Here is a 57,671-nt window from a genome sequence, read left to right on the forward strand (position 1 = left end):
ACCAGCACGCCGATGGTGGGGGAATCAATAAAGTGGATTTCCCCGCTGCGCATGCGCCGGGTTTCCCGGATCCAGGTGATCAGCTCGGGATCGGCCTTGGGCAGCACCACGGGTGCAGGCTGGTCGCCGCCGGCTTCCGGGCTTGCTTCGGCCAGGCCTGATCCGGCCTCCAGAGACTCTTTTCCGGTGTCTTCCTGCCTTGCCGCGGCCGCAGCCTCGGCTTTCCTTCGGGCCTGCTCCAGCGCATCATCGGTGATTTGCCAGTGGTTCAGGTCGACATCCACATGCAGATAGCGGCGGCGCTCTATGCGAATCGTGCCTTCGATTTCACGATGGCCGGCGGCCGCCAGCCACTCACCCAGGGCAACGCGCATGGGGCCGGTGTCTTCTTCAGGGGGGAAGCCCTGATACCAGCCGGCAGTGGCCAGCACCCGGTAGCGACCACTGTTCTCCAGTCGCTCGGCAGACTGCCCCAGGTGCATGTCGCCAGGGCTCACCAGCTTGAGATCGCTGGCGCGCGAACCGTTTTCACCTTCCACCCACAGGTTGGTCCTGGAACTGACCGGTGGCGCCACCTGTTTGTCGGCCATGCGTTCTTCCACATCCGACGGATCAACCAGTCGTTCGAGAATCACCAGTTCGGCACGGTAATAGTCGTCCGGTACGTCTCCGTCGACGGGAGACTGCGCCATGGTGGTGCCGGCAGGTAGTGCTGCCAGCGCCGCGAGCAACGCGGCGTTTTTGAAAAAATTGTCGATTGGCAAGGGCTCACTCCCGGTGAATCGTTCGGGTTCAGGAGGCTTTGCGCGCGGCTTCGGGTGGCGTCAGCTCTCTGAACATTTCAGCAATGGCATCGAGTTTACCACTGGTGGAGTCATCATTCAGCCGGAAGCCAAAGCTGTTGGCGCCCTCCAGCTTGTAGGCGTCTGGTGCGGATTGCACCTTTTTAACCAGTTCCAGCGGATCGACCGGGGTGGACTGGCCGAATTCCAGGCGCACCCATTCCCGGCCTGCATCCACCTTGGTAATGCCGAGGGTCTCTGCCTTGATGCGCAGGCGGGTCTGGTTGACCAGGTTCTTCGCCGGCTCTGGCAGCAGACCGAAACGGTCGATCATCTCCACCTGCAGCTCTTTGAGTTCTTCCTCGTTTTTCACGCTGGCAATGCGTTTATAGAGCATCAGGCGGTTATGAACGTCCGGCAAATAGTCGTCGGGAATCAGCGCCGGAATGCGCAGGTTCATTTCCGTACCGTGGCTCAGTGGCAGTTCGGCGTTGGGGGTGCGGCCTTCGCGAATGGCCTTGACCGCCTCATCCAGTAACTGCATATAGAGGCTGAAGCCAATGGTCTCGATCTGGCCGCTCTGTTCTTCACCCAGCAACTCGCCGGCGCCACGGATTTCCAGATCGTGGGTGGCGAGCATGAAGCCGGCGCCCAGGTCGTGGGCTTCGGCGATGGCATCCAGGCGTTTCTTGGCGTCGGCCGACAGGCTCCTGGGCGGTGGCGTTAGCAAATAGGCGTAGGCCTGGTGGTGCGAGCGGCCGACCCGGCCCCGAAGCTGGTGCAGCTGGGCCAGGCCGAATTTGTCCGCACGTTCAATGATGATGGTGTTGGCGCTGGGGATGTCGATGCCGGTTTCCACGATGGTGGTGCACACCAGCACATTGAAGCGCTTGTGGTAGAAGTCCGACATGATCTGTTCCAGCTGGCGTTCGCGCATCTGTCCGTGGGCCACTCCCACCCGCGCCTCGGGCACCAGCTTTCGGATGTCTTCGGCGGTCTTTTCAATCGTGGCCACGTCGTTGTGCAGGAAGTACACCTGACCGCCCCGCAGGATTTCCCGCAGGATCGCTTCCTTGACCATGACGTCGTCCCGCTGGCGTACAAAGGTTTTTACCGACAGCCGCCGGGCCGGCGGGGTGGCAATGATCGACAGGTCGCGCAGGTGGCCCATGGCCATGTTCAGGGTGCGGGGAATGGGTGTGGCGGTGAGGTTGAGCATGTCCACTTCCGCCCGCAGGGCTTTCAGTTTTTCCTTCTGCTGCACGCCAAAGCGGTGTTCCTCGTCGATGATCACCAGGCCCAGATTTTTGAACTTCACGTCGCCCTGTAAAAGCTTGTGAGTGCCGATGACGATATCGGCTTTACCTTCTTCAATGGCCTCCATGGCTTTGGTGGTCTGCTTGCCACTGCGGAAACGGCTGAGCAGCTCCACGGTCACCGGGGTGTCCGAGAACCGGTCCCGGAAGGATTCGTAATGCTGCTGGGCCAGCAGGGTGGTGGGCACCAGCACTGCTACCTGTTTGCCGGACCAGGTAGCCAGGAACGCGGCGCGCATGGCCACTTCGGTCTTGCCGAAGCCGACATCGCCGCATACCAGGCGATCCATGGGCTGCTCGCTGGTCATGTCCTCGAATACCGACTGGATGGCGATCTGCTGGTCCGGGGTCTCCTCGAACGGGAAGCCGGCGGCGAAGGCCCGGTAGGCTTCCTTCGGATCCTCGAACTGGAAGCCCTTGCGGGCCTCCCGGCGGGCATAGACATCCAGCAGTTCGGCCGCGGTGTCGCGGATTTTTTCCAGGGCTTTCTGCTTGGCGTTGCTCCAGCGCTCGGTGCCCAGCTTGTGCAGCGGGGCGTGTTCCTCGTCGGTGCCGGAATAACGCGAGATCAGGTGCAGGTTGGAAACCGGCACATAGAGTTTGGAGCCACCGGCGTATTCCAGCGTCAGGAATTCATCGGCCTGACCGCCGGCATTGATGGTTTCCAGGCCCTTGTAACGGCCCACGCCGTGATCAATATGCACCACCGGTGAGCCGACGCGCAGTTCGGACAGGTCGCGATAGCCGGAGTCGTCCACCTCCGTGGGTTTTTCCCGCCGCCGGCGCTGTAGTACCTGTTGCCCGAACAGGGCGGTTTCGGTGATCAGCGCAAGGTGCTGGTCGGGCAGCAGCATGCCCTGTTCCATGGGGGCGATGGTGATGGCCAGGGTGTGCTTGTCGTCTTTCAGGAAGCTATCCCAATTAGCCACCGTCGCTGGTTTCAAGCCGTGCTCGGACAGGTTCTCGATCAGGGCTTCGCGACGCCCGGAGGATTCGGCGCAAATCAGTACCCGCCCGGTGAAATCGTTCAGGAAGCGCTTCAAACGCCCTGCGGGGTCAGCCGCGCGACCGTCCATGGCCACATCCGGCAAGGACTCGGTCTGGCAATTATGGGTAGCGTTGCCCTGCAGCTCGTTGCTGGCGCAGGTCACCCGTGGATACTGCTTGAACTGGCCGAACACCTCGTCCTGCTGAAGGAATAGCTCGCCCGGCGGCAAAATCGGGCGCAGGTGGTCGTGTCGGCGGTCTTCGTAACGGGCACGGGTTTCGGCATCAAAGGCAGCCACGGCATCGTTCAGGCCGTCGGCGGTAAACACCAGGGTTTCGGCCGGGAGGTAATCGAACAGGGTCGCGGTTTCATCGAAGAACAGTGGCAGATAGTACTCGATACCCGGTGGAGTGATGCCGCTGCTCACGTCCTGATAAACGGTGGCATTTTTGTCGGCGTCCGGGAAATGCTCAAACCAGCGATTGCGGAAGCCGGAGCGCGCCTGTTTGTGCCAGGGAAACTCATGCGCCGGCAGCAGTTCAATCTGCTCGATGCGGTCAATGGAGCGCTGGGTTTCCGGATCAAAGGTGCGAAGGGTTTCGATTTCGTCGTCGAACAGGTCAATCCGGTAGGGCAGGTTCGAGCCCATGGGGTAGATGTCCAGAATGGCCCCGCGCACCGCGTATTCGCCGTGTTCGTAAACGTTTTCCGCGTGGTGGTAACCGGCTGCTTCCAGTTGCAGGCGCCAGGCATCGATGTCCAGGGTTTCGCCCACTTTCAGCAGCAGCGTGTTGCCCTGCAGGTAACTCGGTGGCGCCAGCCTGTGCATCAGGGTGCGTGCTGGCACCACAAGAATGCCGTGTCTGGTAGAAGGCAGGCGGTGCAGGGTGCGCAGGCGCCTGGAAGTAATGTCCTGGTGCGGTGAGAACAGGTCGTAGGGCAGGGTTTCCCAATCCGGTAATGACAGCAGTTCCAGGCCATCTTCTGTGACCGTGGCGCCGTCTTCCTCCGGTGGCAGGTTCAGGAAAAACCGGATGGATTGTTCCAGGCGAATGGCATCGTCGGTGCTGCGGGTGACCACCAGGGTCAGGCCGTGATGATCCTGAGCACTTTCACAAATGGCCAGTGCATCGCTGCAGCCGTGCAACTCACCCCATTTGCGGTGGTCGGCGGGCTTTTCCGGCGCGCCGGGCGCCAGTAGTTGATGATGCAGCGATGAAGCCTTTGAGGAACCTTTACTCATGGGCCTGGAAATCTCCTGAAGATGATGGGTCAACGCCTGAGCGGGGCTATTCTAGCGCCCGGGTGTTTCAGTGTCATGGCAGCGGATACCGGTTTGCCTCAAGTCATTTGCCGTCGGGGCACTTAAATTGGATAATACGCGCCCCCAATTATTTTCAGTGCGAAACGAGGTCACAACCGTGAGTCACGAACAGATCAACCAGCACCTGTCCAACTGGACTGACCGAGAGTCCACCGCCGAAGCCATGATTCCGTTGATCGGCCGGCTGAACCGCAAGAACAACGTTGTTACGTCGGTTTACGGCCGTGCGATCATCAACCAGTCCGTGATCGACATTATTCGCGCTCATCGTTTCGTGCGTCAGGTGGAGGACAGCGAGCTGTCTGTTCATGACACTCTGCCGATCCTGGAGGCCATGGACAAGCTGGAGCTGGGCCGTGGTCACGTGGACATCGGCAAGTTGGCGGTGAAGTTCAAGGAAAGCGATTTCAGTGATCTCACCGAATTCCTGAAGCAGGAAATCGGCCCGATTGTCGGTCAGTACAAGGCCGAATGTGCCGAACAGGACGTCCGGGACACCAAAGACGTGGTTCTGTACGGTTTTGGTCGTATCGGCCGCTTGTTGGCCCGGATTCTGATCGAAAAAGCCGGCGGCGGTGCCAACCTGCGTCTGCGCGCTATCGTTGTGCGCAAGGGCAAGGCCGACAACGACCTGGAAAAACGCGCCAGCCTGCTGCGTCGTGATTCCGTGCACGGCCCGTTTGATGGCACCATCACCGTGGACGAAGAAGATTCCGCGCTGATCGCCAACGGTAACTATATTAAGGTGATCTACTCTGACGGCCCGGATCAGGTGGATTACACCCAGTACGACATCAACAACGCCATTGTCATTGACAACACTGGTATCTGGCGCGACGAAGACGGCCTGGGTCTGCACCTGAAGTCCAAGGGCGTGAGCCGCGTGATCCTGACTGCCCCGGGCAAGGGCGATATCAAGAACATCGTGTATGGCATCAACAGCGATTCCATCACCGAGGACGACAAGATCCTGTCGGCCGCCTCCTGTACAACCAACGCCATCACCCCGGTTCTGAAAGCGATTCACGACGAATACGGCATTGAGAATGGTCATGTGGAGACGGTTCACTCCTACACCAACGACCAGAACCTGATCGACAACTACCACAAGGGTAGCCGTCGTGGCCGTTCTGCACCGCTGAACATGGTGATCACCGAAACCGGCGCGGCCAAGGCCGTGGCCAAGGCGCTGCCGGAGCTGAAGGGCAAGCTGAGTGGTAACGCTATTCGGGTTCCGACTCCGAACGTGTCCATGGCGATCCTGAATCTGAACCTGAGCAAGGAAGTCACCGTTGACATGGTCAACGACTACCTCCGGGACATGGCTTTGCACTCCGAGCTGCAGAAACAGATTGATTTCGTGAACTCGCCGGAAGTGGTGTCCACGGACTTCGTTGGCTCCCGTCACGCTGGCGTGGTGGATGCCCAGGCCACCATCGCCGAGGGCAATCGTCTGATCCTGTACGTGTGGTACGACAACGAATTCGGTTACAGCGCCCAGGTGATCCGCTGCGTGAACGACATGGCCGGCGTTGACCACCCGGTCTTCCCGAAGCGGGTGCGCGACTAAGGTCGTAGTGTTAACTACGCAGTGCTGAGAGAAACCCCGATGGCTTCTGGCTGTCGGGGTTTTTGCATGACAGGGCAGGGAAAACCCGGCCGGTTTCCGGTGGAAATGAAATTCCTTAATCTCTATAATTGGCGCGATTTTGGGTATGTCTGGCGCCCCGTTTCCCAACATTTCCTGCAAGGCACGTCCTGCAACCAATATTGGGCCACCGGGAGTCGGGCGTTGAAATTTTCAGAAAGTTTCTGATGATTGGACGAGGCTAATGATCAAGATCAAGAAAGGCCTGGATCTTCCCATCAGCGGCGCCCCCGAACAGACCATTACGGACGGTAAACCGATTCGCCACGTAGCGTTGATCGGTTTTGACTACCACGGCATGAAGCCGACCATGGCTGTGAAAGAAGGGGACCGCGTCAAGCGCGGCACGCTGCTGTTTACGGACAAGAAGACTGAAGGCGTTCGTTATACCTCCCCGGCCGCCGGTGTGGTAAAAGAAATCAATCGCGGTGAGCGCCGCGTATTCCAGTCGATCGTTATCGAAATTGATGGCGACGAAACTGAAACCTTCGCCCGCTATGATGACGCGGATCTTGCCGGCCTGGAGCGCCAGCAGGTGGTGGACAATCTGGTTGAATCCGGCCTGTGGACTGCTTTACGCACCCGTCCGTACAGTAAGGTGCCGGAGATTGATTCCGCGCCCAATTCCATCTTTGTTTCCGTGATGGACACCAATCCGCTGGCGGCGGACCCGACGGTAATCATTGGTGAAAACGCCAAGGCGTTTGAAAAAGGCCTGAACATCCTCACCAAACTGACCAACGGCAAGGTGTTTGTCACCGGCAAACCGGGCTCAGACGTGGCCGTGCCGAAGACCGACCGCGTGGAGGTGCAGCAGTTTGATGGCGTGCATCCGGCCGGTAACGTGGGCACCCATATCCATTATCTTGATCCGATTGTTGGCGACAAAGTGGTCTGGTCCATTAATTACCAGGACGTGATCGACATCGCCAAGCTGTTCGAAACCGGTGAAGTGCCGGTTGAGCGGATTGTTGCCATCGGCGGGCCAAAAGCGCTCAAGCCTCGTCTGGTTCGTACCCGTCTGGGCGCCAGCCTGCCGGAACTGCTGGATGGCGAAATTGCCACCGACTGCGAGGTGCGTACCGTTTCCGGTTCAGTATTCGGCGGTCGCCGTGGCGATGGTCCCGTTGCCTATCTGGGCCGGTTTGCCAATCAGGTCACCGTGCTCGAGGAGCAGACCAAACGCGAGTTCATGGGCTGGCTCTCGCCGGGTCCGAACAAGTTCTCGGTGATGAACATCTATCTGTCCAAGCTCAACCCGGGCAAGCTGTTCAATTTCACAACCACCACCAATGGCAGTGAGCGGGCCATGGTTCCGGTGGGGAACTACGAAGCAATCATGCCCCTGGATATCCTGCCAACCCAGCTGCTGCGTTCGCTGATTGTTGGCGATACCGAAACGGCACAGAAACTGGGTGCCCTGGAGCTGGACGAAGAAGATCTGGCGCTGTGCACCTTCGTGTGCCCCGGCAAATATGAATACGGTCCGATTCTCCGTGAGAACCTGACCCGAATCGAGATCGAGGGCTAACTACGATGGCAATCAGACAGTTTCTCGATGGCATCGAGCATCACTTTGAAAAAGGTGGCAAGTACGAACGCTGGTACGCACTGTACGAAGCGGTCGACACCATCTTCTACTCGCCGAGCAGTGTAACCAGCACCACCTCGCACGTTCGTGACGGCGTTGATCTCAAGCGCATCATGATCACGGTGTGGCTGTGTACCTTCCCGGCCATGTTCTTCGGCATGTGGAACATCGGTTTCCAGGCCAACAGCTTCCTGGCGTCCAACCCGGATGCCCTGATCGCCGACGGCGGCCTGCGTGAGGCCTTTATCACTGCGCTGGCCACCACTGGCGCGGGCGCGGGTCTGCTGGACAACTTCATTTACGGCATGGCCTATTTCATTCCCATTTACGCGGTGACCTTTGTGGTTGGCGGTTTCTGGGAAGTGCTGTTCGCCACCGTGCGCAAGCATGAGGTAAACGAAGGTTTCTTCGTGACCTCGGTGCTGTTTGCGCTGATCTGCCCGCCCACCATCCCGCTGTGGCAGGTGGCCCTGGGCATCACCTTCGGCGTGGTGATCGGCAAGGAAGTGTTTGGCGGTACCGGCAAGAACTTCCTGAACCCGGCGCTGACCGGCCGTGCCTTCCTGTACTTCGCCTATCCGGCTCAGATTTCCGGTGACACCGTATGGACCGCGGTTGACGGCTTCAGTGGTGCAACGGCTCTGAGCTGGGCGGCTTCCGGCGGTATGGAAGCGCTGGAACAGAACATTGGCTGGATGAACGCCTTTGTGGGTACCATTCAGGGCTCCATGGGTGAGACCTCCACCATTGCCATTCTGATCGGCGGCCTGATTCTGCTGGCCATGAAGATCGCCTCCTACCGCATTGTTGGTGGTGTGATGATCGGCATGATTGGTATGTCACTGCTGCTGAACATTGTCGGCTCCGACACCAACCCGATGTTCGCCGTACCGGCGCACTGGCACCTGGTGATGGGCGGCTTTGCCTTCGGCATGATGTTCATGGCCACCGATCCGGTATCCGCCGCCATGACCAACACCGGTCGCTGGTGTTTTGGTATCCTGGTGGGTGTGATGACTGTGCTGATCCGTGTCGTTAACCCGGCGTTCCCGGAGGGCATCATGCTGGCCATCCTGTTCGCCAACCTGTTCGCACCGCTGATGGATCATTATGTGGTTCAGGCCAACATCAAACGGAGGCTTGCTCGTGGCTAAAGCAAAAGATTCCGTCTCCAGAACGATCATGGTCGCGCTGGTGCTGAGTATTTTCTTCTCGGTCGTAGTTTCCACCGCAGCGGTTACGTTGCGCCCGGCGCAGATCAAGAACCAGAACCTGGACATCAAGAGCAACATTCTGTCGGCTGCCGGCATGTTGGAGCCTGGCGCCAGTGCTGACGAGATTGAAAACACATTCGAACGTTTCGATGTTCGCCTCGTGGATCTGGACACCGGTAAATACGTGGAACCTGCCACCGTGGGTGTGGAAGACCCCATGAAGTACGACATGTACAAAGCCGCTTCGGATCCGGACCTGTCCACCAACATTCCGTCCTCCGAAGACAAGGCAGGCATCAAGCGCCGCCCGAACGTGGCCAAGATCTACACCCTGAGCGAGAACGGCGAGCTGACCCGTGTGGTTCTGCCGGTTCACGGCTATGGTCTGTGGTCCACCCTGTATGGCTTCATGTCGTTGGAAGGCGACCTGAACACCATTGAGGGTCTGGGCTTCTATTCCCACGCCGAAACGCCTGGTCTGGGCGGTGAGGTTGATAACCCCCGCTGGAAGCAGCAGTGGGTTGGCAAGGAACTTTATGCCGAAAACCCCACCGAACCCCAGATCCGCTTGGTGAAAGGTGGCGTGAGTGCCGACGCCAGGAACAAGGAGCACAAGATCGACGCTCTTTCCGGTGCGACACTGACCAGCCGCGGTGTGCAGCAGCTCGTCAACTACTGGATGGGTGACCGTGGCTTCGCCCCGTTCCTGAAAAATCTTCGTGAAGGGGAGGTCTGATCATGGCAGGTGAATCAGCCAAACAGGTTCTCTTCGAACCAATTTTCAGTAACAACCCTATCGCCCTTCAGATCCTTGGTATCTGTTCGGCGCTGGCGGTAACCACCAGCATGAGCGTCAGTATCGTCATGTCTCTGGCGGTTATTGCAGTTACCGGCTTTTCCAGCCTGGCGGTGTCGCTGGTGCGCACACAAATTCCGGGTAGCATCCGGATTATTGTACAGATGACCATCATCGCCTCGCTGGTTATTGTGGTTGACCAGGTGCTGAAGGCCTATGCCTATGAAATCTCCAAGCAGCTGTCGGTATTCGTTGGTCTGATTATTACCAACTGTATCGTCATGGGCCGCGCGGAAGGTTTCGCGATGAACAACACGCCGGGCATGAGCTTCCTGGACGGTATTGGTAACGGTCTGGGTTATTCGATCATCTTGCTGTTTGTGGCTTTTTTCCGCGAATTGCTGGGTGCCGGTTCCCTGTTCGGCGTTACCCTGCTGTCACCGGTGAACGAAGGCGGCTGGTACGTCACCAACGGCTTGCTGCTGTTGCCGCCGAGTGCGTTCTTCATCATCGGTCTGGCAATCTGGGCTCTGCGTACCTGGAAGCCTGAGCAGGTTGAAGAGGAAGACTTCAAAATGTCCGCTCACAAAGTTAAGGAGGCCTTCTGATGGAACATTACATCAATCTGATCCTGAAGGCCGTCTTTGTTGAGAACATGGCGCTGGCGTTCTTCCTGGGGATGTGTACCTTCCTGGCGATCTCCAAGAAGATCGAGGCAGCGACCGGTCTGGGTATCGCGGTAATTGTCGTACTGACCGTTACCGTGCCGGTAAACAACCTGTTGTTTAACACTATCCTGCGCGAAGGCGCCCTGGACTGGGCCGGTCTGCCGAATGTGGATCTGAGCTTTCTGGGCCTGCTGGCGTACATCGGCGTTATTGCGGCTATTGTTCAGATCATGGAAATGGTGCTGGACAAATACATTCCCGCGCTCTATGCAGCGCTGGGCGTGTTCCTGCCACTGATCACGGTGAACTGCGCCATCCTGGGTGCCTCACTGTTCATGGTGGAGCGTGACTACACCTTCGGTGAAAGTGTGGTGTATGGCTTTGGCGCCGGCCTCGGCTGGGCTTTGGCTATCGTCGCGTTGGCGGGTATCCGCGAAAAGCTCAAGTACAGCGATGTTCCGGACGGTCTGCGTGGCCTTGGCATCACCTTCATTACCGTGGGTCTGATGTCGCTTGGCTTCATGTCGTTCTCCGGCATCTCCCTGTAATTCATCCGGTGATTCGGTTTAACGAAAAGGCGAGACCATGAGTACAGAAATCATTCTTGGCGTGGTCATGTTCACCGTTATCGTGCTGGCGCTGGTTGCGATCATTCTCGCAGCCCGCTCCAAGCTGGTAAGCACCGGTGATGTGACCATCGAGATCAACGACGATCCGGAGCATACGCTCAAAACGCCCGCCGGCGGCAAGCTGCTGGGCACCCTGGCCAACAACGGCATTTACCTGTCTTCCGCCTGTGGCGGTGGCGGCACCTGTGCCCAGTGCAAGTGCAAGGTTCTGGAAGGCGGCGGCGCGATGCTGCCCACTGAAAAGACCCACTTCACCAACCGGGAAGAGAAAGAAGGCTGGCGCCTGTCTTGCCAGGTTCCGGTGAAGCAGGACATGCAGGTGGAAGTACCGGAAGAGTTCTTCGGTGTGAAGAAGTGGGAATGCGAAGTGGTGTCCAACCACAACGTGGCCACCTTCATCAAGGAACTGGTACTGAAGCTTCCGGAAGGCGAGGAAGTGGACTTCCGTGCCGGCGGTTATGTGCAGCTGGAATGCCCTCCGTTCGACATCAGCTTCAAGGACTTCGACATTGAAGAAGAATTCCACGAAGACTGGGACAAGTTCGATCTGTGGAGCCTGCGCACCGTCAACAAGGAAGAGACCATCCGCGCATACTCCATGGCCAACTACCCGGAAGAGAAGGGCGTACTGAAGTTCAACATCCGTATTGCCACTCCGCCTCCCGGTACCGATCATTCGCCGGGCATCATGTCCAGCTACGTGTTCAACCTGAAGCCGGGTGACAAGATCACTGTGATGGGACCGTTTGGTGAGTTTTTTGCCAAGGACACTGATAACGAAATGGTGTTCATTGGTGGTGGTGCCGGTATGGCGCCCATGCGCTCACACATCTTTGATCAGCTCAAGCGCCTGAACTCCAACCGGAAGATCAGCTTCTGGTACGGTGCCCGCAGTGTGCGCGAAATGTTCTACGTGGAAGATTTCGACCAGCTGCAGGAAGAAAACGACAACTTCGAATGGCACGTGGCGCTTTCCGACCCGCTGCCGGACGACAACTGGGAAGGCCCCACCGGCTTTATCCATAATGTGTTGTACGAAAACTACCTGAAGGACCACCCGGCTCCGGAAGATTGTGAGTACTACATGTGTGGGCCCCCCATCATGAACTCCTCTGTCATCAAGATGCTCAAGGATCTGGGGGTCGAGGAAGAAAACATCATGCTGGACGACTTCGGGGGTTAATCCATAGCGATGACAACCGGCATGAACAGACCCGTCAGGGCCGCCATCACCAGTGCATTCTTTGCGCTGGTGATGGCGGCCCTGGCGGGTTGCTCGTTTCAGGACGAGGAAAAAATCTGGGAAATATCCGGCGGCATCTTCGGTACGCGCTACCACATCAATGTGGTCTTGCACGAGGATGAAGAGCGGCTGCGAAACTTGGCCAGCGGCATTCAGGAAGAGCTTCAGTCGGTGGACCAGGCCATGTCCACCTGGAAAGACGATTCGGAACTGTCCCGCTTTAACCAGAAATCCGACCAGAGCCAATGGACCGAGGTTTCCGGACCGCTGTTCGAGGTGCTGTCGGAGGCCCGGCGTATCGCGGAAATGACCGACGGGGCACTGGACATCACCATTGGCCCGGTCGTCAACCTGTGGGGGTTTGGCCCCGATGCCAGGCCGGAAACCGTGCCGGGAGAAGACGCGCTGACCCGGGCCCTGGCGGAGACAGGTTGGCAGCACCTGGAGCTGGATGCCGGGCGCCAGGCTATTCGCTCGGAGATTCCGTTGTATCTGGATTTATCAGCCATTGCCAAGGGTTATGGTGTGGATGTGGTGGCCCGCTATCTCGACAAGCAGGGCGTGGCAGCGTACCTTGTGGAGGTTGGTGGTGAAGTCCGGGTAAATGGCCGCAAGCCGGATGGCAGCGCCTGGAAACTGGCGGTTGAACAGCCGGTGGAAAATGGCCGTGAGGTTAATCGGATTGTCGCGCTTGAGTCGCAGGCCATGGCCACCTCCGGCGATTATCGTAACTATTACGAATCGGAAGGGCAGCGCTATTCCCATACAATTGACCCGAAAACGGGTAGACCGATTCAACACCGGCTGGCCTCGGTGACTGTCATCAGCGAAAGCAGCATGACTGCAGACGGGCTGGCTACTGCGTTTAATGTGATGGGCCATGAACGTGCCATGGCCCTGGCAACGCGGGAAAATATTCCCGCCTACTTCATCGTGCGGGCCGAGGACGGGGGCTTTGAAAGCCATCAAACTCCGGCGTTCGGCTCGTACCGCGTTCAGTAAAGGAGGGCGCAATGGGTACTTTTCTCCTGGTGCTGGGTATCGTTGTGCTGCTGGTTGCAGCTATGTCTGTCGGCGTTATTTTCGGCCGTAAACCGATCAGTGGTACCTGCGGTGGTATTGGTGCTTTGGGCATCAGCACATCCTGTGAAATTTGCGGTGGTAATACCCAGAAATGCGAAGAAAGCCGGGAAGAGTCCGGCAAACCCCAGCCTGAAGATCTTGCCTACGACGCGACCCGGACAGATAAATAATCCCTGTCCGGGGTCTGGCTAAACAATTCTTACAACGTGCATAAGGAGTGACTGCGCAGATGGCAGAACATCATTACGACGTTGTCGTTATCGGAGCCGGTCCTGCTGGCGAGGGTGCGGCCATGAATGCGACCAAGCATAACAAGCGTGTCGCCATTATCGAGGACAAGCCCCAGGTAGGCGGCAACTGTACCCATTGGGGTACCATTCCCTCCAAGGCTTTGAGACACTCGGTCAAGCAGATCATCACGTTCAATACCAACCAGATGTTCCGCGACATCGGCGAGCCGCGCTGGTTCTCTTTTCCACGGGTACTGCAGAATGCCCAGAAGGTTATCGGCAAGCAGGTGAAGCTCAGAACCGGTTTTTATGCCCGCAATCGGGTGGATCTGATTAATGGCCGTGCCTCTTTCCTGGACAAGAACCGTATTGAGGTCCGGGGCAACAAGTCGGTGGAAGTGCTGAACTTCAAACAGGCCATCGTAGCCACCGGTTCACGCCCGTTCCTGCCGCCGGATGTGGATTTCCGCCATCATCGCATCTACAACTCCGACTCCATTCTGAATCTGTCGCACACACCGCGCACGTTGATCATCTTCGGTGCCGGCGTTATTGGTTCCGAGTACGCCTCCATCTTTGCCGGTCTGGGCGTGAAGGTGGATCTGATCAACCCTGGCAGCCGCATCCTGTCGTTCCTGGACGATGAAATCTCCGATGCGCTCAGCTATCACCTGCGCAGCAACGGGGTGCTGATTCGCCATAACGAGATGTACGAGTCGGTCGAGGGTGACGATCACGGGGTGGTGTTGTCACTGAAGTCCGGCAAGAAAATCCGCGCCGATGCCTTCCTGTGGGCGGCCGGCCGCAGCGGTAACACCGACAACCTGGGCCTTGAGAACGTTGGGCTGGAGGCTAACAACCGTGGCCAGCTGGCCGTGGACAAGCATTACCGCACCGAGGTCGAGAACATTTACGCGGTGGGTGATGTGATTGGCTGGCCGAGCCTGGCCAGTGCTGCCTATGACCAGGGTCGTTCGGCCGCCTCTGACATCGCCCAGGACGAGTATTTCCGTTTTGTAAACGATGTGCCTACCGGCATCTACACCATTCCGGAGATCAGTTCGGTGGGCCGGACCGAGCAGGAACTGACCGAAGCCAAGGTGCCTTATGAAATCGGCAAGGCGTTTTTCAAGCACCTGGCCCGGGCGCAGATTACCGGCGAATCGGTGGGTATGCTGAAAATTCTGTTCCACCCGCAAACCAAGGAAATTCTGGGGATCCACTGCTTTGGTGACCAGGCGGCCGAGATCGTACACATCGGCCAGGCCATCATGAACCAGAAAGGGGAGGGTAATACCCTGGATTACTTCATTAACACGACCTTCAACTACCCGACCATGGCCGAGGCCTACCGGGTAGCGGCGCTCAATGGTCTGAACCGGATCTTCTGATGCCGGCCATGCCCCGGCCGGTGTTTTATCACGCCGGTTCGGGGCTCTGTGATTCTTCTTTGGGCAGTGTCAGCAGCGCCTGTGCCCGGTTCTCAAAGTAGGTCCGGGTGCTGGTGGGATAGTCGGTAATGATACTGTCCACGCCGATATCCTCAAGTTTCAGTATGTCGTGAATGCGGTTTACCGTCCAGGCGGAAACGTGCATGTCGAGGCGGTGTGCCTGCTCCACCAGACCGGGCGTGAGAATTTTCCACTTTGCGCAGAAATACTCGCACCCCAGGCGTTTGGCCAGGTTCAGCGGTTTCGGGAACCGGCGCTCGGCGACCAGGCCAATGCGAATGTCCCGGTTACGGCGGCGTATTTCCCGCAAAAAACGCGGGTCTGAAGAGGTCACCGCCACACGGCGGTACAGATCCCGGCGCTGAATGATTTCGGTCAACCGGTTACACAGAATGTTCAGGCGCGAACCGGTGTCTTTTTTCACTTCCAGTTGCAGGTGTTCCAGGTCCGGGAACTGGTCCAGCAATTGTTCCAGTGACGGAATGCCGGTTTTGGTGGGCCAACCGGTGACGTTGCGACGGGCGTCCATATTCGCCAGTTCGGCGACGGTGTAGTTCCCCACATTGCCCTTGTGGCTGGTGGTGCGGTCAACGGTTAAATCGTGTACCAGTACCGGCACACCGTCTTTGGACAGCACCAGGTCCAGCTCGAAATGCCGTATGCCCTGCCGGTAGGCATGGTAAAAGCCTGGCAGGGTATTTTCGGGGGCTTCTCCCTTGGCCCCCCGGTGACCATAAACGATCATTCTGCCGCACTGCTCCTCAGGCGATGGTAAATGGCCTGGCGTTTCTTCCAGGTTTCATGGCACAGGCGAATGTCTTCCAGGTAAGCTGGCAGTTCGTGCATCAACAAGGCCTGTGGGCCGTCCACCAGCGCCTTTTCCGGCTTCGGGTGGAAATCCACCAGCACCATGTTGGCGCCGGCAATCACCCCCTGGGCGGTGGCGTGCATCACATCCAGGATGCCGTCCGGGGATTGCTCGCGGCTGCCCACCGAGTGGGAGGGATCCACGCACACGGGCATGCGGGTGAGCCTCTTTACCGCCGGCACATGGGCAAAATCCACCATGTTGCGGTGTGGCTGCCCGGCTTCGGTTTTCATGCCGCGCAGGCAGAAAATAACATTGGCGTTGCCTTCGCTGGCCAGGTATTCCGCCGCGTTCAGGGATTCGTTCAGGGTGATGCCAAAGCCCCGCTTGAGCAGCACGGGGTAGGTGCTTTGCCGGCCAATGGCTTTCAGCAACTCGAAGTTCTGGGTATTGCGGGTGCCAACCTGCAGCATGACGCCGGTGGGGCGGCCGAGTTTTTCCAGGCAGGTGTCGATTTCCTCGATATGGCTTTCATGGGTGATCTCCATGGCGATCACCTTGATGCCGTGCTTGCCGGCTTTCTCGAATACCCAGGGCAGGCAGCCCTTGCCATGACCCTGGAACGAATACGGGTTGGTACGCGGTTTGTAGGCGCCCATGCGGGTGCAGACCTCGCCGTTGTCCTCTAGCGCCTGCATCATCATTTCCACATGCTCGGGTACGTCCACCGCGCACAGCCCCGCGAAAATATTCAGGTTGTCCTGGCTGAACTCTACGCCGTTGTAGGTGAAGCCGCTCTGGCGGTTGTCGTCCTTGTGGCGGCCGAGAATGCGGTAATCCTCGGAAATGCGAATGGCTCGCTCGACCGCCGGCAGCGCTTCGATTTCTTCTTTGTCCAGGGTTTTTGTATCGCCCAGCAGGTAAATCTCCGTCAGCCGCTGGCTGGCACCCTGGACCTCGTGCACCCGCAGGCTGACACCCGGCAGGTTTTCCAGGTAATGCATGGTCTGGCGATAGGCGTCGCTGTCCAGCGGCGTATTGGGGTGAAGAATGGCTAACATGGCGTCTCCTTGTATTAACCCGCGGCGTTTTCAGCCTGGTGCCTGGCCTGCATGAATTCACGATGATTAAGATGCAGCAGGTCGGCAATACGGCGAATAAGGTGTTCTTCGTATTTGTCGATACGGCCATCGGCAAAGGCAACCCGCCAGATACTGACCAGTAGCGTGTGCTTTTCATCGTGGCTCAGTGTCTCGTTGATCTGCCCGGTGAACTCGTAAAGGGAAACCGCGTCGTCAGCGTGGGCCAGGGCGTCGTCCAGAATTTCCCGTGCTTCCTCGCGGGTGATCTGGTGGGCTTTGACCGCGCAATCGACAATGGTTTGCAGCTCGCGCTCGTCCCGGTCATTATCGACGCCGGACAGCTGCACCATCAAGGCCGTGGCAGCCACGGCCAGCTGGTGATCATCGGGTTTGGCTGGTTCGGCTTCGGGGGCGGCGAACAGTTGTTTCAGGCGCTCGATCATGCAGGCGGTTCTCCGTACTGTCAGGATTCGCGTACTTTGGCCAGGGCGTCTTCAATCACTTCCAGGCCGCTGCCGGGTTTGTGGGCATTCTCACTGATGTGTCGGCGGAACTGGCGGCCGCCGGGCATGCCGTGAAACAGCCCCATCACATGGCGCGACATGTGGGTGAGGTACACCCCCCGTTCCAGCTCCTGTTGAATGAACGGCAACATGGCCCGCAGGGCTTCGTGCCGGCTGGCAACGGTTGGCGGTTCACCAAAGAACTCGGTATCCACCGAGGCCAGCAGCCAGGGGTTGTGGTACGCCTCTCTACCGAGCATAACACCGTCTGTGTGTTGCAGGTGCTGATGGCATTCATCAAATGTTTTAATGCCGCCGTTAATGATAATTTCCAGGTGCGGGTATTTCTCCTTCAGGCGGTACACCCACTCGTATTTCAGCGGCGGAATGTCCCGGTTTTCCTTGGGGCTCAGGCCTTCCAGCACGGCAATGCGGGCATGAACGATAAATGTTTCACAGCCGGCGGCGGCCACCTTTTCGATAAACTCACACAGCTCGTCCCAGGACTCCCGACCATCAATACCAATGCGGTGTTTGGCGGTTACCGGCAAATCGGTGGCCGCTTTCATGGCCGCGACACCCTCAGCGACTTTGTCCGGGTAGGCCATCAGGCAGGCGCCGATCATGTTGTTTTGCACCCGGTCACTCGGGCAGCCCACGTTCAGGTTCACTTCATCAAACCCGAACTGCTCGGCAAGCTTCGCGCAGTGAGCCAGTTCGGCCGGATCACTGCCGCCGAGTTGCAGCGCCAGCGGGTGTTCGGATTCGTGATAACGCAAAAAGCGCTGGGTGTCGCCGTGAATCAGCGCGCCGGTGGTGACCATCTCGGTGTAGAGCAGCGTGTGGCGGCTTAGAATTCTCGCAAGGTAGCGAAAATGGGGCGTTGTCCAGTCCATCATCGGGGCAACGCTGAACTTGCGGGACAGAGCCGCGGGGGCAGGGGAGTTTTCTTGCATGATGATTAGCTACTACTGTTCGCTGTATGGCCGGCTATAGAGGGCGAACAGTGTAGCAGGAAACCGGGCTCACTCAGAGCCCGGCATCTCGCGCTTGGGTCGGCCAATGTGGAAGCCCTGGGCGTAATCAATGCCCACGTCCCGGACCATTTGCAGTACTTCCTCGTTTTCCACAAATTCCGCCACGGTTTTGAGCTTCAGCTTCTTGGCCAGGTCGGTGATGCTGACCACGAAGGCCAGATCCCGGGGATCGTTGGCCATGTTGGCAATGAAGTCGCCCTCGATCTTCACAAAATCAATCGGCAGGTACTTCAGGTAGTGGAACGATGAGAAGCCGGAGCCGAAGTCGTCAATCGCCAGCAGGTAGCCGGAGTCTTTCAGGCTGCGCACAAAGTTTTCCAGCAGCCCCATGTTTTTCACCGTGTCGCGCTCGGTAATCTCGAACACAATACGGCCGTGGTCCAACTGGTAGCGGTCTGTCAGGTCATGCAGGGTTTGCAGGAAATCCCGCACCAGTATGGACCTCGGCGAAAGGTTGATGAACAGCAGCCCTTCATAACCCGTGTCGCACACGTACTTGAAGGCCTTCTCCATCACGATGTAGTCCATCAGGTGAACTTTGCCCATGGACTCGGCAATCTCGATGAACTCGCCCGCTGTCATCAGTGTCTCATCCGGCAACTCGATGCGGCTGAGTACCTCCATTGCTGGAATGTCGTCACCATTTGGCTGAATGGGCTGGAACACCGGCACCACGCTGTGGTTTTCGATGGCATCGTTCACCAGCACCATCTTCTGGTTCAGGTCGTTGAAGATTTCCGCCACGTCTTCCTTGTGGGGCAGGCTGATACGGTTCTTGCCCTGGCTCTTGGAGCGGTACATCAGGTTGTCCACGAACATGAACAGGTCTTTGCGGTTCTCCGCGTGGTCCGGGAACAGGCCCACGCCAATGGAACCGGTAACCCGCACCACGCCGTCCTGCGGGGTTTCCAGGCTGAAGTCCTGCATGCATTGCAGCAGCCGTTCGGCCACCTGTTGGGCGTGTTCCAGGCTGGTTTCCGGCAGTACCACCACAAATTCGTCGCCGCCGTAACGGGCCAGCACGTCGCCAGTGCGCAGGACGCTTTGCAGCTCCAGTGACAGCTGGCGCAGCAGCTTGTCGCCGGTGGCGTGACCGTAGCCGTCGTTGATGGCCTTGAAATTGTCCAGGTCGAGCATCAGCAGCGCCACCTGGTAATCATGGCGCTGGCAGCGGTCCAGTTCGTAATCCAGCAACTCCCAGAACATGCGCTGGTTGTAAAGGTTGGTGAGCGGATCCCGGGTGGCGTAGTACTCCAGATCCCGGGTGTACTTGTAGATGGCCTTCACCGAGCCCACCACGTTCAGCAGGGTGGACAGTATGCTCTCCAGTACCAGCAGTTTGGTGTTGTCCTTGACGATATCGGCGTGCACGCCAATGCCGACAATGCCGCCGATTTTGGGGGTTTCTACCAGCAGCGACTTGGTTTGAAGCTCAATTTCCGCCGGCTCCAGCTCCAAAGGCGGGCCTTCGGAATGAACGCTGTTGTGGTGGATGATGACCTCGCCCGGCAGGCCGAAGTGCTCGTTACCCTGCAGACGATTTCGGATGGCTGTTTCCATCATCTTGCGGGTGTTGTCGGAAGGGGGCTTCATCCAGAAGATTTCCAGGTCAAACACCTCGTCGTCCACCTTGAAAATGGAGAACATGGTGTAAATCTGGATCACTTGGTTGATGTCGAGCATCAGCATGTTGATGTATTCGCGCCAGTCGCGCACCACCTCGGAGGTGATCACGAACTTCTCCAGCAGGCGAATCTCGAATTCGAGCAAATCCTTGTCGACCGCTATGCCCTGCAGCCGCTCGGCCAGGGTTTCCACCTGGTGGAAGATCTGGTTCAGCTCCCGGAAGCCCAGGTCCTCATTTTCCTTGGAGAGCTGACTCAGGTCCTGCAGGGTTTCCACTTTCTTGATGCGCTTGCTGAGCTCGTCCACCGAATGGTTGACCCGGAATGTGACGGAACGCACCGCCCAGAAACCGAACAGGATCGGCAGGGGGGAAAGCACCAGCAGATAGTAGAGCAGGTTGCGGCTGGCAATATCCATTTGATCGGTGAGGTTCTGCTTCACCTCGATTACACCCAGGGTGTCACCCACTTCGGCGTTGGTGTGACACTGCAGGCAGGAGTTCTCAGCCTTCAGTGGATGCAGGTAGCGCTGTTCGTTGCCGTAAGTGCGTTTGATCACCTCGCCGGAGCGCATGGCATCGCGAATGGCTTTGTCCATCTGTGGCTGGTTGATCTCGCCGTACAGCTCGGTAACGGTCTCGCCCCGGTAGACCATCACATCCATGGCGGCATCGGATTTCTTGGGGCTGGAAAGCTGCTCCATGAACTGCTCCAGTTGCTCGCGCGTCCAGCCCTGGCTCATGACCAGGTACATGGAGTTGAACGTGCTTTCCGCCACAGACTTGGCAATTTCATCGGCACTGGCGCGAATGCTGGCCTCGTAGGCCAGGCGGCAAACGAACAGCAGAATCAGAAAGCCGATGGCCGAAAACAGAAACGTGCGGGTCAGCAGGTAGCGCTGTATAGACGGTGCAACTCGGGACATACCTTGGGAAAACTCGTTTTTGTGTTTGCTGCGGATTGTACGTATCTGCGGAGGAGGGGTCTGTCGTCCTTTTGGCCAGATTTGATTCTGGTCAAGGTTTGGGTGGGGAGGTGGTGCCGTGGGAAATACCCGGCAGTTGTTGGAAATCGTCGCAGAGATCGTTACTGTTCCTGCAACCCTCGCTAGCATACCGGCGAATATGGTGAGGAAGACTGCCAGGCGGTGATACAGAGCGCTGTCAAAACGGAAGGGAATTGATGCAGCAAACCGGAATCTACGAACAGCTAATTACCAAGCTCATCGAAAGTCGCCTGGACAGAGACAAGTTTTACGTGGGCGAGCGCGAACTCAACAGCGCAGAAGCCTCAGTGTGGCTGTCACGTTTTCTCTCCAACATTCTGGAGTTTGCCATTGAATCCGTGCCCTCCGGTGACAATCGGCTGCAGCAGCAGATTGATCTTTCGAACCAGTTGCTGGTGTGGCTGAAGAGCCGGATTTCAGACGAGGGTTTTCTGGATGAGAATCTTTTGGAAGGATATTCTTGAGCAGCTATCTGTCGAGAGGGACGTGCATCAGCGTTTCCGTAACCTCGTCGTGGCCGCCACCGGCACTGGCAAGACGCTGATTTCGGCGTTTGATTTTCAGCGCTTCATGAAAACAAAACCAAACGCCCACTTTTTGTTTGTGGCGCATCGTGATGAAATTCTGCGGCAGGCCCGTGAAGCCTATCGTGGCGTGCTGCGCAATAATGCCTTCGGTGAGCTCTGGGTTGGCGGCCAGTTGCCCGAGCATTACCGCCAGTTGTTCGTCTCCATTCAGACCCTAAATAACCAGCTGGACCAGTTGAAGCTGACAGAAGGCTATTACGACTACATCGTGATCGACGAAGTGCACCACATCGCTGCATCCAGTTACCGGACGGTACTGGAGCACTTCTCGCCTGAGATACTGCTGGGCCTGACCGCGACACCGGAGAGGCACGACGGTGGCGATATTCTCAGTGACTTTGGTGGCGTGATTGCCGCCGAACTCCGGCTGCCGGAAGCCATCAACCGCCGTCACCTCTGCCCCTTCCAGTATTTTGGGATCGATGACGACACCGACCTGCGCACCATTCCCTGGCACCGCGGCCGCTACGATGTTGCTCAGTTAACCAACCTGTACACGCATAATCAGAGCCGTGTAAACAAGATCCTGCGCAGCCTGCGGGAAATCGTCACCGACATCACCAGCATGAAAGCTCTCGCTTTCTGCGTGAGCCGTGAACACGCAAACTTTATGGTGCAACAGTTCCTGCTGCACGGTATCAAGGCTGATGTGCTCACCAGCGACAACAGCCACGAGCGTCAGCAAAAGCAGCAAGCCCTTCGCTCAGGGCAAATCAACGTACTGTGTGTGGTCGATATCTTCAACGAAGGCGTCGATATTCCGGAAGTCGATACCTTGCTGTTCCTGCGCCCAACCGAGAGCCTGACCATCTTCCTGCAGCAACTCGGCCGTGGACTGCGTTTGGCCGATGATAAAGACTGCTGCACTGTTCTCGATTTTGTAGGTAACTCTCGGCCCGAGTACGACTTTGCCAATAAATTCCGGGCATTGGTGGGCAAGTCAGAACGCTCGATCACCGAAGAACTGAAGCAGAGCTTTCCCCATGCACCACTGGGTTGCCGAATTGAACTCACCAGGAAGACCCAGGAAATGGTGCTGAGCAACATCCGGCAAGCCACGCTGACCATAAAGCGGCTGGTGTCTCTTGTTCGGCAGTTCCCGCAGCATTCCACTCGGCCACTCACGCTGAAAAACTTTCTAACGCATCATCCGCACATCGACCCGAACGAGATTTACAAAAGGGGCAGCTGGGCGGAACTGGTGAGCAAAGCGAAAACCGAAGACGCAACCAATGACTGGCTGTTCAAGCTTGCGAAAAAGGCCATCTACAACCGGATTTTGATCTGCGACGATCACCAGTACCTGCTGTTTCTCAAGAAGCTATGCGAGTCCGGGTTTAGCTTGGACGATTCTGGCAACCGTCAGGCGCTCATGTGTCATTACGATTTCTGGCAGAAAGCAGGGCCAGAGCTGGAATTTGATTCGCTCGCCCAAAGCCTGGCGGAACTCGGCAACCTGGGCCTGGAATCGGAGCTGGTGGATGTGCTCGACTGGAAACTGGCTAAAACCAGGCACGAACAGCCGACTATGCCGGAGTTGCAGGAAGTCCCGCTGCGGTTGCACGCGCGTTATTCCCGAGAGCAGATTCTGGTTGGCTTTGGGGCGGTGACGTTCGAAAACCAGCCGTCATCGAGGGAAGGTGTTTATGTCATTCAGGATAAGAACATGGAGCTGCTGTTCGTCACTCTGGACAAGAACGAAAAGCAGTTTTCGCCAACGACCATGTACCACGATTACGCGATCAACGAGCAGCTGTTTCACTGGCAGTCCCAAAACAGCGCTCGGCCTGACCGGGGTAAAGGGAAGGACTATATTCAGCACCAAGCCATCGAAAAACGGTTGTTCCTGTTTGTCAGGGAACAGGCGAAAGACGAATATGGTCGCACCATGGGGTTTGTGAATTACGGTGAGGTTAATTACGTGTCTAACACTGGATCTCAACCCATGAGTATTACCTGGCAACTCCGAACACCGATGCCGAATTTTATGTGGCAACAAGCAGCGAAATTAGCAGCGGCATGAGTCACGAACCCTACGACAAAAACGCTCAAAAATTCTTCAATCAGTATCAGTCTCTGACCTTCGAGCAGGTTCACAGTGACTGGCTCTCTCTGTTGGAAAAGAGTTCGGGTCTTGCTCTCGACGTGGGCGCGGGCAGTGGCCGTGATGCGTCAGCCTTGGCGGAACGTGGTTGGGATGTAGTGGCGGTTGAGCCAGCGACGGAGCTGCGCCGATTGGGGGAAGCCGCCACAGCTCGGAAAAGCATCCAGTGGGTGGATGATTCCATGCCGGATCTGGGCGAAATCCGCAAGCTCAGTTACCGGTTTGATCTGATCCTGGTGTCTGCGGTGTGGATGCATGTCTCACCATCGAGTCGTGAACGGGCATTTCGTATTTTGACTGAGCTGCTGGCGCCGTCCGGCATGCTTGTGATCACTTTGCGCCATGGTCCGGGTGATGGGGAGCGGGTTTTCCATGAGGTGAGTAAAGCGGAACTGGACTGTTTTGCACAAAACAGGGCTGTCATGCCGGTTCCGGTACCTGCAGAAAATCGCGCTGACGAGCTGAAACGCTCCGGGGTTTGGTGGGAGACGGCGGTTTACCGCCTGCCGGATGACGGCACCGGGGCGTTGCCAACCTTGCGGCACATTATTGTTAACGATAACAAGTCTTCTACCTACAAGCTGGGCTTGCTTCGGACGCTGGTGCGAATGGCCGACAGCTCCCCCGGACTGATCCTGAATCGAACCGATGAGTGGGTAGAGGTGCCTTTGGGTGCCGTGGGCTTGTTCTGGTTGATGCTTTATCACCCGCTGATTCTTCAGCATCAGCTGCGACAGGCGCCGGGGTCGGGCGGCTATGGTTTTGCCGGTGATGAATTCTATCAGCTGGCACAAATGACACCGCTGGATTTCAGGGTGGGGCTGTCACTTTCGGCAGAGCATGCACCGGTTGTTCTCAAGGCGATCCGGACGGCTGCCGCAAATATTCTGAAGAACCCGGCCCGCTACACAACCTGGCCAGGCAGCAATCGTACGGTTTTTGAAGGCGGGGTGAGCCGTTTCCGGATCCGCAACGAGGCTGTAAGGCTTGATCGGGAAACACTGGCGCGCTTTGGTACGTTTCGTGTGCCGGCCATGCTCTGGGACACTTTCAGTCGCTATGCCTGCTGGGTCGAGCCCGCCATCGTTAATGAGTGGGTGAATTTGATGGGTAGCTGGGAGGCTCGCTATTCATCGGATATTTACCACCGTGCGCTGCAATGGGCTGAAGGCCGTCGGGATACCACATTGGTTCGGCAGCTAGTGGACCAACAGCTGCAAACCGGACATGTTGAGTGTGTCTGGACCGCAAGTGATCTTGGTCGTGTCCGTTATGACATCGACCACTGCTTTCCGTGGTCGCGTTGGAATAATAATGATTTGTGGAATCTTTTGCCGGCATCACAGCGTGCAAATGTGGCCAAATCGGAAAAGCTTCCGGCGGATGCGTTATTGAAAGAGGCGCGGCCTCGAGTACTCGAATGGTGGGACCAAGCTATCATCGGGACAGAACGTGAAAAGCAGTTTTTCGCGGAAGCCGAAGCTGCATTGCCGTTACTGGGCGCGAGCCAATCAGCAGAGAGCGTTTTCGAGGGAATGCTTCAGCAGCGGTTGCGCTTAAAAACCAATTTGCAGTTGGCTGAGTGGATGGGGATGCAGTGATGTCGACGGTTGCACTCCTTGGAGATGCAGGGGTCGCTGCACCGGCGACCCAGTTACTTCAATACTCTCGCTCGCTGTTACGCCCCAGCGCGAGTAACCCCAACCACCTTCAAATGAATCGGCTTACGCCCCTTCATCGGCCACTCAATGCGGTCGCCAATACCTAACCCCAACATGGCGGCGCCGGCCGGTGCCAGGATCGAAACCCTGTCGGAGGCTTCTCCCACTTCATGCGGGTATACCAGCGTCATCTCGTGTTCCTGGTTCGCGTCTTCATCCAGAAAGCGTACACGGGAGTTCATGGTAACGACGTTTTCCGGCATTTCGCGCGAGGGTTTCAGGTCGGCACGGCTCAGCTCTTCTTCCAGGCCATCGATAACGTCTGATGTTCCCTCCATACGTTCGATGAGAGCGGTGAGCCGGTTGTAATCTTCTTCCGCAACAACAATAAACGGCAACTCAGACATGGCTGTCTCCGAAAAATCAAATAGGGATTTGGGTAGTAAAGCGGCCCGGTCGGGATTTGGCGGGGCCTGGAGGTAATCGGTTATAAAGCTGAATCTACCGCTCCGGGGTGGGAATAGCAATGGCTGAAGTGGTGGGCTTCAGCCAATTCTGAAATCGGGGTGTAGTCTCTGCCAGTGGTTGGTCAGGGCCTGTTTGTGATTGGTGGCCATTGGCAACGTTCTCAGCACCTTTGGCCATTCAGCTCGTGCTTTATCGAGTACATCCAGAAGGTGTGGCTGGATAGCGCGCCACGGGATGTTTGATTTCTCCGCCCAGCTCTGGAATTGGGCCATATCGGCGTGGTACCAGTCTTTCGCTCTCCCAAGGTTCAGGGCGAATTCATGTTCGTTTTCCATGTAAACGCTGGTGGTGACTATGTCATAAGCCGGAGACAGCCTTGGATTGACTCTATCCGGGTAAACAACGCTCCAGTTTTTTAGGTGCGCGTCACCATTGGCTAACAACAGGTTGACCAGCAGTCGCCTTGCAAGCTGCTGAACGTCTGCCAAACCGTCATTGCTGTAGCTGTAGAGTACCCGGGCAATTTGTTGGTAGTTTCCACCCTGGTATTTATCGTGCGGGTACTTGGTCAGAATCTGCGCAAAGTCTTCCATGTGAATACGTTGGTCGTTGATGCGGTCAAATCGTTTAATGGCAAACGCGTATTCTTCATTTGGAAGATTGATCTGCGGAAGTTGCTCCACTTGAGCCATCGGCACCAAACGTATTTCTGGAATATTGATGCCGGCGAGCTCGGCCAGGCGCATGGCTGTATATTCGTTTATGGGCACGTGTTTGTGGGTGGTTGACGGTGTTTTGATAATCCACCCGCCCAACTCACCGGTTTGTGCAACCTGGTATCGGCCATCCAGTTCCTGCATGGAGAACTTCATTTGTACCCCCGCCAGAGAAAAGCCATTGCCGGCCGCCTGGAGCCTGGGGGTAGATACATCCGGTCTGCCTCCAGTTTCGAGGACATAACCTCCAGTTTCGAGGACATAAACAGGTACGTTCTCTGGTGATACCGGGGTGGCAATCAAGGCTCCTGGTAAGTCTCGCCCCAGCCAGGACAAGAGTTCGAATTCGTTATCCGGGTGTATCTTGAGAGCTTGAGCCAGAAACTCTCTCAGGGCGCCCTCGGGTAGGAGGTTAGATAGAACAGGGTGCAGTTTTTGTCGACGCACCCAGGGCGACGCCATCACTTCGGAGGACTTGGGAAACGCGGGATGGGTGATCAGGCTAAATGTCGGGCGATCACTTGAGGCCTGATACTCAGGGCTGAATGTAAGGATGCTGCGGCCATCCCGAAAGCCGGTCAGGTAGCCAACGGTGGTGTTGTGCAGGCTTAGCTTCAAAACGCGGGCATGTGGGGTTTCAGTCATCATCATCCCCAAGTAGCCCGCGCCAGGGATCGTCAGCTACATGGTTTGCCTCTGGCTCTTTGGCGGCTGACGCAGCCGTTTTGCCCGCGATAACGGCCTCTACCTCAAGAACCTTTTCCTCCGGCACCAGCATGACTTGCATTTTCATGCCTTTGGCGACCAATTCGAGTGTTTCCAGGCGAGGGTTACCGCCGGCTTCGAGGCGCTGGTATTGTTGGCGCGGCATGCCAATGCGCATTTCCATATCCTGCTGACGCAGACCGAGCGCTTGTCGCCGCTGTTTCAGTTGGTGATGAACTTTGCTCACGGGGTTTCCTGGGGCATCTTATCTGTTTCATTTTCAATCTAATGAATCATATTAGTTGCTTTATAGCATAATGCAACGGTTGAGATGTTTTGCCCGCAAGTTACGCCAAAGCCTGCTGCAGATCGGCAATGATATCTTCCGCATCCTCCAACCCCACGGACAACCGCAACATGCCCTCACCAATACCCCGCTGTTCCCGCTCTTGCTGACTCAGCCCGTAATGGCTGGTGGCGCAGGGCTGGCTGACCAGGCTTTCCACGCCGCCGAGGCTGGTGGCCAGCAGGAAGACTTTCAGGTTGTCGGCGACATTAGCGGCGGCTTCGCGCCCGCCGGTCACGTCGATGCTAAGCATGCCACCGAAGCCGGTCATTTGCTGTGTGGCCAGTTCGTGGTCGTCAAACGAGGACAGGCCCGGGTAGTGCACTTTCGTGACTTTCGGATGCTTCTCCATTGCTCGTGCCACGGCCAGGGCGTTTTCGTTGTGCTGGCGGATGCGCACCGGCAGGGTGCGCAGGCTGCGGGAGAGCAGGGCGGCGGTTTCCGGGGCAAGCAGCTGGCCCAGGTTCTTGCGCCAGGCAGCCACGGGTTCGGCCAGTTGCTGGCTGGTCATCAGCGCGCCGGCGGTAATGTCGCTGTGCCCCCCTAGGTATTTGCTGGCGCTGTGCAGAGCCAGATCCGCCCCCAGCTCCAGCGGTTTCTGGTTGATGGGGCTGGCAAAGGTGTTGTCCACCGCCACCAGCGCGCCGTGTTGGTGGGCGACCTCGGACAGTTTGCCGATATCCAGCAGGCGCATGTTGGGGTTGGCCGGGGTTTCAAAATACACCAGTTTGCCCGGTGCATTCAGGTGTTCCGCCAGTTCGTTTTGCTGTTCCCGGAACAGAAAAGTAACCGAAATGCCCAGAGCCTGGCAGTGGTTGATCAGAAACTCCTGGGTACCGCCGTATAAATCGCCCACGCAGACAATGCCCTTCCGGCCATGAGCCAGAAGAGTGGCGGAGATAGCGGCCATGCCGGAGGCAAATGCCAGCCCGGCTTCGGCATTTTCAAGCCCGGCCAGGCCCTGCTCCAGCTCCTGAATGGTCGGATTGGTGCCCCAGCGGGTGTAAAGGTTGCCCTCGGTTCGCTTGCCAATGACATCCAGCAGCGCCTGGGTGTTCTCGAACCGGTAGGTGGTGGTGTTGTAAACCGGTGAGTAGGGGCTGCCGTGCTGGTCCTGGTGGCGGCGGTTGTGGATGATACGGGTGGCGGGGCCTGGGGTGGTCATGGGGTTTCCTGTATTAGTGGGATGCTGACTAATGCTGAGTCTCAGGGAGCTATTATTCAGTAGCCAGTACCGCAAAACGATCATTCATTGGTTTAAGCTTCTCGCAAGTTGCTCCTATCTGTAAACTTGACCGTATTGTTCAAGTAATTCCCCAACAAAAGAAGGAACACGCCTTGTCCATCAAACTGACCGAGTTCAGCCACGGCGCGGGCTGTGGTTGCAAGATTGCCCCTGATGTTCTTGACCGCATTCTGCATACCGATGCGCCGGAATTTAAAGACCCCAAGTTGCTGGTGGGCAATTCCAGCCGGGATGATGCGGCCGTGGCGGATGTGGGCAATGGCCTGGGCATTATCAGCACCACGGATTTTTTCATGCCGGTGGTGGATGACCCGTTTGATTTTGGTCGCATTGCGGCGGCGAATGCCATCAGTGATGTCTATGCCATGGGCGGCAAACCGGTGATGGCCATTGCCATTCTTGGCTGGCCTGTGGACAAGCTGGCACCGGAAATCGCCGGGCAGGTGATTGATGGTGGCCGGGCCGTGTGTGCCGAGGCGGGTATTGCCCTGGCCGGTGGCCACAGTATTGATTCGCCGGAGCCGATTTTCGGGCTGGCGGTGACCGGCCAGGTGCCGGTGGACCGCATTGTCCAGAATGACACCGCGCAGCCTGGCGATTTGCTGTACCTCACCAAACCGCTCGGTGTGGGCATCCTCACCAGTGCGTCCAAGAAGGGTAAGGTGAGCGCTGAAGATCTGGCCGTGGCGGTCAAGAGCATGTCTACCCTGAACAAAGTGGGCGAGGTGTTCTCCGAAATCGACGGCGTGAATGCGATGACGGATGTGACCGGTTTCGGTCTGGCGGGCCACTTGCTGGAAATTTGTCGTGGCAGTGGGCTGAAAGCGACCGTCAGCCGCAAGGCAGTGCCGGTGTTGCCGAATCTGCAGCCCTATATTGATGCCGGCTGCATTCCTGGCGGCACTCATCGCAATGCCCACGCGTTTGGTAATGCCATCTCGGGCATGACCGAAGCAGACAAGCTGGTGTTCTGTGACCCGCAAACCAGCGGTGGCCTGATGGTGAGTGTGGCGCAAAGCAGCCGCGAAGCGTTCGAGGCGAAAGCCCGCGAGCAGGGTCTGGAGCTTCAGCCACTCGGCCGCCTTGAAGAAGCAACGGGCGAAGAAAGCCTGGTGTTCATAGAAGACTGAGCCGGGTTTTCGTAAAGTAAAAGCCGCGTTCGGATGGCTCCGGCGCGGCTTTTTGTGTTTTCAGGGAGAGTGGAAATGCCGGTAGTTGTGCAGGCGTTGTTTCCGGTTTTTGCGTTGATTGTACTCGGCCATTTGCTGCGCAGGTGGAATTTCCCGGGTGGCGATTTCTGGCCGCGGGCCGAGCGTTTCACCTATTACGTGCTGTTTCCTGCGATGCTGGTGTTCAAGCTGGGGCAGGCGCGCCTGCCGGCTTCGGCCTATGGCGACACGGCGCTGTTGATCGGCTCCATGCTGGCGGTGATGACGGTGGTGCTGGTGGTCGCACAATGGTTCTGGCGTTGGCGCGGGCCAGTATTTTCGTCGGTGTATCAGGGCGCAATTCGTTTCAATTCGTACGTGGGGCTGGCGGCCGGTGGCATGTTGCTGGGCGATGAAGGTCTGCAACTCACAGCCATTGCCGTGGCGATCATGGTGCCGCTGCTGAACCTTCTGTGCATCGTGATGTTTGCGCTGGTGGCGGATGAGAGTCGTATCGATCCCGGCAGGATGCTTAAGGCCATTGTGACCAACCCGTTGATTGTTGGCTCGGTGTTGGGGGTGCTTTGGGGCTATTTTGAAATCGGCTTCCATCCGTTGCTTGCCGGTGTGCTGGAGCCGTTGAGCAATCTGGCGTTGCCCATGGGGCTGATGACCGTCGGCGCGGGCCTGCAACTAAGCGCGTTGCGGGGCAGTGCCACACCGTTTGTGGTGGCCTCGGTCCTGAAGTTGTTGGCTTTTCCGGTAATCACTGCCGGTCTGGCCCTGTTGCTGGGTCTGGAAGGGACACTGGTGCAGGTGGCGGTGTTGCTGGCAACGCTGCCCACCGCCACCTCGGCCTACATTCTGGCCCGCCAGCTGGGCGGGGATGCGCCACTGATGGCGGGCATCATCAGCGGGCAAACCTTGCTGGCCATGGTGTCGATTCCGTTACTGCTCAGCGTGTTGTGGTGAGCATTTGAGAACCGCATCGGCAATGCTTTGCTGGAAAGCCAGGTAACCGTCCCGGTTGCTTTCGATGTCCATGGCCAGTGGGTCCCAGGTGCTGAAGGTCACGTTCAGGCCTTCGGTGATGGAGCGCCACCACTGACGGTTGAATTGTGGCTCGGTCAGCAGGCAGGGCTGGTTGGCCTGTTTCAACTGCTTCTGAACATCGGCAATGTGCCGCGCACCAGGTGAAAGCTCCGGGTTCAGGGTCAGAACGCCTTTCAGGTTCAGATTGTAGTGCTTGGCGAAACGCTCGAAGGCGTTGTGGTATGAGAACAGGCTGATGTCTTCCAGCGACGCCAGTTGCTCTTCAATGGCGTGTTCACGTTTTTCCAGGTTTTGCTCAAAACTGGCCAGGTTGCTATCCAGCTGTTGCTGATCAAATTCCTCCAGGCTGCTGAGTTTGGCGTGAATGTTACGGGCCATTTCCAGTGCCAGTGCGGGGTCCACCCAGATGTGCGGGTCTTCCCCTTCGCCGTGATCGTGGGCATGTTCGTTGTGTTCGTTGTGGCCATGGTCGTCATGCCCGTGTTCGTTGTGTTTTTCGTGTTTGTCTTCTTCCTCGTCGTCTTTGTCTGCTTTGGTGAAGGCGACCACGCGGCCTTCAAATTCCTCGCTGGCCAGCAGGCGCTCCAGGAAGGTTTCCATGTCCGGCCCCACCCAGAAAATGGCATCGGCGTTTTGCAGGGCGCGGCGCTGGGAAGGTTTCATGCTGTAGTTGTGCGGGCTGGATCCTGGCGGCACCAGGGTGGTGACGTTGGTCTCATCGCCGGCCACGGCTTTGACAAGCAGTTCCAGCGGCTTGATGGAAGTGACAACGTTGGCGGCCGAGGCCGGCGCTGCGGCAACCAGTGAGCCCAGGCCAAGGGCCAGGGCGGTGGCTTTGATGTTCATGGTCGAATCCTGTTGCTTTTAGTGAATGTTATAATATTACATTAGTGGCGGGTGGGAGCAAAACACAATCATGCGAAATCAGGCTATGGCCGCTATAATGGCGCGTTTATCAACCGGCCACTTATTTTCAGGATGGTTTCATGACAGTACGCACCCGAATTGCTCCGTCGCCCACTGGCGATCCTCACGTTGGTACCGCCTACGTGGCCCTGTTCAACCTGTGTTTTGCGCGCCAGCATGGCGGCCAGTTTATTCTGCGCATTGAAGACACCGATCAGGTGCGCAGTACGGCGGAATCCGAGCAGGACATTCTCAAGGCACTGCGCTGGCTGGGTCTGAACTGGGACGAGGGCCCCGATGTGGGTGGCCCCCACGGCCCGTATCGCCAGTCTGAGCGCAAGCACATGTATGCCCAGTACGCTGAGGACCTGGTGACCGCCGGGCATGCGTTCTACTGCTTCCGCACCCCCGAAGAGCTGGACGCCATTCGCGAAGAGCGCAAGGCCGCGGGCCAGAACCCGGGTATCAAGGGCGATCTGGAGTTGCCTGAAGACGAGGTCAAACGCCGGCTGGAGGCGGGCGAGTCCTATGTGATCCGCATGAAAGTGCCGGACGAGGGCGTGTGTGAAATCCAGGATATGCTGCGTGGTGTGATCGAGATTGACTGGGCACAGGTGGATTGCCAGATTCTGCTGAAATCCGACGGTATGCCCACCTACCACCTGGCCAACGTGGTGGATGATCACCTGATGGGTATCACCCATGTGCTGCGTGGTGAGGAGTGGATCAACTCCGCGCCCAAGCACAAGCTGCTGTATGAGTATTTTGGCTGGGACATGCCGGAGCTGTGTCACCTGCCGCTGTTGCGTAACCCGGACAAGAGCAAGCTGTCCAAGCGCAAGAACCCCACCAGCATCAATTTTTACGAGCGCATGGGCTTTATGCCGGAAGCGGTCACCAACTACCTGGGTCGCATGGGCTGGTCCATGCCGGATGAGCGGGAGAAGTTCACACTGGATGAGATGATCGAGAATTTCGACATCCAGCGTGTATCCCTCGGCGGGCCGGTGTTTGATGTGGAGAAGCTGCGCTGGCTGAACGGCCACTGGATTCGCGAAGAGTTGAGCGATGAGCAGTTCATGGAGCGCATGCACCAGTGGTGGTTCAATCGTGACGATCTGCAGGCACTGGTGCCGCACATCAAGGGCAGGGCAGAAGTATTCTCGGATGTCGCGCCCATGGCCCAGTTCATGTTCAGCGGCATGCTGGACCTGAAACCGGAGGACTTTGAACACAAAAAGCTGGACGAGTCCCAGATCAGGCGTGTGCTGCAGTTTACTTTGTGGAAGCTTGAAGCCCAGCGCCACTGGAGCAAGGATACCATCTTTGCCGACATCAAGGCGCTGGCCAAGGCCATGGACCTGAAGATGGGGGATTTCATGTTCTCGATCTTTGTGGCCATTGCCGGTACGCCCAACTCCTGGTCGGTGATGGACTCCATGGCACTGCTCGGCCCGGACATGACCCGCTCGCGTTTGCGTTATGCGCTGCAGGTTCTGGGTGGTTTTTCCAAGAAGGAAACCAAGCGGGTGGAGAAGGAATACGCTGCGCTGGGTGTTTAAACATCAATTTGATCAATGAGTAAGCGGTTTTCCCGGGGCGACCAAAAAAAATGAAAAAAGTGAAAATTAACGGTTGACGCCCCGGGGGCAGATCCTTAATATACGCAGCCGTTGAGGGGCCATAGCTCAGCTGGGAGAGCGCAACACTGGCAGTGTTGAGGTCAGCGGTTCGATCCCGCTTGGCTCCACCAATTTCTAGTCCCCTTCGTCTAGTGGCCTAGGACTCCGCCCTTTCACGGCGGCAACAGGGGTTCGAACCCCCTAGGGGACGCCAATTCGGCTTAGCGGTTTAGTCCACCGCGAAGCCAACAAAAAAACCGCCTTCGGGCGGTTTTTTTGTGCCTGAAATTTGAGTCTGTCGTGAAAAGGGCGGGCCCAGGTACGGCCTGCCCTTGGTACGCATGGCCTACCGTTTGGCGATGGCGCCCTTGCCCACGCCTTCAAATGCTTTCACCCGAATGTCGTCCTGCGGGAATTCCACTTTCAGCTTGTCGGCGATGTGCGCGGCGATGAATTCCACGGTGCTGTCCGTGTCGATCATATACACGCGCTCCTCCGGCAGGGTGAGGGCGAACTCGCCCTGGTTGGCCTCGTATTCAAAGGTGATGTACAGGTTGCCGTCTTCGCCCACGAACCGGCGTGTCACGTCTTCCTCGGTGCCCACGTAAATGTCCTGCCAGAGCCTGGCCCAGCGGGTCTCCAGGTCATAATCCCGGTGACCGTTGCGATCAATGCGGATGGGGGAGCGGTGCCCGTGGGCAATGCGCTGGCAGTTGCCCAGGTGCTTTTTCAGGCCGTGTACATAGTGGTAGTAGGCGCCATCAATTTCTTCTTCGCGCAGGTGGATTTCCACCGAGGTCACGTTGGCGGGCAGTACTGCCTTCAGCTCTTTTTCCAGCAATTCGGCCACAGCCGAGGGCACTACGGTCTCGGCATTGAGCCAGACAACCGCTTCGTCCGGCGAGCGGTGTTCAATATGGCTGCCATCGGTCAGGTGCCAGGCGAACGTGTCGGGCGTGTCTTCCTGCCATCTCAGGCCAAGGTAACCCCGTGGTACCACCAGGCGGTGGTCAACCCGCTCGTCGATGACCCGCTTGATGGTCCGCTTCACATTACTGAAATCGAACACCATGCCCTGTTCGTCCAGCTCGCCGCCGAGTACCACATCGGCAATCCAGCTTTCGCCCACCAGCCCACGACTGGCGTGCAGGTAGGCGAAATCGATGACGGTCAGGTTGTCGACAAAAAGGTGGTCCATGAAAAGCGTGCCCGGGTTGATGCGTGTGCTTCCCATTCTACCAAAGTTATTGCCCGGGAGCGCGAATGGGGTCGGGTACGGGGTCAGACCCTGTACCCGACCCCGTGATGTTATGGATCTGCTCCCAGGACTTCATGTAGACGTCGGCCTCGTACTCGTAGGGGGAGCGGAAAGGGCTGATGACGAAGTCGAATACCAGGAAGAAGGTACCGATGGACAGCCAGGCAAGGGTGAGGGAGCTGATGGTGTTGGCCTGCTGTTCCGGGTTGCCGGCGATAAAGCCCTGCAGCAGGCTGATCATGTCCTGGGCCATTACCACCGGGTTGAAGCTGGCCAGCACCAGCGGCAGCCAGAAGGCCATCATCACCGGGAAAAAACCGTAGGACCACAGCGCCCGGCGTATGAGATAGAAGAACAGCTCCTTGCGATAACGCTGCCTGACTTCCGGCACCTGCCGGATCTTTTCCAGATAGTTGCGGCGTTCGGCCCACCAGGCGGCAACCTGCGGGGCATCCACGGGGTTGCCGGTTGTGTCGTTTTTTGCACTTTCTTGTGTCATGGGCTGGGCGGCTACCTTGTTTATTTTGTTCCGGGCATCATAGTTATTTGTTCCGGGCATTATAATGAATAGTACGTGTTACCCTGTCTTTCTTAAACTTTCAATCACAGGATCTTTTAATGGCTGCAGCGACAGATACCGCAACGCATCCGGCTTTCGAGAAACTTCGCAGTCACCGGGTAGGCACTCTGAACCTCGAGGTTGAAGAGTACCGCCATAAAAAAACCGGTGCCCGCCATCTGCACCTGGCGGCCGATAACGAGGAAAATGTGTTCTTCGTGGCCCTGCGAACCTTCCCGATGGATTCCACCGGGGTTGCCCACATTCTGGAGCATACCGCACTGTGTGGCAGTGAAAAGTATCCGGTGCGCGATCCGTTTTTCATGATGATTCAGCGTTCGCTGAACACCTTCATGAACGCCTTCACCAGCAGTGACTGGACTGCTTATCCATTCGCCAGCATGAACCGCAAGGATTTCGATAATCTGTTGTCGGTGTACCTGGACTCAGTGTTTTTCTCCAAGCTGGACCCGCTGGATTTTGCCCAGGAAGGCCATCGTCTGGAATTCGACAAGCCAGACGACCCGTCCAGTGACCTGGTGTATCGCGGCGTGGTCTACAACGAAATGAAAGGCGCCATGAGCGCACCCACCTCGCAGTTGTGGCAGAACCTGTCCAGCCACCTTTTCCCGACCACCACCTACCATTACAACAGTGGCGGCGAGCCGGATCACATTGTCGATCTGAGCTACAACGACCTGGTGGATTTCTACAAACACCATTACCACCCGAGCAACGCCATTTTTGCCACCTATGGCAACATCCCGGCCCGGGAGCACCATGAAAAGTTCGAAGAACTTGCCCTGAAACGCTTTGACCGGCTGGATATCGATTTGCCCGTGCGTGACGAAAAGCGTCTGTTCAGCCCGATTCGGGTGGAACAGGGTTACGCCGTTAACGAAGGCGAAGGCACCGAGAAGAAGACCCACATGGTGATGGGCTGGTTGCTGGGTCACAGCTTTGACTTCCTGGAAAACATGGAAGGGCAGTTGCTGTCTGCGGTGCTTCTGGAGAACAGTGCCTCGCCCCTGATGCAGGCGCTGGAGACTACCGACCTAGGCCATGCGCCGTCGCCGATGATGGGGTTGGAGGATTCCAACCGGGAAATGACCTTTGTCTGCGGTATTGAAGGCACCGAACCCGAATGCCGGGCCGATTTCGAGACGCTGGTGGAATCGACTCTGGAGAAAGTGGCGCAAGAGGGCGTCAGCCAGGAGCGGCTGGAAGCCATTCTGCACCAGTTGGAACTGCACCAGCGCGAGATTGCCGGTGACCAATTCCCCTATGGCCTGCAGCTGATCATGAATGCCATCTCGCCGATGGTACACGGCGGTGATCCGGTGGATGTACTGGACATCGAGCCGGTATTGGCGACCCTGCGCGAGAAGATCAAGGATCCGGATTACGTGCGCAATCTGGTGCGCCGTAAGCTGCTGGATAATCCGCACCGGGTTACGCTCACCCTGCGCCCGGACGAGCAGCTCGAAAGTCATCGCCAGGAAGCGGTGAAGCGGGCCCTGGCTGAACGCAAGAAGCAGCTCACTGAAGAAGAATGCCGGCAGATTGTCGAGCGCGCCCAGGCTCTGGAAGAGCGCCAGCTGCGCAAGGACGACGATTCCATTTTGCCCAAGGTCGGCCTGGAAGACGTGCCTTTGCAACGCCCGGAACCGGAAGGCCGGTATGACGCTGACACCGGCGCTACGGTCTACAGTACCGGCACCAACGGCCTGGTGTACCAGCAGGTGGTGCTGCCGTTGCCGGAGCTGACTGAAGAAGAATTGTTGATGCTGCCGTACTACGCCACGCTGATTTCCGAAGTGGGCTGCGGCGAGCTGGACTACCTGCAGATGCAGGACCGCATCTCCGCTGAATCCGGCGGTATTGGTGCCTCGTTGACCGCCAAGGGCCGGATTGACGATGTGCAGGACTTGTCCGGTTACCTGATTTTCAGTGGCAAGGCGCTGGCCCGTAACGCCAAAGAGCTGACCACGTTGCTGAAAGATGTGTACACCGGTGCGCGCTTTGACGAAAAAGCGCGCATTCGCGAAATCATTGCCCAGATTCGTACTCGCCGTGAGCAGGCGGTCACCGGCAGCGGTCATGCCCTGGCCATGAGTGCCGCGGCCCAGGGCCTGAGTGCAGGTTCCTGGCTGGCTTACCGCATTGGCGGGCTGGCTGCGATCAAGGCCACCAAGGAACTGGACAAGGCGCTGGCGGACGAAGCCGGCCTGAACGACTTCTGCGGCAAGCTGCAGGCGTTGCACGAGCGTGTTCGCAACCAGAAACGGGAGTTCCTGCTGGTGGGCGAAGAAGCCCAGGCACAGCCCATGCTGGCCGGGCTGAAAGAATGCTGGCAGGGTGAGCCGGCCGGCGGTGAAGGCAACTGGCGGATGGCGCCGGTGAATTACAGCAACCGGGAGGCCTGGCTGACCTCCACCCAGGTCAATTTCTGCGCCAAGGCCTACGCCACGGTGCCGGTTGATCACCCGGACGCCGCACCGCTGACGGTGCTGGGCGGCTTTTTGCGCAACGGTTTTCTGCATCGGGCCATTCGGGAAAAAGGCGGTGCCTATGGCGGCGGCGCCGGGCAGGACAGCGTGACCGGTGTGTTCCGTTTCTTCTCCTACCGCGATCCGCGCCTGGGCGACACCCTGGATGATTTCGATGCGTCGCTGAAATGGCTGCAGGATGAAGAGCATGAGCCGCGTGAGTTGGAGGAGGCTATCCTGGGTGTGATCGGCGGGCTGGACAAACCCCGTTCACCGTCCGGTGCCGCGCGCCATGCCTACCACGACAAGCTGTTTGGCCGCACGCCGGAGCAACGGGCACGGTTCCGTGAGCGGGTCTTGTTGGTAACGGTGGATGACTTGCGCCGTGTGGCGGACACCTGGCTTAAGCCGGAAAATGCCAACGTGGCGGTGGTTACCAATCCGGACAACAGGTCTGCCGCCGAGCAACTGGGTCTGAGCATACAGGAGCTGTAATCGTCCGCAGGCGACAGGTGCAATGAAAAAGCGGAAGAGGTTGGCTCTTCCGCTTTTTTTATGTCCGATCGTTTGGCGCGGTTTAGCGGTGGCGCTTCAGACCCGTGGTCACCATGATCCGGGTGGAGATCTCCTCGACCGAGTAGGCGGTGGTGTTCAGATAGGGGATGCGCTCACGCTTGTACATCAGCTCGATTTCCTCCACTTCCAGCATGCACTGTTTCAGGGAGGAGTAGCGTGAGTTGGGACGTCGCTCGTTGCGGATGGTGGCCAATCGCTCCGGCTCTATGGTCAGTCCGAACAGCTTTTCCCGGTGCGGTTTCAGCGCGGTTGGCAGGGTCTGGTCGTTCAGGTCCTCCTCGGTGATGGGATAGTTGGCGGCCTTGATTCCATATTGCAGAGCCAGGTACAGGCAGGTGGGCGTTTTGCCGCTGCGAGAGGCGCCCACCAGAATCAGGTCGGCGTCATGGTAGTGACGGGTACGGGCACCGTCGTCGTTGTCCAGGGCGAAGTTGACCGCTTCGATGCGCCGCTCGTAGCTGTTCTCGTTGTCGATGGAGTGGGACTTGCCCACGGTATAGGACGACGACGAGTTCAGCTCCTGCTCCAGCGGATTCAGGAAAGTGCCGAAGATATCGATCATGAAGCCTTCCGAGGTGTCGATGGTCTTGCGGATTTCCTTGTCAACAATCGTATCGAACACCAGCGGCCGCTCCTGGTCGCGTTCTGCCGCCTCGTTGATGCGCCGCACCAGGTCGTGTGCCTTGTCTTCGCTGTCCACGTAGGGCACGGTGATTTTTTCAAACTCGATCTTCTCGAACTGGGCGAGCAGGGCGTGGCCCAGGGCCTCGGCGGTCAGGCCGGTGCCGTCGGAAATGAAAAACGCGGTTCTTTTCATGGATATATCCGGTCCTGTAAGGGCAAATTGCCGGGGGTCTTGATTTGACTCCCTAGGTAAATTTTGTGGGTTACAGTATCATATCGCACACATTCGAGACTCTGCGCCATTCAGATTCAAGGGAGACACGCTTTGGAAGATTACATTATCTGGTTTGACCACCTGGGCATGAATGATGTTGACCGGGTTGGTGGCAAAAATGCCTCTCTCGGTGAAATGATCAGTAATCTCGCCAATGCCGGTGTCCGGGTGCCCGGTGGTTTTGCCACCACCGCCCACGCCTACCGTGAATTTCTGGCAACCGACGGTCTGAAAGAGCGTATTGACCAGGCACTCGATGCCCTGGACGTGAATGACGTGAACGAGCTTGCCCGCGTTGGTGCACAGATTCGCCAATGGGTAGTGGATACGCCGTTCCCGGATGTGCTTGATAACACCTTGAAAGAAGCCTTTGCCCAGCTGCAGGACGGCAACGAACAGATGGCGGTGGCGGTACGTTCCTCGGCCACGGCCGAAGACTTGCCGGATGCCTCCTTTGCCGGCCAGCAGGAAACTTTCCTGAATGTGGTGGGGTTGGATCAGGTACGCCACACCGTGAAAGAAGTGTTTGCCTCCCTGTTCAACGACCGCGCCATTTCCTACCGCGTGCACCACGGCTTCGACCACAAGCTGGTGGCCCTGTCTGCCGGTATCCAGAAAATGGTACGCAGTGAAACCGCGGCCAGCGGTGTGATGTTTACCCTGGATACGGAATCCGGGTTTCGCGATGCCGTGTTTATTACTTCTTCCTATGGCCTGGGTGAGACCGTGGTGCAGGGCGCGGTGAACCCCGACGAGTTCTACGTGCATAAAGGTACACTTGAGGCCGGCCGCCCGGCGGTGCTGCGCCGTAACCTGGGCAGCAAGGCCATCAAGATGGTCTACCATTCCGAGCCGGGCCACGGCCAGTACGTCGAAACGGTCAAAGTTGAGCCGGAAGACCGCAACCGATTCTCCATCACTGACGCGGAAGTGGAAGAGCTGGCCAAGCAGGCGATGATCATCGAAAAGCACTACAACCGCCCGATGGACATTGAATGGGCCAAAGACGGTGATGACGGCCAGATTTACATCGTCCAGGCACGGCCGGAAACCGTGAAAAGCCGCGTGGGCGCCAATGTGATGGAGCGTTACCTGCTCAAAGAGACCGGCAAGGTGCTGGTGGAAGGGCGCAGCATCGGTCACAAGATCGGCAGCGGCCCGGTTCGAGTGGTGGACAGCATCGGCGAGATGGACAAGGTGCAGCCGGGGGATGTGCTGGTCACCGACATGACCGACCCGGACTGGGAACCGGTGATGAAGCGCGCCTCTGCCATCGTCACCGACCGTGGTGGTCGCACCTGTCACGCGGCCATCATAGCCCGGGAACTGGGTATTCCGGCTGTTGTGGGGTGTGGCGAGGCCACCGATTTGCTGAAGGATGGCCAGGAAGTCACGGTGTCCTGTGCCGAGGGCGACACCGGCATGATCTACGAAGGCGCACTGGACTTCGAATTGCGTGAAAACACCGTCGATTCCATGCCCGAACTTCCGTTCAAGATCATGATGAACGTAGGCAACCCCGACCGTGCCTTTGATTTCCAGGCACTGCCGAACGAAGGCGTGGGCCTGGCCCGGCTGGAGTTCATCATCAACCGGATGATTGGTGTTCATCCCAAGGCACTGCTGAATTTCGACGGCCTGCCGGGCGATATCAAACAGACAGTCGAAAAGCGCATTGCCGGTTACGCCTCACCGGTGGATTTCTACGTGGACAAGCTGGTGGAGGGCATCTCCACCCTGGCGGCCGCCTTCACGCCGAAAAAAGTGATCGTGCGCCTGTCTGACTTCAAATCCAACGAATACGCCAATCTGATTGGCGGCACCCTGTACGAGCCGGATGAAGAAAACCCGATGCTCGGCTTCCGTGGTGCTTCCCGCTACATCTCCGACACCTTCCGTGACTGTTTCGAGCTGGAATGCCGCGCGCTCAAGCGTGTGCGTGACGAGATGGGCCTGACCAACGTAGAGGTGATGGTGCCGTTCGTACGCACCGTGGGCGAAGCCGAGCAGGTGGTGAGCCTGCTGGCGGAGAACGGCCTCAAGCGGGGCGAGAATGGCCTGCGGGTGATCATGATGTGTGAACTGCCGGCCAACGCCTTGCTGGCCGACGAGTTCCTGGAGCACTTCGATGGTTTCTCCATCGGCTCCAACGACCTGACCCAGCTGACCCTGGGCCTGGACCGGGATTCCGGCATTATCGCGCACCTGTTTGACGAGCGTAACGAGGCGGTGAAAAAGCTGCTGGCCAACGCCATTCAGGCGTGCAACCGCGCCGGCAAGTACGTGGGCATCTGCGGCCAGGGGCCGTCGGATCATCCGGACCTGGCCAAGTGGCTGATGGAGCACGGTATTGATTCTGTGTCTCTGAACCCGGATTCGGTCATGGATACCTGGTTCTTCCTGGCTGACGAGAAGACCGATTAACCACAAAACCTTACAGGCAAAAGGAGCGAAACGTGAGCAAGATTATTACGCCGGATTTGTGTGACGAGTTTCCGGAAGTGCAGGTGGTGGAGCCTGGCTTCAACAACTATGGCGGTATCCGTCAGTTTGGTGGCGAGATCGTGACCGTGAAGTGCCACGAAGACAACTCCGTGGTCAAGGAGCAGGTAGGTCAGCCGGGTAATGGCCGAGTGATGGTGGTTGATGGCGGTGCGTCCAAACGCAATGCGCTGCTGGGCGACATGCTGGCGGAAAAAGCCGCCGAGAACGGCTGGGCCGGTCTGATCATCTACGGCTGCATCCGCGATGTGGACGAGATTGGTGCCACCAATCTGGGCGTACAGGCGCTCGGCACCGTGCCCCGAAAGACTGCCAAGCGTGGTATTGGTGACCTGAATGTGCCGGTGACCTTCCACGGCGTGACCTTCCACCCGGGCCACTATGTGTACGCCGACAACAACGGCATCATTGTCAGCGAGAAGCCGCTGGTTTAACCGGCGATTACCTGGCAGTTACAAAAAAGGCGGCTCCGTTGCGGGCCGCCTTTTTTATTACCGTGTCACCTGAACAATGTTAATGCCGAGCAGGTAGCCATCGTCCGCCGGCTCACAGCGCACCACTTCGCACTCGGTTTCCAGTGCCGGTGTCTGCCCGCCCGCCGACTCCATTCGGGTTGTCAGAGTGTCTCCGACGTTGAACGGGCGGCTGACCGACAACTGCATGCCAGTGGCACTCAAATCACGGCAGGTGCCAATCAGGGTCTCGCCCTGGCTGTCGGTGATATGGATATGGGCATCGACCCGCATCCGGTGGAAGTCCCGCTTTTCTGCATAATCTTGCATGGCATCAGGCCCAGCTGTCGTTTTTCCGGGTGGGTTTGAGCATGGGAACAATCAGCGCCAGCAACACACCTCCGAACACCAGCCCCGCGCCCAGCAACATGAAATTGGATTCTCTGCCAGCTTCCAGGCGCTCGTTTTCGGCGGCCAGTATTTCCAGCTCGTCGCTCAGCTTCTGGTTCTCCTGCAACAATTCTTCGTTTCGACGCTCAAGGTTAAGGGCATCCGAGGCCACGTTCTTGATGCGTGTCAGCTCCTGCTGAAGTTCTTCGGCACGGCCAGACAGGTTGTTTTCCTGCCTCTCCAGGCGGTTCCGCTCTTCGGTGACCTGTTCCAATTGTTCGTTCAGTTCGCTGAGCCGTTGCTGCGCGTTTTCCAGTTCATTTCTGGTGTCCTCAAGCAGGTCGGCTGCAATTGGCTCGTTGCTCAGATATTGGCTGCGTACCCAGCCCTCGCGGCCCTGTGGGGTGCGAACCCGTGTGTACTCACCGCTGGTTTCCAGTACTTCCAGTGCCGTACCGCTGGGCATGGCGTTCTGCACGATGCGGTACTGGTTACCAGCACCAGAGCGCAGCGGCAGATAGAGCTGGTCGTCGACCCAGACGGTACGGGCCTGAGCAACCGACATCGAGCTGAAAACAAGCAGGGCGGCAACGATTAAGCGAAACGGTGTCACGGATAATATCCTGGTACATGAGGTTTGCTGTGAATCTTGCCGCCAATTTTGTCACAGGGTGTAAAGCAATCAAGTAACGTAGCGTTACAATCCGCTCATGGAGTCGGTGGTGTGATGCAGTTGGCGCTTCACCTCAGGGCAGGACCACTTTGTAGGGTTTGACGGTGACCGACTGGTATACCCCGGCTGCCACGTAGGGATCATCGTCGGCCCATTTTTGCGCCTGCTCGAGGGACTCGAATTCCGCAATCACCAGGCTGCCACTAAAGCCGGCTTCGCCTGGGTCGGGCGTATCGATGGCCGGATGCGGGCCGGCCACCAGCAAGCGGCCATCGTCTTTCAGTGCCTGCAGGCGGGCGAGGTGATCCGGGCGGGCCTGTTGGCGCAGTCGCAGGCTGTCGGGTACATCTTCACTGATAATGGCGTAGTACATTGCGGTTCCTCGTCGGGTTTTCCGGTGGGGTGCCAGCGCCGCTACTGATACACTGGCACCTTCAATCATTTGAATGGTATGCCAGTGACTATAACCCAAGAGTCCAAACCCTGCATTGACCTGCATTGCCACAGCACGGCCTCCGACGGCGCCCTCACGCCGATGGACCTGGTGGCCCGCGCCAGGGAAAAAGGGGTAACTCACCTGGCCCTGACCGACCACGACACCATTGACGGGTTGGCGGCTGCCCGGGCGGCGGCAGACACGGCAGGCCTGGCTTTGATTAACGGCATTGAGCTGTCCTGTGTCTGGCGCGGTAATACCATTCATATTGTTGGTCTGGATTTCGACCATTCCGATCCCGATTTCCTCGCCTTGTTGGAGCAGCAGAACTACAACCGGTGGCAGCGGGCCCGGCTGATTGCCGATAAGCTGTCCAGGCTGAAAGTCGAGGACTTGCTCGGCAAGGCCACGCAGCACGCGGGCGGCGATGTGCCCGGCCGGCCGCATTTTGCCAGGGTGTTGATGGATGAGGGCGTGGTTACGCGTATGGATATGGCCTTCAAGCGTTACCTGGGGGCGGGCAAGCCTGGTGATGTGAAAGCCTGCTGGCCGGAGCTGGCCGAGGTGGTGCAGTGGATTGAATCCGCCGGTGGCATTTCGGTGCTGGCACATCCGCGCAAGTACAAGATGACGGCCACCAAGCTTCGCCAGTTGACGGCGGATTTCATGGCCGCCGGTGGCAGGGGTATTGAAGTGTCTGTGTCCGGACAGTCCAGTGGGGATCTGGGCTTTGTTGCAGAACTGGCGCGGCGACAGGGTTTGCTCGCGTCCCAGGGCAGTGATTTTCATTTCCCCGGTGCCGCCTGGTGTGAGCTGGGGCGTATAGAAAAAATGCCAGAGGGGCTAGAGCCCGTCTGGCATCATTTCCGGCAACCGGTCCGGTACTGAGGTTCAGTCCGGCGCGTGGAACAACAGGTACAGATCGGTTAGCGAGTCCGGAATGGCTTCCGCCATACGCGCGGACAGTTTTTCATCGTTGCGCACCTTGGTGAAGTCGTCGTCTTCAAACAGGCCCGACAGGGTCAGCATGGGCACCATCAAATCCGCCACTTCTTCCTCGGCGGCGGCTTCCAGCCAGCTTTCCTCGTGTTCCAGGAAGGTGTCAACGAATCCGGCGCACCAGTTCTCCAGCGCGTTCATCGGGTCGCCATCTTCCGGCTCCGGCAGCTCCAGCGGCTGCCCCATGTCCAGGGCGTGGGCCATGTCTTCGCCCAGCTGCTTTACGCAGCGGGCAAAGATCTCGGGTACGCCGTCGTCCGGCAGAGTGTCAGAGCCGGTGGCCAGGCAGAAGAGATCCTCTGCCCGTAGCCGTACCGGTCCAATCACGCTGGCACAGACCACCCCGTGAAAGCCGAAGAAGTCCAGGGCATGGTCGCCCCACGGCTCGGCGAAAAGAATGTCTTCCAGCGCTTCAATATCGGCATTGCTCAGCATTACGATTCGCTCCCCGCCTTTTTGGCGGCTTCTGCGGCGCGCTGGCGCTTACGAACTTCCCGAGGGTCGTTGTAGGCGCGGCCCGGGGTTACCGGAACATCCACCGCTTCTGCCGCGTTATTGGTGGCCGGTTCGGCTGGTTCAGCCGGCTTGTCGGCAGATTTGGCTTTTGGCTCGTCTGCCGGCTGTCGCTCTGTTTTGGCTTCCGGCTCGGCTTCCGCCTTGCTCGCGGCCTTGGGTTCGGCTTCTGCTTTGCTCTCAGCCTTGGTCTCCGGCTTGCTCTCGGCTTTTGATTCGGCTTTGCTTTCCGCCTCTACTGGCTCGGACTTTTTCGCCTCCGCGGGTTCTGCCTCGGCCTGTTGGGGCGATTGCTGCCCGGTCTTCTCCGGCTTGGCTTCATCCGCCTTCTGCTCGCCCGGGGCATCCGAAGTCGGCGCTTTTTCAGCTTTCTCTTCAGCTTTGGCTTCCGGCTTTGACTCGACCTTGCTGTCTGCCTTGGGTTCGGCTTTTGTTTCCGCCTGGGTTTCGGCCTTGGTTTCGGTTTGTGCCGTCGCCTGCTCAGTAGCGTCCACTTTTTGATCGGCGTCGGCTTTCTGCGGCTTGCGCTTGCGACTGGGCGTTTTGTTGTCGCCAGTGTCTTTGCCAGTGGCCTTTGCCGGCGCTTTTTCCGAAGCCTGCTCAGCGGCTTTTTCCGCCGGCTTTTCGGTTGTGGCCGGTGTCTGCTCGGTTGCGGTTTCCGCTTTCACCAGGCTTTCTGGCTGAGTGTCCTTCTCGTGCCTGCTGGAACGTTCCGCTTTGCGGGCCGCCGGAGTGGATTCCGGTGTTTCGGTCGGTGAGCCATCCCGATTACGGGGGCGACGCGGTTTGCGGTTTTGCTCGTCGGCGGTGGTCTTCTGGTCTTTTGCGTCCTTCTGATCCCGGTTGTCCTTCTTGCCACCGGTGTCTTTCTGGTCACGCTGCGGACGGTTGCGGTTCTGGCCGCGTTTATTGCGGTTATCGCTACCCTTGTTGTCCTGGCCTTTATTATCCGGGCCTTTGTTGTCGGTGCCCTTGCTTTCCGCCGGCTTGTCCTGCTGGTTCTGGCGATTCTGGTTGTTACGACCTCCACGATTACGACCACGGTTGTCGTCGCCGCGGTTTTGCTGGCCGCCCTGGCGACGGTCGTTACCGCTACGGTTGTTGCCGCCGGAGGAGCGCTGGTCATCCCGGGCTACCCGCGATTTGCGACGGTCTTGACGCTGGTTGCGGCGGTCGTCATTGCGGTTACGGTTGCCGTTACCGGAGGACTTGTTCTCTGTGCCGCTGCGCTGCTCGGTGGTTTGTGCCGGCTCTTCGCCACGGAAAAAGTCGGCAATCTTCCGGCCGAGCTTGCGGAATACGCTGGCTTCCTGCTCTTCGGTGCTCTCGGCTTTTGCCGTGGTGGCGCTGGCCGGGGCTGGCGCGGAAGGCCGGATGGCTTTCACGGCCGCCTGCTCGCGCACCGGCTTTTCGGTACCGGGTGCTTCGGAAACCTGCTCTTCCTCCCGCTGGTTATACTCTTCGGCCACCTGGTGGCTGGAGATGTGCTCCGGAGTGGTTTCATCCTGGCGCAGGCGGATGATTTCGAAGTGAGGGGTTTCCATGTTGGGCACCGGAGCCACCACCACAGACACTTTCTGCAAGGCTTCGATGTCGGCCAGTTGCTTGCGCTTTTCGTTGAGCAGGAAAGTGGCTACGGAAACCGGCACCACGGCGCGGACTTCGGCAGTCTTTTCCTTGGAGGATTCTTCGTAGATCAGGCGCATGATGGACAGCGCCAGGGATTCGATACCCCGGATGGTGCCCTGGCCTTCGCAGCGTGGGCAGACTTCGCTGCGGGTTTCGCCCAGGGAAGGGCGCAGGCGCTGGCGGGACATCTCCAGCAGGCCGAAACGGGAAATCTTGCCAACCTGAACCCGGGCCCGGTCGATTTCCAGGGCTTCCCGCATTTTCTGCTCAACTTCGCGCTGGTGGCGGGCCGGGGTCATGTCAATGAAGTCGATCACCACCAGGCCGCCCATGTCACGCAGGCGCAGCTGGCGGGCAATTTCCTCGGCTGCTTCCAGGTTGGTCTGCAGCGCGGTTTCCTCGATGTCCTGACCCTTGGTGGCGCGGGAGGAGTTGATGTCGATGGACACCAGCGCTTCGGTCGGGTCGATGACGATGGAGCCGCCGGAGGGCAGTTTTACTTCACGCTGGAAGGCGGTCTCGATCTGACCTTCGATCTGATAGCGGCTGAACAGGGGGATCTCGTCCTTGTACAGCTTGATCTTGTTCTCGAAGGTGGGCATGACCGCGCGAACAAAGCTCAGCACATCTTCATAGACCGTCTCGGCGTCGATCAGCACCTCACCAATGTCCTGGCGAAGGTAGTCGCGCACCGCACGGATGATCACGTTGCTTTCCTGGTGTATCAGGAAGGGCGCTTTGCGTTCTTCAGCGGCCTGGGTGATGGCTTCCCAGAATTGCACCAGGTAGTCCAGATCCCACTGCAGCTCTTCGGTGGTGCGGCCAATGCCGGCGGTGCGCACGATGATGCCCATGCCCTTGGGGGTCTGGACATCGCTCATGGCTTCCTTCAGTTGGGCGCGTTCGTCGCCTTCAATACGACGGGAAATGCCGCCGGCCCGGGGGTTGTTGGGCATCAGTACCAGGTAGCGGCCGGCCAGGGAGACAAAGGTGGTGAGGGCGGCGCCCTTGTTGCCACGCTCTTCCTTGTCGACCTGGACAATCACTTCCTGGCCTTCGGAGACCACATCCTTGATGTTGATCTTGCCTTCGATCTGGCCGGGGGATTTCTTGAAATAGTCTTTGGAGATTTCTTTCAGTGGCAAAAAGCCGTGGCGCTCTGCACCGAAATCGACAAAAGCGGCTTCCAGGCTGGGTTCAACGCGGGTGATTCGGCCTTTATAGATATTGGCCTTCTTCTGCTCGCGGGTGCTGGATTCGATATCCAGGTCAAACAGCCGTTGTCCGTCTACCAGGGCTACGCGCAACTCTTCAGGATGAGTTGCATTAATCAGCATTCTTTTCATGGAAAGAAAGGGTTCCTGTCGTCTGTTGGTGACAGAAAACCGGGGGAGCTCGCATCAGCGAAGCGGGATGTGCGTGCCGCAGGCCTTTGAAATACAGGCGGGCTGCGGCCAGACGGATCAATCCCTTGTGGGGATGCATCCAATCGGTCTGAGACCACCAGCAACTGCGTGTCTGTTGTCAGACAGGCGGAGGCCGAACAGGGTACGTGTCTGTTGACGCATATTTCCGTTTTCAGGTTCACACAAAGGCCTGGGTCTCACGTCATATTGTGTGATGGACGGCCCGGCTTTGCGTGGCAATGATTCTTCGCGATGTCGCCCGACGGTTTTCCGGTCGGTTACTTCTGCTTCCGGGCCGGTAACAGTCTCTCTGGATCTGAACGGGAATCGGAAGCGTGTTCATGGCTGCGCCCGGTAATGATTGGGCGGCAGCGTTCAAACTCTTTATCTGTGTCGGTATACTGCTGTCGCTCCGGCTTCTGACCAGAGTTCGTCAGGCCGTAGACAAACGACAGAGCGAGCCCGAATATAACAGTTTGGCTCTGGCCGTTCAATCCTGCGTTTCTACCGTTACAAGGTCTTTCATGTCGCGTACCCCCCGAACCCCTCATTCCCCATCTTCTGAAGCCTCATCGCGATCCGCTTCAAAAGTGCAGTGGATCTCCGTGGATGATGATATGGCCGGTCAGCGGGTGGATAACTTTCTGATGGCGCGTTTGCGAGGCGTGCCCAAAGGGCTGATTTATCGCATCATTCGCAAGGGCGAGGTGCGGGTAAACAAGGGGCGGGTCAAGCAGAGCACCCGTCTGGCGGCGGGGGATGTGGTGCGTGTTCCGCCTGTTGTCCAGCAGGCAAAGCCGGAGCAGCCCAGGCCGGGGGACCGGGTGCAAGCGGTAATGGAAGCGGCGGTGGTGTTTGAGGACGACACCATGCTGGTGGTTAACAAGCCCTCGGGTATTGCCGTCCACGGTGGTAGTGGCTTGAGTTTTGGTTTGATCGAAGTGTTGCGCGCCGCCCGGCCGCAGGCGAAATTTCTGGAATTGGTGCATCGGCTGGATCGTGATACGTCCGGGCTGGTGATGGTCGCCAAGAAGCGATCGGCGCTGAGGTATCTGCAGGATGAGCTGCGGCAGAAACAGATTCGTAAGCATTACCACGCCTTGGTGGCCGGTGACTGGCCCGATAAATTGAAAAAAGTGGCCGAGCCCTTGCTGCGTTATGAAATGCCAAACGGCGAGCGGCGGGTGAAGGTCAGCCCCGAAGGCAAGGAGTCTCTGACGCTGTTTCGAAAATTGCAGCAGTTCCAGGGCTATACGCTGGTGGAGGCGTCTCCGGTAACCGGGCGTACTCACCAGATCCGTGTGCATGCGGCCTGGGCGGGCCACCCGATTGCCGGCGACGATAAATACATGGATGATGCCAGCCTGAAAGCGTTTCGTGCGGTGGGTGGGCAGCGTTTGATGCTGCATGCCCGGGCCCTGGAGTTCCGCCTGCCCGGCTCTGGTGAGGCCATGACGCTTGAGGCGGACTATGATGAGGCCTTTGGCGCGGTGCTTGGGGCGCTGAAAAAACGTAATCAAGGTAGCAGTTAATGAATGTAAATCTGGTGATTTTTGACTGGGACGGAACCCTGGTTGATTCGGTTGAACATATCGCTGACAGCCTGCACCAGGCCGCCACCGAGCTGGGTTTTCCGGCGCTGGAGCGGGCGGCCTACCGGGATATTATCGGCCTGGGAATTGTTGAGGCGCTGGAGCAGTTGTACCCGGGGATCAGTGCAGACGAACTGCAGCAGATGCGCGAGGGTTATGCCCGGTATTTCTTTAAAAAGCAGACCGGTCCGCAGAATGTGTTTGCCGGCATGGCGGATGTGGTCGCGGATTTGCGTGTCAGTGGCCGGGCTTGTTCCGTGGCCACGGGCAAAAGCCGGCGCGGTCTGGAGGGGGCGCTGGTCAGCAGTGGTCTGGGCCAGCATTTCGAGATCACCCGTTGCGCGGATGAAACCCGTTCCAAGCCGGACCCGCTGATGCTCCAGGAAATTCTGGCTCATTACGGACACAGGCCGGAGCAGGCAGTGATGATTGGCGATACCCGCTACGATCTGGAAATGGCGCAGCGCCTGGGCATGCCTTCGATTGGTGTGGAGTGGGGCGTGCACGGGCGCGAGGTGCTGGAGCAGTTCAAGCCCCGGGCGGTGGTCAGCTCCGTTGATGAGCTGCGAACGGTATTGGGGCTTTAAACTTCTGAGCTGAAAGGACTGACGAATGAGCGATTGGGATTCGGACAAATCAACGGATTGGGGCGACAAGCCGGTCGAGCCGGAGTCGCAGCAGAGTGGTGGCAAGGGTGGCGGGCTGTTTGGCCGTAAAAAGCCGGCCATGCCGCCGGAGTCGGCCCGTGACTGGCGGCTGATCGAAAAGCTGGTCATGTCGCTGCAGGCAGAGCAACGCCGCAGCCGGCGCTGGGGCATTTTCTTCAAGCTGCTGACGTTCGGATACCTGTTTGCCCTGCTGTTCGTTATTCGATCGCCCATTGGTGATGGTGTGGAAGTGACCACGGCCGCCCATACGGCGGTCATTGAGGTTAACGGCACGATTGCCAGCGAGGAGCCCGCCAATGCCGATAACGTGGTTGGCGCATTGAGATCCGCTTTTGAGGCGAAACACTCCAAAGCAGTGGTGATGCGTATTAACAGTCCGGGCGGCAGCCCGGTGCAGGCCGGTTACATCTATGATGAAATGCTGCGGCTGCGCGAGGAGTATCCGGATAAAAAACTGTATGCGGTCATCTCCGATATTGGCGCGTCGGGCGCCTACTATATTGCGGCGGCGGCTGATGAAATCTACGCCAACCGGGCCAGCCTGGTGGGGTCCATCGGGGTTGTTGCCGGTGGTTTCGGGTTTACCGGGTTAATGGACAAGGTGGGCGTGGATCGTCGGCTTTACACCGCCGGTGAGAACAAGGCCTTTCTGGATCCGTTCTCACCCGAGCAGGAAGACGACGTGAATTTCTGGCAGAGCGTGCTGGAGAATACCCACCATCAGTTTATCGAGGCGGTGAAAAAGGGCCGGGGTGACCGGCTGAAAGAGTCTGATGAGCTGTTCAGTGGTTTGATCTGGAGCGGTGAGCAGGCGCTGGAAATGGGTTTGATTGACGGCCTGGGAAGCACCTCCTGGGTGGCTCGCCAACTTGTGGGGGAGGAAAAGCTTGTGGACTACTCCCAGGGCCGTTCACCCTTCCGTCAGTTTATGGATGATCTGGGCGTGTCGGTTGGCGAGGGCGTGGCTGATCGTTTGCTGGAATCCCGTCTGGAATTGCGTTGAGCCTCGGGAGCGCTTAGCGCTCCCTGGTCAGTGGGTTGATGCCCAGTTCCCGGAGCAGGTCGATCAGGGCAATAAGTGGCAAGCCCACCAGACTGTTCGGGTCGCGGCCTTCGAGCCGTTCGAACAGGGCAATGCCCAGGCCCTCCATCTTGAAGCTGCCGGCGCAATCGTAGGGCCGCTCCTTGTGCAGGTAGCCTTCGATTTCCGCTTCCGTGAGGGTTCGGAAGTGTGCGCTGAAGGTTTCGCAGTGGGTGTTAAGGGTGCCGGTTCGGGCATCAAGCACAGCCAGGCCGGTCAGGAATCGGACACACTGGCCGCTTGATGCCATCAACTGCTGTTTTGCCCGGTTGTGGTCGCCGGGCTTGCCCAGCATGCTGTTGTCGGGCAGGGCGGCCACCTGGTCAGAGCCGATGATCAGGCTGTCCGGGTTCGCGGAAGCCAGTGCGCGTGCCTTGGCGACGGCAAGGCGAACAGCCAGCGCTTCCGGTGCCTCTCCTGGCTGGGGGCTTTCATCGATGTCCGGGCTTTGGCAGCGGAAGGGCAGTCCCAGCCGCTCCAGCAACGCTTTGCGGTACGGCGATGACGAGGCCAGCAACAGATCGGGTTGGTTCATGGTTTGAGGTTGTCTCCGGAAGTCATTATGTGCCCTTATCGTAAGAAACCCGTACCTAAAGGCAAGCCCGGGCCAGAAAGTCGATTAAGTCTTTGACAGTCGGCCCCCTCGCCCCTAAAATTGCGCGCCTATGTCTGAAGCGCCGAATGCTGAACTGCCAAAATTCGTTGACCCTTATCGGTTGGCGGAGCAAAACGTTACCCTGGAGGGAGTTGTTCCGCTCCTGGGTCTTTCGCGTTTTCGAGAAGCAGTTCCGGGTTTGCAGGAAGGCAGCGAGTGCCGCGTGACCTTGTCTTTCAGTATGGACAGTGAGCGTCGCAGGGTAGTGTCGGGTGAGTTGTCTGCCCCGGTGGTGCTGGAATGTCAGCGCTGCATGGAAGGCATGCAGACGGTTCTGGAGTCGCACTTTGACCTGGGGTTTGTGACCAGCGACGAGCAGGCGCAACGCCTCCCCAAGGTTCTCGAGCCATTTCCGGTGGAAGATTTCAGCGCGGATCTGTGGGCAATGGTAGAAGATGAATTGCTTCTGGTATTGCCTCCGTTTCCGTTGCACGAGCGGCAAGACTGCCCGGCAAAAGAGGATCTGGAGGCTTTTGAGCCTGAACAGACACCCGATGAGCCAGAGGCGAACAATCGCGAGGATAACCCGTTCAGTGTACTGGCGGGCCTCAAGACCACAAAGCATTAACGTTTTCGTAAAAAGGTCAGGAGCATAATCATGGCTGTACAGCAAAATCGCAAGACCCGTTCCAAGCGTGGCATGCGCCGTTCACACGACGCACTGAGCACTGCCGCACTGTCTACCGACGCAACCACCGGTGAAGTTCATCGTCGTCACCACGTGTCTCCCGATGGTTTCTACCGTGGCAAGCAGGTAGTTGAAGCTCGCGACGAGTAATGTCGTCGGGACCTGCTTTGAATCATGGCTTCCGAGAGTAAGGTGAGCACACCCGTCACCATTGCTATTGATGCCATGAGCGGTGACCACGGTCCCGCAGTAGTGGTTCCAGCTGCCCTTGAGGCAGTGCGTGAAAACGAGGCCTTGAGTATCGTTCTGGTAGGTATACGGAGCGAGCTCGAGGCCTTGTTGCGTGATGGCCATGCCAGAATTCGTGTCGTCGAAGCCGCAGATGTGGTGAAAATGAACGAGCGGCCGTCCCACGCGCTGCGCCACAAGCGTAATTCGTCCATGGCGATTGCGCTGGGCCTGGTTCGTGATGGCGAGGCCCAGGGGTGCGTCAGTGCTGGCAATACAGGGGCACTGATGGCGTTCGGGCGTTCGATAATCCGTATGTATCCGGGGATTGAACGGCCTGCCATTGCCAAGTTGATTCCGTCGCTGCGTGGCCGCTGCCACGTGCTGGACCTGGGTGCGAATGTCGATTCCACGGCGGAAAACCTGTACCAGTACGCCCTGATGGGGTCGTTGATGGCGACGGCCATCTGCAATCAGCCGGAACCCCGAATCGCCCTGTTGAACGTGGGCGAGGAGGAAATCAAGGGCAATGAACAGGTGCGTCTGGCGTCGCACATGCTGGCCCAGTGTGAAACCCTCAATTACATCGGCTATGTGGAAGGCAGCGACCTGTTCCGCGATGTGGCTGATGTGGTGGTGTGTGACGGTTTCGTTGGTAATATTGCGCTGAAAACCGGTGAAGGGGTCGCGGGGCTGCTGATCGAGTTGCTGGAAAAAGCGTTTACCCGTTCGTTGTACGGTCGGTTTGTCGGCTTGCTTGCACGCCCGATTCTCGGGCGTCTGCTACGCCAGGTGGATCCTTCCCGGCACAATGGTGCCAGTTTGCTGGGTTTGCAGGGGGTGGTCATCAAAAGTCATGGTAACGCCAATGAGCGGGCCATCCGGGCCGCCATTGATCAGGCTGTGCGGGAAGTGGAGCTGGAAGTGCCCCGGCGTATCAACGAACGGCTCGATGACCTCATTCTATGAACACCGTGAGACTAAAGTCGGCCCGCAATCTGCCATTTATTCAGGGATAATTAGCCGCGTTTGTACTTTTGGCTAATCTTAACCAACCCTTCGATAACGATAAGATTCCGCCCATGAAATCAGCATTTATTTTTCCCGGTCAGGGGTCACAATCTGTCGGTATGTTGTCAGCTGCCGCAGACTGGACGATGGTGACCGAAACCTTTGACGACGCCTCCGATGTTCTTGGCTATGACCTCTGGCACCTGTGCCAGAATGGCCCGGCGGAGGACCTGAACCAGACCACGGTAACCCAGCCAGCACTGCTGACTGCCAGTGTCGCCCTGTGGCGCGAATGGTGCGTGGCCGAGGGCAGACGCCCGGACTTTGTCGCCGGACACAGCCTGGGCGAGTACAGCGCCCTGGTGGCGGCAGAGAGTCTGGATTTTGTTGAAGCGGTAAAGCTGGTTCAGCTGCGTGGCGAACTGATGCAGGATGCCGTGCCGGCAGGTGAAGGCAAGATGGCCGCCATTATCGGCCTGGAAGATGCCGACGTGGTGGCCGCGTGCGAAGAGGCCGCCCAGGGTGATGTGGTCGCGGCGGTGAACTTTAACGCCCCCGGCCAGGTGGTGATAGCCGGTTCCGCCGCTGCCGTCGAGCGCGCTATTGAAACCTGTAAGGAAAAGGGTGCCCGCAAGGCCATGCCGTTGCCGGTCAGCGTGCCGTCGCATTGTGCGTTGATGAAGGGTGCCGCCGAACAGCTGGCTGAAGCGCTGGAGGATGTCACCTTCAATGACGCCCGTATCCCCGTGGTACAAAACGTTAACGCCAGGCCCGCTACCGACGCAGCTGAACTGAAATCAAACCTGATCAAGCAGCTATACTCTCCGGTACTCTGGACCGATTCTGTGCGCACCCTGACCGGTGAAGGCGTGGGCATTGCCGCGGAGTGTGGTGCCGGCAAGGTTCTGGCTGGCCTGGTCAAGCGCATTGACCGCAAATTGCCGGTTCACAGCATTGAGTCGCCGGATGCCATGGCCGCGGCCATGGAAGCTTTCGGCAAATCCTGATTAAACGGAGTTTGGTATGTCTCTGGAAGGTAAAGTAGCGCTGGTAACCGGCGCGACACGTGGTATCGGTCGTGCCATTGCGCTGGAGCTGGGGCGCCTGGGTGCCGAGGTTGTCGGCACAGCCACTTCCGAATCCGGTGCCGAGTCCATCACCGCTGGCCTGAAAGAGGCGGGCGTGAAAGGTTACGGTATTGTGATGAATGTCGCCGACGCGGAAAGTATCGACGCCGGTTTGAAGCAGGTTAACGAGCAATCGGGTGCGCCCTTGATTCTGGTCAATAACGCCGGCATCACTCGCGATAACCTGCTTATGCGCTTGAAAGACGATGACTGGTCGGATGTGCTGGAGACCAACCTGTCCAGCGTGTACCGGACCAGCAAAGCCGTGTTGCGAGGCATGGCCAAGGCCCGTTGGGGCCGGATTATTAATATCAGTTCGGTAGTGGCCGGCATGGGAAATCCAGGGCAGGGCAACTACTGTGCGGCCAAGGCCGGTGTGGAAGGCTTCACCCGTAGCCTGGCCAAGGAAATGTCGAACCGGGGTATTACCGCCAACTGCGTGGCGCCTGGCTTTATTGACACCGACATGACCAAAAAACTGGACGAAAAGCAGCGCGATGCCATGCTGGAGAATATTCCGGCTGGCCGCCTGGGAGAACCCGAAGAGGTAGCTTCGGTTGTAGCATTCCTGGCATCTGCCGGCGCTGCTTACGTGACCGGAGAAACGATTCATGTGAACGGCGGCATGTACATGGGCTGAGCCTGCTTGCAGGCGGAAGTACAGCCCTTTGCCGCAGTACATGTTGGAATGAGTCCCTGCTTGTTTGCAGGTAGGGTTTAAACTAAACTGGCGACCTTCAAGTTGCCTGGTTGACACATAAAGTGAGGATATTATGAGTACAGTTGAAGAGCGCGTTAAGAAGATTGTTTGTGAACAGTTGGGCGTTAAAGAAGCCGAAGTTCAGAACACTTCTTCTTTTGTAGAGGACCTGGGCGCTGACTCACTGGACACCGTTGAGCTGGTTATGGCTCTGGAAGAGGAATTTGAAACTGAAATTCCTGACGAAGAAGCCGAGAAGCTGGGCACTGTTCAGGACGCGATCGATTACATCGTTTCGCACACCTGATTGTCTGCGAACTAGCAGATAGCCAGTTGAAAGCCGTCCTTTGCGCTCTCGTGCGCGTTAAAAGGACGGCTTTTTTGTTGGCGGAATTCAAATACGGCAATTGAACGGAACAGTGGGTGACAGGAGTATGAGTAAGCGACGGGTAGTGATTACGGGCATGGGGATGGTGTCGCCGGTCGGCAACGATGTCCAGTCCAGTTGGAAGGGCGTATGCGAGGGGCGCAGTGGTATTCGGCCCATCGACCGTTTCGACGCGACGGACTACAACACCCGTATTGGCGGGGCCATCAAAAACCTGGATCTGGACCCTTACCTGACCAGCAAGGAAGCTCGTAAGCTGGATGCCTTTATCCATTACGGTCTGGTCGCTGCCCAGCAGGCGGTGGACGACAGTGGTCTGGAGAATTTCGACAAGCTTGATAAGGAGCGGGCCGGTGTGGCCATTGGCTCCGGCATCGGCGGTATCGAATACATCGAGAACAGCGTCATCCAGATGCACAAATCCGGTCCACGCAAGGTGTCGCCGTTCTTCGTGCCGGCTTCGGTCATCAACATGATTTCGGGTAACGCCGCTATCCGTTTTGGTTACCGGGGGCCGAATATTGCCATTGTGACCGCCTGTACCACCGGTACCCACAATATCGGCTATGCCGCTCGCACGATCGCCTATGGCGATGCGGATGTGATGCTGGCTGGTGGTTCGGAAATGGCCACCACCCGCACCAGCATTGCCGGCTTCTCCTCGGCCCGGGCACTGTCCACCCGTAACGACGAGCCGGAAAAGGCCAGCCGCCCATGGGACAAAGACCGAGATGGTTTCGTGCTCAGTGATGGAGCCGGTGTGGTGGTTCTGGAAGAGCTGGAGCATGCGCTGGCCCGCGGTGCCGCCATTTATGGTGAAGTGGTCGGCTTTGGCATGAGCGACGATGCCCACCACATTACCGCGCCGCCGTCTGACGGCGAAGGTGCAGCCCGTTCCATGCGTAACGCCATCCGTGACGCCGGCCTGAACCCGGAGGATGTGGATTACATCAACGCCCACGGTACCTCCACCCAGGTCGGCGACGTGGCCGAAGTGGCCGCGGTGAAATCTGTCTTCGGAGCTCACGCTGACAAGCTGGCCATGAGCAGTACCAAGTCGGTTACCGGCCATCTGTTGGGGGCCGCCGGGGCAGTGGAGGCCATTTTCTCCACCCTGGCGGTGAAAGAGGGGCTGCTGCCTCCGACCATCAATCTGGATAATCCGGATGAAGGCTGTGATCTGGACTTCGTGCCACACACCAGTCGCCAGGCCGATGCCCGGGTGGC

The 57,671-nt window shown here is 58.1% G+C and carries 49 protein-coding genes, 2 tRNA genes and 1 pseudogene (2 of these 52 running past the window's edge); 31 read left to right on the forward strand and 21 right to left on the reverse strand.

Going from position 1 to position 57,671, the window contains the following annotated elements:
- Both BMZ63_RS04730 and mfd read right to left on the reverse strand, forming a co-directional pair.
- Positions 1-764 carry the 5' portion of a CsiV family protein gene (locus tag BMZ63_RS04730; RefSeq protein WP_227663518.1) on the reverse strand. The gene continues 28 nt to the left of window position 1, outside the view, so only the first 764 of its 792 coding nucleotides appear in the window; its start codon is at positions 762-764; its stop codon lies beyond the left edge, outside the window.
- 28 nt (positions 765-792) lie between these two features.
- On the reverse strand, positions 793-4,329 hold the full coding sequence (mfd, locus tag BMZ63_RS04735) for a transcription-repair coupling factor (protein ID WP_091702341.1): 3,537 nt from the start codon (positions 4,327-4,329) through the stop codon (positions 793-795).
- Positions 4,330-4,573: 244 nt separating this feature from the next.
- Between mfd and BMZ63_RS04740 the strand changes: the two genes are divergently transcribed.
- The 10 genes from BMZ63_RS04740 (at position 4,574) to sthA (ending at position 14,903) form a co-directional block, all read left to right on the forward strand.
- A complete protein-coding gene (locus BMZ63_RS04740; protein WP_373296680.1) occupies positions 4,574-5,980 on the forward strand; it encodes a glyceraldehyde-3-phosphate dehydrogenase in 1,407 nt (468 codons plus the stop codon).
- Between the two features lie 262 nt (positions 5,981-6,242).
- Positions 6,243-7,589, forward strand: coding sequence for a Na(+)-translocating NADH-quinone reductase subunit A (locus tag BMZ63_RS04745; protein ID WP_091702346.1), 1,347 nt, complete (start codon positions 6,243-6,245; stop codon positions 7,587-7,589).
- A 5-nt stretch (positions 7,590-7,594) separates the two neighbouring features.
- Positions 7,595-8,803 carry an NADH:ubiquinone reductase (Na(+)-transporting) subunit B gene (locus BMZ63_RS04750; RefSeq protein WP_091702349.1) on the forward strand — a complete coding sequence of 403 codons (1,209 nt, stop codon included), beginning with the start codon at positions 7,595-7,597 and terminating at the stop codon, positions 8,801-8,803.
- A complete protein-coding gene (locus BMZ63_RS04755) occupies positions 8,796-9,599 on the forward strand; it encodes a Na(+)-translocating NADH-quinone reductase subunit C (RefSeq protein WP_091702352.1) in 804 nt (267 codons plus the stop codon). The genes BMZ63_RS04750 and BMZ63_RS04755 overlap by 8 nt, the downstream gene beginning before the upstream one ends.
- A gap of 2 nt (positions 9,600-9,601) precedes the next feature.
- On the forward strand, positions 9,602-10,267 hold the full coding sequence (locus BMZ63_RS04760; protein ID WP_091702354.1) for an NADH:ubiquinone reductase (Na(+)-transporting) subunit D: 666 nt from the start codon (positions 9,602-9,604) through the stop codon (positions 10,265-10,267).
- Entirely contained in the window at positions 10,267-10,875 is a 609-nt protein-coding gene (gene nqrE / locus BMZ63_RS04765; protein WP_091702357.1) for an NADH:ubiquinone reductase (Na(+)-transporting) subunit E, read from the forward strand. The genes BMZ63_RS04760 and nqrE overlap by 1 nt, the downstream gene beginning before the upstream one ends.
- 37 nt (positions 10,876-10,912) lie before the next feature.
- Positions 10,913-12,139, forward strand: a complete 1,227-nt coding sequence (nqrF, locus tag BMZ63_RS04770) for an NADH:ubiquinone reductase (Na(+)-transporting) subunit F (RefSeq protein WP_091702359.1) — start codon at positions 10,913-10,915, stop codon at positions 12,137-12,139.
- Positions 12,140-12,148: 9 nt separating this feature from the next.
- Complete coding sequence (locus tag BMZ63_RS04775) at positions 12,149-13,201, forward strand: FAD:protein FMN transferase (RefSeq protein WP_091702362.1); 1,053 nt, start codon at positions 12,149-12,151, stop codon at positions 13,199-13,201.
- 11 nt (positions 13,202-13,212) lie between these two features.
- A complete protein-coding gene (gene nqrM, locus BMZ63_RS04780) occupies positions 13,213-13,452 on the forward strand; it encodes a (Na+)-NQR maturation NqrM (protein WP_091702365.1) in 240 nt (79 codons plus the stop codon).
- 59 nt (positions 13,453-13,511) lie between these two features.
- Positions 13,512-14,903, forward strand: a complete 1,392-nt coding sequence (gene sthA, locus BMZ63_RS04785) for a Si-specific NAD(P)(+) transhydrogenase (protein ID WP_091702368.1) — start codon at positions 13,512-13,514, stop codon at positions 14,901-14,903.
- Positions 14,904-14,931: 28 nt separating this feature from the next.
- Here the strand turns inward: sthA and BMZ63_RS04790 are convergent, their stop codons facing one another.
- From BMZ63_RS04790 to BMZ63_RS04810, 5 genes are all read right to left on the reverse strand, one after another.
- A complete protein-coding gene (locus BMZ63_RS04790) occupies positions 14,932-15,708 on the reverse strand; it encodes a glycerophosphodiester phosphodiesterase (RefSeq protein WP_091702370.1) in 777 nt (258 codons plus the stop codon).
- On the reverse strand, positions 15,705-16,832 hold the full coding sequence (locus tag BMZ63_RS04795; protein WP_091702373.1) for a 3-deoxy-7-phosphoheptulonate synthase: 1,128 nt from the start codon (positions 16,830-16,832) through the stop codon (positions 15,705-15,707). Before BMZ63_RS04795 ends, BMZ63_RS04790 begins: the two co-directional genes overlap by 4 nt.
- Positions 16,833-16,846: 14 nt before the next feature.
- A complete protein-coding gene (locus tag BMZ63_RS04800; RefSeq protein WP_091702376.1) occupies positions 16,847-17,296 on the reverse strand; it encodes a tellurite resistance TerB family protein in 450 nt (149 codons plus the stop codon).
- Between the two features lie 20 nt (positions 17,297-17,316).
- A complete protein-coding gene (gene dusA, locus BMZ63_RS04805; RefSeq protein WP_091702379.1) occupies positions 17,317-18,312 on the reverse strand; it encodes a tRNA dihydrouridine(20/20a) synthase DusA in 996 nt (331 codons plus the stop codon).
- 69 nt (positions 18,313-18,381) lie between these two features.
- Positions 18,382-20,943, reverse strand: a complete 2,562-nt coding sequence (locus BMZ63_RS04810; RefSeq protein ID WP_091702382.1) for a putative bifunctional diguanylate cyclase/phosphodiesterase — start codon at positions 20,941-20,943, stop codon at positions 18,382-18,384.
- A gap of 257 nt (positions 20,944-21,200) precedes the next feature.
- Between BMZ63_RS04810 and BMZ63_RS04815 the strand changes: the two are divergent.
- Positions 21,201-23,634, forward strand: a pseudogene (locus BMZ63_RS04815) (DUF3427 domain-containing protein).
- Entirely contained in the window at positions 23,631-25,316 is a 1,686-nt protein-coding gene (locus BMZ63_RS04820) for a class I SAM-dependent methyltransferase (protein WP_091702384.1), read from the forward strand. Before BMZ63_RS04815 ends, BMZ63_RS04820 begins: the two are co-directional and overlap by 4 nt.
- 77 nt (positions 25,317-25,393) lie before the next feature.
- Here BMZ63_RS04820 and rnk read toward each other — a convergent pair whose 3' ends face one another.
- From rnk to BMZ63_RS04840, 4 genes are all read right to left on the reverse strand, one after another.
- Positions 25,394-25,783, reverse strand: coding sequence for a nucleoside diphosphate kinase regulator (gene rnk, locus BMZ63_RS04825; RefSeq protein ID WP_091702387.1), 390 nt, complete (start codon positions 25,781-25,783; stop codon positions 25,394-25,396).
- Between the two features lie 138 nt (positions 25,784-25,921).
- Positions 25,922-27,205, reverse strand: coding sequence for a type II toxin-antitoxin system HipA family toxin (locus tag BMZ63_RS04830; RefSeq protein ID WP_091702536.1), 1,284 nt, complete (start codon positions 27,203-27,205; stop codon positions 25,922-25,924).
- On the reverse strand, positions 27,198-27,512 hold the full coding sequence (locus tag BMZ63_RS04835; RefSeq protein WP_091702390.1) for a helix-turn-helix transcriptional regulator: 315 nt from the start codon (positions 27,510-27,512) through the stop codon (positions 27,198-27,200). Before BMZ63_RS04835 ends, BMZ63_RS04830 begins: the two co-directional genes overlap by 8 nt.
- Before the next feature lie 100 nt (positions 27,513-27,612).
- Positions 27,613-28,776 (reverse strand): trans-sulfuration enzyme family protein, encoded by a 1,164-nt coding sequence (locus tag BMZ63_RS04840; protein ID WP_091702393.1) that lies wholly within the window; start codon positions 28,774-28,776, stop codon positions 27,613-27,615.
- Between the two features lie 173 nt (positions 28,777-28,949).
- Here BMZ63_RS04840 and selD point away from each other — a divergent pair, with 173 nt between their 5' ends.
- Both selD and BMZ63_RS04850 read left to right on the forward strand, forming a co-directional pair.
- Entirely contained in the window at positions 28,950-29,987 is a 1,038-nt protein-coding gene (selD, locus tag BMZ63_RS04845; RefSeq protein ID WP_091702396.1) for a selenide, water dikinase SelD, read from the forward strand.
- Positions 29,988-30,062: 75 nt separating this feature from the next.
- Positions 30,063-30,977, forward strand: a complete 915-nt coding sequence (locus tag BMZ63_RS04850; RefSeq protein WP_091702398.1) for an AEC family transporter — start codon at positions 30,063-30,065, stop codon at positions 30,975-30,977.
- Here BMZ63_RS04850 and BMZ63_RS04855 read toward each other — a convergent pair.
- Complete coding sequence (locus BMZ63_RS04855) at positions 30,954-31,904, reverse strand: zinc ABC transporter substrate-binding protein (protein ID WP_091702400.1); 951 nt, start codon at positions 31,902-31,904, stop codon at positions 30,954-30,956. The genes BMZ63_RS04850 and BMZ63_RS04855 overlap by 24 nt on opposite strands.
- 140 nt (positions 31,905-32,044) lie before the next feature.
- Between BMZ63_RS04855 and gltX the strand changes: the two genes are divergently transcribed.
- From gltX to BMZ63_RS04870, 3 genes are all read left to right on the forward strand, one after another.
- Positions 32,045-33,526 (forward strand): glutamate--tRNA ligase, encoded by a 1,482-nt coding sequence (gene gltX / locus BMZ63_RS04860; RefSeq protein WP_091702402.1) that lies wholly within the window; start codon positions 32,045-32,047, stop codon positions 33,524-33,526.
- A gap of 115 nt (positions 33,527-33,641) precedes the next feature.
- Positions 33,642-33,717: transfer RNA gene (locus BMZ63_RS04865), tRNA-Ala, on the forward strand.
- A 7-nt stretch (positions 33,718-33,724) separates the two neighbouring features.
- Positions 33,725-33,800, forward strand: a tRNA-Glu gene (locus BMZ63_RS04870).
- Between the two features lie 132 nt (positions 33,801-33,932).
- Here the strand turns inward: BMZ63_RS04870 and BMZ63_RS04875 are convergent.
- Together BMZ63_RS04875 and BMZ63_RS04880 are read right to left on the reverse strand one after the other, a co-directional pair.
- Positions 33,933-34,784, reverse strand: a complete 852-nt coding sequence (locus BMZ63_RS04875; RefSeq protein WP_091702405.1) for a 6-pyruvoyl trahydropterin synthase family protein — start codon at positions 34,782-34,784, stop codon at positions 33,933-33,935.
- Between the two features lie 46 nt (positions 34,785-34,830).
- Positions 34,831-35,343, reverse strand: a complete 513-nt coding sequence (locus tag BMZ63_RS04880; protein WP_227663522.1) for a hypothetical protein — start codon at positions 35,341-35,343, stop codon at positions 34,831-34,833.
- A gap of 119 nt (positions 35,344-35,462) precedes the next feature.
- Between BMZ63_RS04880 and BMZ63_RS04885 the strand changes: the two genes are divergently transcribed.
- The gene (locus BMZ63_RS04885) at positions 35,463-38,387 is read left to right on the forward strand and encodes an insulinase family protein (protein WP_091702407.1); all 2,925 of its coding nucleotides are present in this window, start codon (positions 35,463-35,465) and stop codon (positions 38,385-38,387) included.
- A gap of 82 nt (positions 38,388-38,469) precedes the next feature.
- On the opposite strand, the gene ppsR is transcribed toward BMZ63_RS04885, so the two are convergent.
- Positions 38,470-39,285, reverse strand: a complete 816-nt coding sequence (ppsR, locus tag BMZ63_RS04890; RefSeq protein WP_091702410.1) for a posphoenolpyruvate synthetase regulatory kinase/phosphorylase PpsR — start codon at positions 39,283-39,285, stop codon at positions 38,470-38,472.
- A 132-nt stretch (positions 39,286-39,417) separates the two neighbouring features.
- Here ppsR and ppsA point away from each other — a divergent pair, with 132 nt between their 5' ends.
- Both ppsA and rraA read left to right on the forward strand, forming a co-directional pair.
- A complete protein-coding gene (gene ppsA / locus BMZ63_RS04895; RefSeq protein WP_091702413.1) occupies positions 39,418-41,790 on the forward strand; it encodes a phosphoenolpyruvate synthase in 2,373 nt (790 codons plus the stop codon).
- A gap of 32 nt (positions 41,791-41,822) precedes the next feature.
- A complete protein-coding gene (gene rraA, locus BMZ63_RS04900) occupies positions 41,823-42,302 on the forward strand; it encodes a ribonuclease E activity regulator RraA (protein ID WP_091702416.1) in 480 nt (159 codons plus the stop codon).
- A gap of 57 nt (positions 42,303-42,359) precedes the next feature.
- Here rraA and BMZ63_RS04905 read toward each other — a convergent pair whose 3' ends face one another.
- The 3 genes from BMZ63_RS04905 to BMZ63_RS04915 form a co-directional block, all read right to left on the reverse strand.
- A complete protein-coding gene (locus BMZ63_RS04905) occupies positions 42,360-42,650 on the reverse strand; it encodes a PilZ domain-containing protein (RefSeq protein ID WP_091702418.1) in 291 nt (96 codons plus the stop codon).
- A gap of 4 nt (positions 42,651-42,654) precedes the next feature.
- The gene (locus BMZ63_RS04910) at positions 42,655-43,323 is read right to left on the reverse strand and encodes a TIGR04211 family SH3 domain-containing protein (RefSeq protein ID WP_091702421.1); all 669 of its coding nucleotides are present in this window, start codon (positions 43,321-43,323) and stop codon (positions 42,655-42,657) included.
- A gap of 133 nt (positions 43,324-43,456) precedes the next feature.
- Entirely contained in the window at positions 43,457-43,756 is a 300-nt protein-coding gene (locus BMZ63_RS04915; protein ID WP_091702423.1) for a YciI family protein, read from the reverse strand.
- Positions 43,757-43,840: 84 nt separating this feature from the next.
- Between BMZ63_RS04915 and BMZ63_RS04920 the strand changes: the two genes are divergently transcribed.
- A complete protein-coding gene (locus tag BMZ63_RS04920) occupies positions 43,841-44,707 on the forward strand; it encodes a PHP domain-containing protein (RefSeq protein WP_091702538.1) in 867 nt (288 codons plus the stop codon).
- Between the two features lie 3 nt (positions 44,708-44,710).
- Here the strand turns inward: BMZ63_RS04920 and BMZ63_RS04925 are convergent, their stop codons facing one another.
- Positions 44,711-45,253, reverse strand: a complete 543-nt coding sequence (locus tag BMZ63_RS04925; protein WP_091702426.1) for a YecA/YgfB family protein — start codon at positions 45,251-45,253, stop codon at positions 44,711-44,713.
- Positions 45,253-48,306, reverse strand: coding sequence for a ribonuclease E (gene rne / locus BMZ63_RS04930; protein WP_091702428.1), 3,054 nt, complete (start codon positions 48,304-48,306; stop codon positions 45,253-45,255). Before rne ends, BMZ63_RS04925 begins: the two co-directional genes overlap by 1 nt.
- A gap of 584 nt (positions 48,307-48,890) precedes the next feature.
- Between rne and rluC the strand changes: the two genes are divergently transcribed.
- From rluC to BMZ63_RS04945, 3 genes are read left to right on the forward strand one after another with little or no spacing between them, the layout of a single operon-like run.
- A complete protein-coding gene (gene rluC / locus BMZ63_RS04935) occupies positions 48,891-49,898 on the forward strand; it encodes a 23S rRNA pseudouridine(955/2504/2580) synthase RluC (protein ID WP_091702431.1) in 1,008 nt (335 codons plus the stop codon).
- Entirely contained in the window at positions 49,898-50,545 is a 648-nt protein-coding gene (locus tag BMZ63_RS04940; protein WP_091702434.1) for an HAD family hydrolase, read from the forward strand. The genes rluC and BMZ63_RS04940 overlap by 1 nt, the downstream gene beginning before the upstream one ends.
- 25 nt (positions 50,546-50,570) lie before the next feature.
- The gene (locus BMZ63_RS04945; protein WP_091702436.1) at positions 50,571-51,629 is read left to right on the forward strand and encodes a S49 family peptidase; all 1,059 of its coding nucleotides are present in this window, start codon (positions 50,571-50,573) and stop codon (positions 51,627-51,629) included.
- 13 nt (positions 51,630-51,642) lie between these two features.
- On the opposite strand, the gene BMZ63_RS04950 is transcribed toward BMZ63_RS04945, so the two are convergent.
- Positions 51,643-52,242 (reverse strand): Maf family protein, encoded by a 600-nt coding sequence (locus BMZ63_RS04950; RefSeq protein ID WP_091702439.1) that lies wholly within the window; start codon positions 52,240-52,242, stop codon positions 51,643-51,645.
- Positions 52,243-52,372: 130 nt separating this feature from the next.
- Here BMZ63_RS04950 and BMZ63_RS04955 point away from each other — a divergent pair, with 130 nt between their 5' ends.
- The 7 genes from BMZ63_RS04955 to fabF all read left to right on the forward strand — a co-directional run.
- Entirely contained in the window at positions 52,373-52,930 is a 558-nt protein-coding gene (locus BMZ63_RS04955) for a YceD family protein (protein ID WP_091702441.1), read from the forward strand.
- Positions 52,931-52,960: 30 nt separating this feature from the next.
- A complete protein-coding gene (rpmF, locus tag BMZ63_RS04960) occupies positions 52,961-53,140 on the forward strand; it encodes a 50S ribosomal protein L32 (protein ID WP_022988074.1) in 180 nt (59 codons plus the stop codon).
- 24 nt (positions 53,141-53,164) lie between these two features.
- A complete protein-coding gene (gene plsX / locus BMZ63_RS04965) occupies positions 53,165-54,187 on the forward strand; it encodes a phosphate acyltransferase PlsX (RefSeq protein WP_091702444.1) in 1,023 nt (340 codons plus the stop codon).
- A 113-nt stretch (positions 54,188-54,300) separates the two neighbouring features.
- Positions 54,301-55,236, forward strand: coding sequence for an ACP S-malonyltransferase (fabD, locus tag BMZ63_RS04970; RefSeq protein WP_091702447.1), 936 nt, complete (start codon positions 54,301-54,303; stop codon positions 55,234-55,236).
- Between the two features lie 16 nt (positions 55,237-55,252).
- A complete protein-coding gene (gene fabG, locus BMZ63_RS04975) occupies positions 55,253-55,996 on the forward strand; it encodes a 3-oxoacyl-ACP reductase FabG (protein ID WP_091702450.1) in 744 nt (247 codons plus the stop codon).
- Between the two features lie 133 nt (positions 55,997-56,129).
- The gene (gene acpP / locus BMZ63_RS04980) at positions 56,130-56,363 is read left to right on the forward strand and encodes an acyl carrier protein (protein WP_091702454.1); all 234 of its coding nucleotides are present in this window, start codon (positions 56,130-56,132) and stop codon (positions 56,361-56,363) included.
- Between the two features lie 127 nt (positions 56,364-56,490).
- Positions 56,491-57,671: the 5' portion of a beta-ketoacyl-ACP synthase II gene (gene fabF, locus BMZ63_RS04985; RefSeq protein ID WP_091702456.1), read on the forward strand. 67 nt of this gene lie beyond the right edge of the window; 1,181 of the gene's 1,248 nt are visible here — the first part of the coding sequence; the start codon lies at positions 56,491-56,493; its stop codon lies off the right edge, out of view.

It is taken from the genome of Marinobacter persicus (assembly GCF_900114155.1).
GTDB classification, from domain to species: Bacteria; Pseudomonadota; Gammaproteobacteria; order Pseudomonadales; family Oleiphilaceae; genus Marinobacter; species Marinobacter persicus.

Bases quoted from the DNA above. Each gene is read 5' to 3' on its own strand.
- mfd (WP_091702341.1), bottom strand. From the start codon at position 4,329: ATGAGTAAAGGTTCCTCAAAGGCTTCATCGCTGCATCATCAACTACTG.
- BMZ63_RS04740 (WP_373296680.1), top strand. From the start codon at position 4,574: ATGATTCCGTTGATCGGCCGGCTGAACCGCAAGAACAACGTTGTTACG.
- BMZ63_RS04745 (WP_091702346.1), top strand. From the start codon at position 6,243: ATGATCAAGATCAAGAAAGGCCTGGATCTTCCCATCAGCGGCGCCCCC.
- BMZ63_RS04750 (WP_091702349.1), top strand. From the start codon at position 7,595: ATGGCAATCAGACAGTTTCTCGATGGCATCGAGCATCACTTTGAAAAA.
- BMZ63_RS04760 (WP_091702354.1), top strand. From the start codon at position 9,602: ATGGCAGGTGAATCAGCCAAACAGGTTCTCTTCGAACCAATTTTCAGT.
- nqrE (WP_091702357.1), top strand. From the start codon at position 10,267: ATGGAACATTACATCAATCTGATCCTGAAGGCCGTCTTTGTTGAGAAC.
- nqrF (WP_091702359.1), top strand. From the start codon at position 10,913: ATGAGTACAGAAATCATTCTTGGCGTGGTCATGTTCACCGTTATCGTG.
- BMZ63_RS04775 (WP_091702362.1), top strand. From the start codon at position 12,149: ATGACAACCGGCATGAACAGACCCGTCAGGGCCGCCATCACCAGTGCA.
- nqrM (WP_091702365.1), top strand. From the start codon at position 13,213: ATGGGTACTTTTCTCCTGGTGCTGGGTATCGTTGTGCTGCTGGTTGCA.
- sthA (WP_091702368.1), top strand. From the start codon at position 13,512: ATGGCAGAACATCATTACGACGTTGTCGTTATCGGAGCCGGTCCTGCT.
- BMZ63_RS04790 (WP_091702370.1), bottom strand. From the start codon at position 15,708: ATGATCGTTTATGGTCACCGGGGGGCCAAGGGAGAAGCCCCCGAAAAT.
- BMZ63_RS04795 (WP_091702373.1), bottom strand. From the start codon at position 16,832: ATGTTAGCCATTCTTCACCCCAATACGCCGCTGGACAGCGACGCCTAT.
- BMZ63_RS04800 (WP_091702376.1), bottom strand. From the start codon at position 17,296: ATGATCGAGCGCCTGAAACAACTGTTCGCCGCCCCCGAAGCCGAACCA.
- dusA (WP_091702379.1), bottom strand. From the start codon at position 18,312: ATGCAAGAAAACTCCCCTGCCCCCGCGGCTCTGTCCCGCAAGTTCAGC.
- BMZ63_RS04810 (WP_091702382.1), bottom strand. From the start codon at position 20,943: ATGTCCCGAGTTGCACCGTCTATACAGCGCTACCTGCTGACCCGCACG.
- BMZ63_RS04820 (WP_091702384.1), top strand. From the start codon at position 23,631: ATGAGTCACGAACCCTACGACAAAAACGCTCAAAAATTCTTCAATCAG.
- rnk (WP_091702387.1), bottom strand. From the start codon at position 25,783: ATGTCTGAGTTGCCGTTTATTGTTGTTGCGGAAGAAGATTACAACCGG.
- BMZ63_RS04830 (WP_091702536.1), bottom strand. From the start codon at position 27,205: ATGACTGAAACCCCACATGCCCGCGTTTTGAAGCTAAGCCTGCACAAC.
- BMZ63_RS04840 (WP_091702393.1), bottom strand. From the start codon at position 28,776: ATGACCACCCCAGGCCCCGCCACCCGTATCATCCACAACCGCCGCCAC.
- BMZ63_RS04850 (WP_091702398.1), top strand. From the start codon at position 30,063: ATGCCGGTAGTTGTGCAGGCGTTGTTTCCGGTTTTTGCGTTGATTGTA.
- BMZ63_RS04855 (WP_091702400.1), bottom strand. From the start codon at position 31,904: ATGAACATCAAAGCCACCGCCCTGGCCCTTGGCCTGGGCTCACTGGTT.
- gltX (WP_091702402.1), top strand. From the start codon at position 32,045: ATGACAGTACGCACCCGAATTGCTCCGTCGCCCACTGGCGATCCTCAC.
- BMZ63_RS04875 (WP_091702405.1), bottom strand. From the start codon at position 34,784: ATGGACCACCTTTTTGTCGACAACCTGACCGTCATCGATTTCGCCTAC.
- BMZ63_RS04880 (WP_227663522.1), bottom strand. From the start codon at position 35,343: ATGACACAAGAAAGTGCAAAAAACGACACAACCGGCAACCCCGTGGAT.
- BMZ63_RS04885 (WP_091702407.1), top strand. From the start codon at position 35,463: ATGGCTGCAGCGACAGATACCGCAACGCATCCGGCTTTCGAGAAACTT.
- ppsR (WP_091702410.1), bottom strand. From the start codon at position 39,285: ATGAAAAGAACCGCGTTTTTCATTTCCGACGGCACCGGCCTGACCGCC.
- BMZ63_RS04905 (WP_091702418.1), bottom strand. From the start codon at position 42,650: ATGCAAGATTATGCAGAAAAGCGGGACTTCCACCGGATGCGGGTCGAT.
- BMZ63_RS04915 (WP_091702423.1), bottom strand. From the start codon at position 43,756: ATGTACTACGCCATTATCAGTGAAGATGTACCCGACAGCCTGCGACTG.
- BMZ63_RS04925 (WP_091702426.1), bottom strand. From the start codon at position 45,253: ATGCTGAGCAATGCCGATATTGAAGCGCTGGAAGACATTCTTTTCGCC.
- rne (WP_091702428.1), bottom strand. From the start codon at position 48,306: ATGAAAAGAATGCTGATTAATGCAACTCATCCTGAAGAGTTGCGCGTA.
- rluC (WP_091702431.1), top strand. From the start codon at position 48,891: ATGTCGCGTACCCCCCGAACCCCTCATTCCCCATCTTCTGAAGCCTCA.
- BMZ63_RS04940 (WP_091702434.1), top strand. From the start codon at position 49,898: ATGAATGTAAATCTGGTGATTTTTGACTGGGACGGAACCCTGGTTGAT.
- BMZ63_RS04945 (WP_091702436.1), top strand. From the start codon at position 50,571: ATGAGCGATTGGGATTCGGACAAATCAACGGATTGGGGCGACAAGCCG.
- BMZ63_RS04950 (WP_091702439.1), bottom strand. From the start codon at position 52,242: ATGAACCAACCCGATCTGTTGCTGGCCTCGTCATCGCCGTACCGCAAA.
- BMZ63_RS04955 (WP_091702441.1), top strand. From the start codon at position 52,373: ATGTCTGAAGCGCCGAATGCTGAACTGCCAAAATTCGTTGACCCTTAT.
- rpmF (WP_022988074.1), top strand. From the start codon at position 52,961: ATGGCTGTACAGCAAAATCGCAAGACCCGTTCCAAGCGTGGCATGCGC.
- plsX (WP_091702444.1), top strand. From the start codon at position 53,165: ATGGCTTCCGAGAGTAAGGTGAGCACACCCGTCACCATTGCTATTGAT.
- fabD (WP_091702447.1), top strand. From the start codon at position 54,301: ATGAAATCAGCATTTATTTTTCCCGGTCAGGGGTCACAATCTGTCGGT.
- fabG (WP_091702450.1), top strand. From the start codon at position 55,253: ATGTCTCTGGAAGGTAAAGTAGCGCTGGTAACCGGCGCGACACGTGGT.
- acpP (WP_091702454.1), top strand. From the start codon at position 56,130: ATGAGTACAGTTGAAGAGCGCGTTAAGAAGATTGTTTGTGAACAGTTG.